Consider the following 51,418-nt stretch of genomic DNA (forward strand, 5'->3'; position numbering starts at 1 on the left):
CAAGCACGAGTACCACGAGTCCATCGACGAGATGAAACACGCGGACAAGCTGATCAAGCGCATCCTCTTCCTTGAAGGCCTGCCGAACGTCCAGGACCTGGGCAAGCTGCACATCGGCGAGCACACCAAGGAAATGCTGGAGTGCGACCTGCGCATCGAGCGCACCGGCCACGCCGACCTGAAAGCCGCCATCGCTCACTGCGAAACCGTTGGCGACTTCGGTAGCCGCGAACTGCTGGAAGATATCCTGGAGTCCGAAGAGGAACATATCGACTGGCTGGAAACCCAACTTGGTCTGATCGACAAAGTGGGTCTTGAGAACTATCTGCAATCGCAAATGGGCGACGAGTAACTTCATCGGTTAACTCAACGCCAATAAAAAGCCCCGCTCTCTTAAAGAGAAGCGGGGCTTTTTAATGCCTGGATATATCCAGGCAACGCAACGGGGGCGAGCGGCCTCGCCCCGTTAGGTCGATCAGGCTTCGGTCTTGTTTGCAGCTGCTTTTTCAGCAGCGGCCTTGACCAGAGTCTGCAGTTCACCGTTGGCGAACATTTCGGCCATGATGTCGCTGCCGCCTACCAGCTCACCACCGACCCACAGTTGCGGGAAGGTTGGCCAGTTGGCGTATTTAGGCAGGTTGGCGCGGATTTCCGGGTTCTGCAGGATGTCCACGTATGCGAACTTCTCACCACAGCCCATAACGGCCTGAGCGGCTTTCGCGGAGAAGCCACACTGCGGGGCATTCGGCGAGCCTTTCATGTAAAGCAGAATGGTGTTGTTGGCAATCTGCTCTTTAATAGTTTCGATGATATCCATGGAACACCTCGGCTGAACTTTCCGACTCTGTTGTCGGCACGGTGGCGCATTGTAACGGAAAGCCGAGTTGCATGCTCGGTCTCCCCGACAGACACCTCAAGCCGCCTCCACCCGCACCGGCACACCATTGAGTGCGGCATTGCCCGACAACTCATCCACCTGGCATTCATCGGTCAGGTCATTGGCGCTGGAACCTGGCTGCTCGCTGGCGATGCCCATCTGCACCCCGGGCCGCGCGTGCCCCCAGCCATGGGGCAGGCTGACCACCCCCGGCATCATCTCGTGGCTGGCCAAGACTTCGACTTCAATCATACCTACCCGGGAACTCACCCGGACTCGCTGCCCATCCGCCAGGCCGCGCCGGGCCAAGTCATCAGGGTGCATCAACAGCTGATGACGCGGCTTGCCCTTCACCAGACGATGATAGTTGTGCATCCAGGAATTGTTACTGCGCACATGCCGGCGCCCGATCATCAGCAACTCATCGGCCAGGGGCGCCTGCAGCGCGGTAAACCGCGCCAGGTCCGCCATGATCTCCGGCGGTGCGGCCTGCACCCGGCGATTGGCGGTTTTCAAGCGCGCCGCCAGGTTCGGCCTGAGCGCCCCAAGATCAATGCCATGGGGATAGGCCTCCAAAGCCGCCACCGACAGCCCGTGGCTTGAACGGTCGCCATACCGCCCCGCACGCAAGCCCATGTCGATCATCTGCGCCGGCGCCACGGTGGGCTTGAGGGTTTTACCGGTACGGGCGGCAAAGGCCTTGGCCAAGCCAACGAAAATCTCCCAGTCATGCAACGCGCCTTCGGGCTTGGCCAGGATCGCCCGATTGAAACGGCTGACATTGCGCACCGCGAACATGTTGAAGGTGGTGTCGTAGTGATCGTTCTCCAGTGCCGACGTCGAAGGCAGGATCAAGTCCGCGTAACGAGTGGTCTCGTTGATGTACAGGTCGAGGCTGACCATGAACTCAAGACCGTCCAGGGCCTGCTCCAACTGCCGACCATTGGGGGTGGACAGCACCGGATTGCCCGCCACGGTAATCAGGGCGCGCACTTGGCCCTCCCCTTCGGTGAGCATTTCCTCCGCCAACGCCGCCACCGGCAACTCGCCGCCATACTCGGGGCGCCCGGAAACCCGGCTTTGCCAAACGTTAAAGTGCCCGCCCGAAGTCGCTGCCACCAGGTCCACCGCCGGCTCGGTGCACAGGGCCCCGCCGACTCGATCGAGGTTGCCGGTCACCAGGTTGAGCAACTGCACCAACCAGTGACACAAGGTGCCAAAGGCCTGGGTCGACACGCCCATGCGCCCGTAGCACACGGCCTTGTCCGCCCCGGCGAAATCCCGCGCCAACTGGCGAATCTGCTCGGCGGGAATGGAGCACAGGGGGCTCATGGCTTCCGGACTGAACGTGGAAATCGCCTGACGCACCTCGGCCAGGCCATCGACTTCAAGGTGGCTGTCGCGGGTCGGTCCTTTCTCGAAGATCGTGTGCAAAAGGCCAAACAGCAACGCCACATCGCCGCCGGGCCGGACAAACAGATGCTGGTCGGCAATCGCAGCCGTTTCACTGCGGCGCGGGTCGACCACCACCACTTTACCGCCTCGGGCCTGGATGGCTTTCAGGCGCTTCTCCACGTCCGGTACGGTCATGATGCTGCCGTTGGACGCCAATGGGTTGCCGCCGAGGATCAACATGAAGTCGGTGTGGTCGATGTCGGGAATCGGCAGCAACAAGCCATGGCCGTACATCAGGTAGCTGCTCAAGTGCTGGGGCAGTTGATCCACCGACGTCGCAGAGAAACGGTTCCGGGTCTGCAACAGGCCCAGAAAGTAATTGCTGTGGGTCATCAGCCCGTAGTTGTGCACGCTGGGGTTGCCCTGGTAGGTGGCCACCGCATTGTTGCCATGGCGCTCCTGAATCTGCGCCAGGCGCTCGGCCACTTGGCTGAAGGCATCTTCCCAAGCGATCGGCTGCCACTCGCTGCCGACCCTGAGCATGGGTTGGCGCAGGCGATCCGGGTCATTCTGAATGTCTTGCAAGGCCACCGCCTTGGGGCAGATGTGGCCGCGACTGAAGCTGTCTTGCGGGTCGCCCTTGATCGAGGTGATCTGCAGTTGCCCCGCAGTTTCAGTGGTTTCGATGTTCAGGCCGCAGATGGCTTCGCACAGATGGCAGGCACGGTGGTGGAGAGTCTTGGTCATGGCCAGTCTCTATTCTAGGAAGGGCGGCCAGCGCCCGGCCGCGAGAAGAAAACTATGATCCCGGGCCCGCCACGACACCAGAGACGTTCGTCCTGTGAATCGCAGAGCATCAGGCTTGCCGATGGCGGCCCATGGCGTGTTGCGTGAGAAAATGTTTCAAGCTGCCGCCGCGAACGATCCCTGCTGGCCGGGCCTTGGCCTACCGTTCAAAAACCGACCACAACCCCATTGCGCGCGCCCTGGTCGATTGCCAAGGCCCTTGGGGGCAGTGTACAAATGCCGGGCTGCTGTCAGGAAACCGGCTGTCATAGCGCTAGCGCACTCGCGCCCTAGCCTCTCTGAGTTCCCCTAAACGCCGTAGCCCTATTGGTAAGACGCGACATTTAATGTCAATATCGCGCCTTCCCCTATTTCGTCGCCCCGTGCGGCTTTCGCCGCAGGTCTCGCCCGTTTTCCTTATAAACAAGGCTTTGAGTATCTGCGGTCTGTTGCAAAAGGTAGTTAATGATGAGCGCAAGGCACTTTCTCTCCCTGATGGATTGCACGCCCGAAGAGCTGGTCAGTGTGATTCGTCGAGGCATCGAGCTGAAGGACCTGCGTAACCGCGGCGTACTCTTCGAGCCATTGAAAAACCGCGTGCTCGGCATGATTTTCGAGAAGTCGTCGACCCGTACCCGGCTGTCCTTCGAAGCCGGCATGATCCAGCTCGGCGGCCAGGCCATCTTCCTTTCCCCGCGGGACACCCAACTGGGTCGCGGTGAGCCCATCAGCGACTGCGCCATCGTCATGTCGCGCATGCTCGACGCCGTGATGATTCGCACCTTCGCCCACAGCACCCTGACCGAGTTTGCGGCCAACTCTCGCGTACCGGTGATCAACGGCCTGTCCGATGACCTGCACCCCTGCCAGTTGCTGGCCGACATGCAAACCTTCCAGGAGCATCGCGGCTCGATCCAGGGCAAGACCGTGGCCTGGATCGGCGACGGCAACAACATGTGCAACAGTTATATAGAAGCAGCGATCCAGTTCGACTTCCAACTGCGCATCGCCTGCCCGGAAGGCTATGAACCCAACCCAGAATTCGTCGCCCAGGCCGGCGATCGCGTGACCATCGTCCGCGATCCAAAGAATGCCGTGACCGGCGCCCACCTGGTCAGCACCGATGTCTGGACCTCCATGGGCCAGGAAGAAGAAACCGCCAAGCGCCTGGCTCTGTTCGCACCGTTCCAGGTGACCCGCGCCCTGCTCGACCTGGCAGCCGAGGACGTGCTGTTCATGCACTGCCTGCCGGCCCACCGCGGCGAGGAAATCAGCCTCGACCTGCTGGACGACCCGCGTTCAGTGGCCTGGGACCAGGCCGAAAACCGCCTGCACGCACAAAAGGCCCTGCTCGAGTTTCTGGTCGAGCCGGCGTACCACCACGCATGAGCCAGCCATTACTGCTGAACCTGCGCAATCTGGCATGCGGCTATCAGGACCAACGGGTCGTACAAAACCTTAACCTGCACCTCAATGCCGGGGACATCGGTTGCTTGCTGGGCTCCTCGGGCTGCGGCAAAACCACCACCCTGCGCGCCATCGCCGGCTTTGAGCCGGTGCACGAAGGTGAAATCCAGCTAGCGGGCGAGACCATCTCCAGCGCCGGTTTCACCCTGGCGCCGGAGAAACGGCGCATCGGCATGGTGTTCCAGGACTACGCGCTGTTTCCCCACTTGAGTGTGGCGGACAACATCGCCTTCGGTATCCGCAAGCATCCGCAGAAGGACCGCGTGATCGAGGAACTGCTGGAACTGGTGAACCTGAAGAACCTCGGCAAGCGCTTCCCCCACGAGCTCTCCGGCGGCCAGCAACAACGGGTCGCCCTGGCCCGGGCCCTGGCCCCTGAGCCGCAGTTGCTGCTGCTCGACGAACCCTTCTCCAACCTCGATGGCGAGCTGCGACGCAAGCTCAGCCATGAAGTGCGGGACATCCTCAAGGCCCGTGGCACCAGCGCGATTTTGGTGACTCACGACCAGGAAGAAGCCTTTGCTGTCAGCGATCACGTCGGGGTATTCAAGGAAGGCCGCCTGGAGCAGTGGGACACGCCCTACAACCTCTATCACGAACCGCTGACGCCCTTTGTCGCCAGCTTTATCGGCCAGGGTTACTTTATTCGCGGCCAGTTGAGCAGCCCGGAGTCGGTGCAGACCGAACTGGGTGAGCTGCGTGGCAACCGTGCCTACACCTGGCCCCAGGGCGGCGCGGTGGACGTACTGCTGCGCCCGGACGACATCGTCTATGCGCCGGACAGCGCGCTCAAGGCACGGATTGTCGGCAAGACCTTCCTCGGCGCCTCGACCCTGTACCGCCTGCAACTGCCCACCGGCAGCCAGCTGGAGTCGATCTTCCCAAGCCACGCCGACCATGGCGTCGGCAGCGATGTGGGCATTCGCGTCGCCGCCGAACACCTGGTGCTGTTCCAGGCTTCCGGCAGCACGGCCGCGCAAATCCCTAAAAGCGAATCAGGGGTGCGCCGCTACAGCAGCGCCCACTGAGGCTGAAGCGGAGCTGGCCTACCGGCTCCGCGGCAACCTTATCCCAGCAATAACGTGCCGCTGGCCACCCGCGTGGCATGCCCGCCGATCCTCACCCGCTCCCCCTGTAACCGACAAAACAATGCCCCGCCTCGCGCAGAACGCTGATAGGCGGTCAGGCTCTGTTTGTCCAACCGTTGGGCCCAGTAAGGGATCAGGCAGCAGTGGGTCGAGCCGGTGACCGGGTCCTCATTGAGACCGATGGCAGGCGCGAAGTAACGGGAAACGAAATCGTGCTGCTGCCCCTGGGCCGTGACAATGACCCCGGGCCACGGCAGCGCCGCCAGTGCCGCCATGTCTGGCCGGCAATCCAGCACCGCCTGCTCGGACTCCAGCACCACCAACAGCTCATTGGCCGCCAGCAGCTCGACCACTGCCACACCCAAGGCCTTGGTCACTGCCTCAATCCCGTCAACCGCCCGCGGCGTCCTCCGCGGGAAGTCCAGCCACAGGAGCCCGTCTTCACGACTGACGCTCAAGGGGCCTGACTGGCTGTTGAACTCAATGCGCTGCGCCGACTCGCCGTACACCTCGAACAGCACATAGGCGCTGGCCAAGGTAGCGTGGCCGCACAGGGCGACTTCAGTGGTCGGGGTGAACCAGCGGATCCGCCAGCCCTCGGCTTCACGCACGACAAAAGTGGTTTCCGACAGGTTGTGCTCAGCGGCGATCTTTTGCATCAACTCATCGCTGAGCCAGGCCTCCAGGCGATAGACCATCGCCGGGTTGCCACCGAAGGGCTGATCGCTGAACGCATCGATTTGATGAAACTCAAGCTGCATAGGGTTTCTCCTTGAACATACGGCGGCCAGCATGAAGGCCGAGCGCCTAAACAGGACAGACACAGAGCAGCGGATTTTTTTCCATACAGCGAGGGCGAGACGTCAGGCGCGCCCGATGTCGGCGAAGGTCGCCTGGGTGTGCTCCGCCAGTACCGACGCCGCCAACTCCACTTCCAGGCCCCGGCGCCCGGCGCTGACAAAGATGCTGGCAAACGGCTGGGCGCTGTTGTCGATAAACGTCCGCAGGCGCTTCTTCTGGCCCAGCGGGCTGATGCCCCCCAGCAAATAGCCGGTAGCACGTTGCGCAGCGGCCGGATCGGCCATCTCGGCTTTCTTGACCCCGGCAGCATGGGCCAAGGCCTTGAGGTCCAGACTGCCAACCACGGGCACCACGGCCACCAGCAATTCGCCCTTTTCACTGCTGGCGAGCAAGGTCTTGAACACCTGGGCCGGATCGAGGTTGAGCTTTTCCGCCGCCTCAAGACCATAGGACGCCGCTTTGGGGTCATGTTCGTAACTGTGCACGCGATGTTCGGCGCGAACTTTTTTCAGCAGATCCAGTGCAGGGGTCATGACAGCTCCAAGCGAGGGATAAAGAAGAAAAATACCGGACCGCGATTTTAGGTGATCCCAAGGCAAAACGCTCTAACTCGAGCCTTGTTAGCCAGGGGGCTAGAGGCTGCCAGGGGCATGGCCTCCTGCCACCTGCGATCGACCCTTTAGCGGCGGGCGCGATCATTCACCGGGTTGATTGCTACAAAATGACTGACGGTTCACTTTCGACCTTTGACAGCAGTGTTTCTTGTCTATATTTTTTCGTTTGTGAATATCGTAGGGTGTTCACCGCAGCACGCGGCAACACGCCGACGCCAGGATGGGGATTCTGGCCGAGGTCAATATCGAGCTCAGCCTCCTGAGCCAGAGCGCCAGACAACAACAAAAACCGAGGTTTCAATGACAACTGCTCTACAACAACCGTCGCTATCGGGCCAGTGCATGGCCGAGTTTCTGGGCACCGCCTTATTGATCTTCTTCGGCACCGGTTGCGTTGCCGCGCTCAAAGTCGCGGGTGCCAGCTTCGGCCTGTGGGAAATCAGCATCATCTGGGGGATCGGCGTGAGCATGGCGATCTACCTCACTGCCGGCGTGTCCGGCGCGCACTTGAACCCTGCCGTGAGCATCGCCCTGTGTCTTTTTGCCGACTTTGAAAAGCGCAAACTGCCCTTCTACATCCTGGCGCAAATCGCCGGCGCCTTCTGCGCGGCGTTCCTGGTGTACACCCTCTACAGCAACCTGTTCTTCGATTTCGAACAAAGCCATCAAATGATCCGAGGCTCCCAAGCCAGCCTGGAATTGGCCTCGGTGTTCTCCACCTACCCGCACCCGTCCCTGTCCACGGCCCAGGCTTTCCTGGTGGAAGTGGTCATTACCGCGATTCTGATGGGCGTGATCATGTCCCTGACCGACGACAACAACGGCCTGCCTCGTGGCCCGATGGCCCCGTTACTGATCGGCCTGCTGATTGCCGTGATCGGCAGTGCCATGGGCCCGCTGACCGGCTTTGCGATGAACCCGGCTCGGGACTTCGGTCCTAAACTGATGACGTTCTTCACCGGCTGGGGTGAAATCGCCTTCACCGGCGGCCGTGACATTCCATATTTCCTGGTACCGATTTTTGCTCCGATCCTCGGTGCCTGTTTGGGTGCGGCAGCGTATCGCGGGCTGATTGCCCGTCATCTGCCCAGCGCCATCCCTGCTACAAAGGATGCAGAAGCGGCCACTGACGGCAAAGTAAGAACTTCTTGAAACCGCGGCGCGAGGTCCTGCCCACTTCGACCTTGCGCCCCACATCACTCCCTTATTTCGTCCAAGGCAATCGACATGACCGACATCCAGAACAAGAACTACATCATTGCCCTCGATCAGGGTACGACCAGCTCCCGGGCGATCATTTTCGACCGCGACGCCAACGTGGTCTGCACCGCCCAGCGCGAATTCGCCCAGCATTACCCACAAGCCGGTTGGGTCGAACATGACCCGATGGAAATCTTCGCCACCCAAAGCGCGGTGATGGTCGAGGCCCTGGCGCAAGCCGGCCTGCATCACGATCAGGTGGCCGCCATCGGCATCACCAACCAGCGCGAAACCACCGTGGTCTGGGACAAGAACACCGGCCGCCCGATCTACAACGCCATCGTCTGGCAGTGCCGCCGCAGCACCGAGATCTGCCAGCAGCTCAAGCGCGACGGCCTGGAAGACTACATCCGCGACACCACCGGCCTGGTCACCGACCCCTACTTCTCCGGCACCAAGCTGAAGTGGATCCTCGACAACGTCGAGGGCAGCCGTGAACGCGCGCGCAACGGCGAACTGCTGTTCGGCACCGTCGACAGCTGGCTGATCTGGAAATTTACCGGCGGCAAGACCCACGTCACCGACTACACCAACGCCTCGCGCACCATGCTCTTCAACATCCACACCCTGGAGTGGGACGCGAAGATGCTGGAGGTGCTGGATATCCCACGGGAAATGCTCCCGGAAGTGAAATCCTCTTCGGAAATCTACGGCCGCACCAAGAGCGGCATCGCCATCGGCGGTATCGCTGGCGACCAGCAAGCGGCGCTGTTCGGCCAGATGTGCGTGGAACCGGGCCAGGCGAAAAACACCTACGGCACCGGCTGCTTCCTGCTGATGAACACCGGCGACAAAGCGGTGAAATCCAAGCACGGCATGCTCACCACCATCGCCTGCGGCCCTCGCGGCGAAGTGGCGTATGCCCTGGAAGGCGCAGTCTTCAACGGCGGCTCGACCGTGCAGTGGCTGCGCGACGAACTGAAGATCATCAACGATGCCCATGACACCGAGTACTTTGCCGGCAAGGTCAAGGACAGCAACGGTGTGTACCTGGTACCGGCCTTTACCGGCCTCGGCGCCCCCTACTGGGACCCCTACGCCCGTGGCGCGCTGTTCGGCCTGACCCGTGGCGTGCGCGTGGACCACATCATCCGCGCCGCCCTGGAATCCATTGCCTACCAGACCCGCGACGTGCTCGACGCCATGCAACAGGACTCCGGCGAACGCCTCAAAGCCCTGCGCGTGGACGGCGGCGCAGTGGCCAACAACTTCCTCATGCAATTCCAGGCTGACATTCTCGGGACCCAGGTCGAGCGCCCGCAAATGCGCGAAACCACGGCCCTTGGCGCAGCCTACCTGGCGGGCCTGGCCTGCGGCTTCTGGGGCAGCCTGGAAGAGTTGCGCGGCAAGGCGGTGATTGAGCGCGAGTTCGAACCCCAACTGGCCGAAGCCGAGAAGGAAACCCTCTACGCCGGCTGGAAAAAAGCCGTCAGCCGCACCCGCGACTGGGAACCCCACGACGACGCCAAGTAAGCCAAGGGCTGGCGTGTAACTGGTCGGGAGCAGCTTCCTGCGGCATCATGGGCAAATTTTGCACGGCAGCCCAAAGGAAGCCCCATGAATCTGCCTCCCCGCCAGCAACAAATCCTCGATCTGGTCCGCGAACGCGGCTATGTCAGCATCGAGGAAATGGCTCAGTTATTCGTCGTGACCCCGCAGACCATCCGCCGCGATATCAACCAGCTGGCGGAAGCCAACCTGCTGCGCCGCTACCATGGCGGCGCTGCTTATGATTCCAGCGTGGAAAACACCGCCTACGCGATGCGCGCCGATCAGATGCGCGACGAGAAGCAACGCATCGGCGAAGCCATCGCCGCACAAATCCCCGATCACGCCTCGCTGTTCATCAACATCGGCACCACCACCGAATCCATCGCCCGGGCGCTGCTCAATCACAACCACCTGAAGATCATCACCAACAACCTGCACGTGGCGTCGATGCTCAGTGCCAAGGATGATTTCGATGTGCTGCTCACCGGCGGCACGGTGCGCCGTGACGGCGGTGTGGTGGGCCAGGCCAGCGTCGACTTCATCAACCAGTTCAAGGTCGACTTCGCCCTGGTGGGCATCAGCGGCATCGATGAAGACGGCAGCCTGCTGGACTTCGACTACCAGGAAGTACGCGTCTCCCAGGCGATCATCGCCAATGCCCGGCAAGTGATCCTGGCGGCGGACTCCAGCAAATTCGGGCGCAACGCCATGATCCGCCTGGGACCGATCAGCTTGGTGGACTGCCTGGTGACGGACCAGCAGCCCGTGCCGGCGTTGGTGCAATTACTCAATCAGCACAAGGTTCGCCTGGAAGTGGTTTAACGCCAGCACCGCCGCCATCGCTGGCACGCTAGCGCCTACATGGGAATGCCATTGCTGCAGGAGCCCGGCTTGCCGGCGATGGCGTCCGCAAGATCGCTATCGCCGGCAAGCCGGCCCCACCACCTTTTGTTCACAAATTTTCATTTGCCCGCCCTTCGATCAGTTTTTTCAATCGAAGTCGGGTGGCTGTGCCCGCGTTTATCAGCTACCATTTTCGGAAATGAACATTAATGTTCGAATTCCAAGACAAAGAAATTGCGAGGCCAGCCGATGAACCCTTCTACCTTGCCTGCCCCACCGCTTGCCGAAGTCTATGATGTTGCCGTTATCGGCGGCGGGATCAATGGCGTCGGCATTGCAGCAGACGCAGCCGGTCGCGGTTTGTCGGTGTTCCTTTGCGAAAAGGACGACTTGGCCAGCCACACCTCTTCGGCCAGCAGCAAGCTGATCCACGGTGGCCTGCGCTACCTCGAACATTACGAATTCCGCCTGGTGCGCGAAGCCTTGGCCGAACGGGAAGTACTGCTGGCCAAGGCCCCGCATATCGTCAAGCCCATGCGTTTCGTCCTGCCTCATCGCCCCCATCTGCGCCCGGCCTGGATGATTCGTGCAGGGCTGTTCCTGTATGACCACCTGGGCAAGCGGGAAAAACTGGCCGGTTCCAAAAGCCTGAAGTTCGGCGCCAACAGCCCGCTCAAGGCCGAGATCAGCAAAGGCTTCGAATACTCCGATTGCTGGGTCGACGACGCACGCCTGGTGGTGCTCAACGCCATGGCCGCGCGGGAAAACGGCGCCCATATCCACACCCAGACCCGTTGCGTCAGCGCCCGCCGCAGCAAAGGCCTGTGGCACCTGCACCTGGAGCGCAGCGATGGCAGCCTGCTGTCGATCCGCGCCAAGGCCCTGGTCAACGCCGCCGGCCCCTGGGTCGCCAAGTTCATCAAGGATGACCTGAAGCTGGATTCGCCCTACGGCATCCGCCTGATCCAGGGCAGCCACCTGATCGTGCCCAAACTCTATGAAGGTGAACACGCACACATTCTGCAAAACGAAGACCAGCGCATCGTGTTCACCATTCCGTACCTGAACCGCTTCACCCTGATCGGCACCACCGACCGCGAATACACCGGCGACCCGGCGAAGGTGAGCATCACCGACGGCGAGACCGACTACATCCTCAAGGTGGTCAACGCGCACTTCAAAAAGCAGCTGAGCCGCGACGACATCGTGCACACCTATTCCGGCGTTCGCCCCCTGTGCAACGACGAGTCCGACAACCCGTCCGCCGTGACCCGGGACTACACCCTGGCCCTCTCGGGCAACGCCGACGAAGCGCCACTGCTCTCGGTGTTCGGCGGTAAGCTGACCACCTACCGCAAGCTGGCGGAATCGGCCTTGGTGCAACTGGCGCCGTACTTCAAGCACGCCAAGCCAAGCTGGACCGCCCAGGCCACCCTGCCCGGCGGTGAAAACATGAGCACGCCCCAGGCCCTGGCCGAGGCGCTGCGACAGAAGTTCGAATGGATCCCCAATGAAATCGCCCAGCGCTGGGCCAGCACCTATGGCAGCCGCACCTGGCGCATGCTCGAAGGCGTGGAATCGCTGAACGATCTAGGCGAACACATCGGCGGTGGGCTTTACACCCGCGAAGTTGATTACCTGTGCAGCGAAGAATGGGCGACCACTGCGCAAGACATTCTGTGGCGCCGCAGCAAGCTGGGGTTGTTCACTACTCCGACCGAGCAAGAAAAGTTGGCGGCTTATCTGGGCAAGGTTGAGCAGAATCGCAAGATTGAAGCGGCGTGATCTGATCAGCGCTTGAATGAAAGCCCCTGAATTGTGAGATTCAGGGGCTTTTTATTGGGTCAGTCTCTAGCAGAGGTCTGGGGCGAGGGTCGACGTCAGCACGCCAAATGCAACAGCAGAAAATCAATAAACACCCGCGACTTGTGCGGCAAATGTGCAGTGTCAGGAAACACCACATGGATCGACTGCGCTGGCAGCGAGTAATCCGGCAACAAGCGCACCAGACGTCCACTGGCGATGTCCTCCTCAACCAGCCACGCCGGCAACACCGAAACACCCAATGAGGAGAGCGTCATCGAACGAATCGCCGTGGATGAATTCGAGTCGAAATGGCTGATGCCACTGACCTCGATACCGCGTCCTGACCGATCGCGCAAAAGCCACTGCGTCGGCGCCTGCAAATTGCTGTTGGCGATCCACGGCAGGCTAATCAAATCCTGCGGTTCATTCACAGGATGGCGAGCGAGAAACGGTGCACTCGCCACCAACACAATCTCGTAATCCGCTAGCTTGCGGCACTTGAAAGCAGAATCCGTCAATTTGCCCAGACGGATCACCAGATCAAGTTTTTCCGCCAGCAGATCATTCAGCGATGAGTTGAAGTTGTAACTCAAACTGACTTCCGGGTATTGCGCGGCGAACAACGGAATCAACGGCAGAATATATTTCTCGCCATACTCACTGGTCGAACTGATCCGCAACTTCCCGAAAACCCGATGACTGCCCTTCAGTACATTATCAAAAGCACTGTCGATACCCGCGACGATGGCTTTGAACTCGGTATAAAAACTCTGCCCGGTTTCTGTCAGCGAAACCGCCCGGCTATTGCGGATCAGCAGCGTGACTGACAGCGCTTCCTCCAGTGCCTTGACGTGGAGGCTGGCCATGGCCCTGCTGATGTTCAGGTAACTCGCAGCCTTGGTGAAAGACCCCAGGTCAACGATAGCGAGAAAGGTCTGCACCCGATTTAAGTGCGCGTGCATGGCGCCATGACTCACTGTTCAATCCTTTCAAACATTGTGTTCAGCCCCATTGCATCGACGTCCGGAGTCTATCGCCCCTATGCTCGACGACAAAGGGGAAACAACATGAGTTATCGCTACAAAGTCGCATCGGTCTTCCTGATAGGTTTTTTTATCGACTGCATCAATATCTTCATGTCAGCGGTCGCGCTGCCCAGTCTGTCGGCGGCCTTGCACATCAGCAGCTCATCAGTGGCCTGGGTCGCCAATGCCTATGTTCTGGGGCTGACACTGATCATTCCAATCAGCACCTGGCTCTCCGGACGCTTTGGCAGCCGGGAAATGCTCACGCTTTCGATGCTGGTCTTCAGCGGATCGGTATGGATGTGCGGGGTCGCGAACAGCTTCCTTGAACTGGTGGCCTGGCGTTTCGTGCAAGGCCTCAGTGGCGGTTTGTTGATACCGGTCGGGCAGGCACTGACCTTCAATCTGTTCCAGGGCGAGCAACGGGCGAAAATCTCCACGCTGGTAATGGCGGTCGCGCTGATTGCCCCGGCGATTTCACCGACCGTTGGCGGAATCATCGTCGACAGCACCTCATGGCGCTGGGTGTTCTTCAGCACTATCCCGTTTTCACTGATCGCCGCCGGGCTGGCGTGGTGCTGGATAAAAGAGTCCAGGCCCACTCACCTGCCGCACCCGGACTTCAAAGGCCTGCTGCTGGTCAGTGCGGCACTCATCAGTTTGCTGATGGGCATGTCGCTGTATGGCGGCGACTATCCGGCGCTGGCGGCCATCGCATGCATTGTGGCGGGCGTGATATTGATTGCCCTGTACCTGCAGCACTATCGCCAATCAAGCCACGCGATCATCGAACTGAGCCTGCTCAAGAGCAAAAGACTCAGCACCTCACTCTTCATCTATTACGCGATTCCCGGGGTGTTCACCGGGGTCAATCTGCTGAGCATTTTCTTCCTGCAAAACACCCTGCATTTCAGTGCCAGGCTGACCGGGATGTTTATGCTCGTCTACGCCAGCGGAGCCTTCATCGCCATGCTGGCTTGCGGCCGTGTCTACAACCGTGTCGGCGCCAGACGCCTGTTCACTTTCGGCATGCTGTTGCACAGCGCCGGCATTGCCACGTTGGTGGGGGTGAATCGCCCGGACGACCTCTGGCTGATCGTCGGTGCCTACAGCTTGATGGGCATCGGTGGCGGCATCGGCGCCAACACTGCGCAGACCACATCGCTGATGGACTTCAGCAGCAGCGACACGCACAAAGCCAGTGTGATCTGGAACATCAACCGGCAGATGTCGTTCAGCCTCGGTGCGGCGCTGTGCCTGATGATCTTCAACCTGCTGCTCAAGCCGTTGCAGCCCACTGCGGCCTATCACGCGAGCTTCGCCATTGCCGCGCTGATCGGCCTGCTGCCGCTGTTTCAAATGAGCCAACTGAACCCTGCCAAGGCACACCATGAACCACAACCTGATTGAACAAGCGCAACACAGCATTCACCACGTGCACCAACTGATTCACCGCGTGTTTACCGATGCAGATGGCACCGGCGAAACCAGTATTGCGCCGCTGATGAGCGCCTTTGGCGAACATTTCAGCATGGTCACCACCTCAGCCGCGACCCTCGACCGGCAGCACCTGGAGCAACTGTTCAAAGGCGCGGTCGGCGGCCGGCCGAGGCTCGAGATCATCATCAGCGACTTGCGCCCGGTCTGGCAGGAAGGCGAAACGGTGGCCATCAGCTACACCGAAGTCCAGCGCACGCCCGAGCAGGAAAATACCCGGGTTTCGGTGGCCATCCTTCGGATTCACGCCGGGAGCGTGCAATGGCAGTACCTGCATGAAACCCCGCTCAGCCAGAAAAATCGGAAATAACCTGCAACAGGTCATTCGGTTTTCCGAACGCCGTCTCATGATCAGTTCGGTTAACCGGATCGACCACAGCTAAAAACACCTTCAAAAAAATTTAATATCCTTATTAATCAATGATTTATTTATTACTGAGTAGTCTGGCACGACTCATGCTCTACACTCTTCGACGAATGTTTGATGAGCCACCCCATCAGAAGCCGTCAAGGCATTCGCTGTATAAAAGAGCCGTCGAATTGGCTTCATAAAAAAAAACAAATGTCGAGGAAATATTGATGCGCATCGTTCCCCATCTGTTGGGCGCAGCTATCGCTGCCGCTCTGATTAGCACTCCAGTTTTCGCCGCCGAACTCACCGGCACACTGAAGAAAATCAAAGAGTCCGGCACCATCACCCTCGGACATCGCGACGCTTCCATTCCGTTTTCCTACATCGCTGACGCTTCCGGCGTCCCGGTCGGCTACTCCCACGACATCCAGCTGAAAATCGTCGAGGCCATCAAGAAAGACCTCGACATGCCGGACCTCAAGGTCAAGTACAACCTGGTCACCTCGCAAACCCGTATCCCGCTGGTGCAGAACGGCACCGTGGACGTCGAGTGCGGCTCCACCACCAACAACGTCGAGCGTCAGCAGCAAGTTGACTTCTCCGTCGGCATCTTCGAAATCGGTACCCGCCTGCTGTCCAAAAAGGACTCGGCCTACAAGGATTTCGGTGACCTGAAAGGCAAGAACGTCGTGACCACCGCCGGCACCACGTCCGAGCGCATCCTCAAGGCAATGAACGCCGACAAGCAGATGGGCATGAACGTGATCTCCGCCAAGGACCACGGTGAATCCTTCAACATGCTGGAAAGCGGCCGCGCCGTAGCCTTCATGATGGACGACGCACTGCTGGCCGGTGAAATGGCCAAGGCCAAGAAGCCGGGCGACTGGGCCGTGACCGGTACTGCACAGTCCTACGAAATCTATGGCTGCATGGTCCGCAAGGGCGACGCACCGTTCAAGAAAGCCGTGGACGACGCCATCGTTGCCACCTACAAGTCGGGCGAAATCAACAAGATCTACGACAAGTGGTTCCAGGCGCCGATCCCACCAAAAGGCCTGAACCTGATGTTCCCGATGAGCGACGAGCTCAAGGCCTTGATCGCCAATCCGACCGACAAAGCGGCTGACGATAAAAAGTCCTGATTCCTGACTAACCTTGTTTCCTGAAGGGCCAACCGGTCCTTCAGGAGTCTGTCACTACCTGCTGGCATTTTTTGGAAACACTCGAACCGGTGGTTGTCGAGCCGATCGCGTGTGCCTGACCGTCGAGGTCAGGTGGGAACGGACGTCCCCAGGCGGGTGCTTGTACATCGATCGATCAGAGGGGAGACCCTAATGAATTACAACTGGGACTGGGGCGTGTTCTTCAAGTCCACCGGCGTGGGCAGCGAGACTTATCTCGACTGGTTCATTTCCGGTTTGGGCTGGACCATCGGCATTGCCGTGGTGGCCTGGATCGTCGCGCTGATTCTGGGCTCGGTGCTCGGTGTCATGCGTACCGTACCGAACCGCCTGGTATCGGGCATCGCGACGGTGTACGTGGAAATTTTCCGTAACGTGCCGCTGCTGGTTCAGCTGTTCATCTGGTACTTCCTGGTACCGGACCTGCTGCCGGAGAACCTGCAGGAGTGGTACAAGCAGGACCTCAACCCGACCACCTCGGCCTACCTGAGCGTTGTCGTGTGTCTGGGCCTGTTCACCGCCGCCCGGGTTTGCGAACAAGTGCGTACCGGCATCCAGGCACTGCCTCGGGGCCAGGAATCCGCGGCCCGCGCCATGGGCTTCAAGCTGCCGCAGATCTACTGGAATGTGCTGCTGCCCCAGGCCTACCGGATCATCATTCCGCCGCTTACCTCAGAATTCCTCAACGTGTTCAAGAACTCCTCCGTGGCGTCCTTGATCGGCTTGATGGAACTGCTGGCCCAAACCAAACAGACCGCCGAGTTCTCGGCCAACCTGTTTGAAGCCTTCACCCTGGCCACACTGATCTACTTCACCCTGAACATGAGCCTGATGCTCCTGATGCGTGTGGTAGAGAAGAAAGTTGCCGTACCCGGCCTGATCTCCGTGGGGGGCAAATAATGGAATTCGATTTCAGCGGCATCATCCCCGCCATTCCCGGCTTGTGGAACGGCATGGTCATGACCTTGAAGCTGATGGTCATGGGCGTGGTCGGCGGCATCGTGCTGGGTACCATCCTGGCCCTGATGCGCCTGTCGTCCAGCAAACTGCTGTCCCGCGTGGCCGGCGCCTATGTGAACTACTTCCGTTCGATCCCGCTGCTGCTGGTGATCACCTGGTTCTACCTGGCGGTGCCGTTCGTACTGCGCTGGATCACCGGCGAAGACACCCCGATCGGTGCGTTCACCTCCTGCGTCGTGGCCTTCATGATGTTCGAGGCGGCGTACTTCTGTGAGATCGTGCGGGCCGGCGTGCAGTCGATCCCCAAGGGCCAGATGGCGGCCGCACAAGCCATGGGCATGTCCTACGGCCAGACCATGCGCCTGATCATCCTGCCCCAGGCCTTCCGCAAGATGACCCCGCTGCTGCTGCAGCAGAGCATCATCCTGTTCCAGGACACTTCGCTGGTCTACACCGTGGGCCTGGTGGATTTCCTCAACGCCTCGCGCTCCAGCGGCGACATCATCGGCCGCTCCAATGAATTCCTGATCGTTGCCGGTCTGGTGTATTTCACAATCAGCTTTGCCGCCTCGCTGCTGGTCAAGCGTCTGCAAAAAAGGTTCGCCGTATGATCTCTATCAAAAACATCAACAAGTGGTATGGGGACTTCCAGGTGCTGACTGATTGCAGCACCGAGGTCAAAAAGGGTGAAGTGATCGTGGTGTGCGGGCCGTCCGGCTCGGGCAAGTCCACCCTGATCAAATGCGTCAACGCCCTGGAGCCGTTCCAGAAAGGCGACATCGTGGTCGATGGCACATCGATCGCCGACCCGAAGACCAACCTGCCGAAACTGCGTTCGCGCGTGGGCATGGTGTTCCAGCATTTCGAACTGTTCCCGCACCTGACCATCACCGAAAACCTGACCATCGCGCAGATCAAGGTCCTGGGTCGCAGCAAGGAAGAAGCCACCAAGAAGGGCCTGCAACTGCTGGACCGTGTCGGCCTTTCCGCCCACGCCCACAAGCACCCTGGGCAACTGTCCGGTGGCCAGCAACAGCGTGTGGCGATTGCCCGCGCCCTGGCCATGGACCCGATCGTCATGCTGTTCGACGAACCGACCTCGGCGCTCGACCCGGAGATGGTCAACGAAGTACTGGACGTCATGGTGCAACTGGCCCAGGAAGGCATGACCATGATGTGCGTGACCCACGAAATGGGCTTCGCCCGTAAAGTGGCCGACCGCGTGATCTTTATGGACGCCGGCAAGATCATCGAAGACTGCCCGAAAGAGGAATTCTTCGGCGATATCAGTGCCCGCTCCGAACGTGCCCAGCACTTCCTCGAGAAGATCCTGCAGCACTAAACCTGTGCTCTTGTAGGAGCTGGCTTGCCAGCGATGGGGCCGCCGAGCGGGCTCCCCTATCGCCAGCAACGCGCCCATCGCCGGCCAGCCGGCTTCTACAGGCATCGCGCAGTGGTTGACCCAAGGCATCTGTGATGAAATGCGACCCCAATCTCTATCGCGCCGCGCCGCCATCACTCGCCGTGAAACCCCGTCTGATCCGCCACCTGTTCCTGCCGCCCCTGGTCATTCTGTTGATGATCGGCCTGGGTTATGCCGGCTTCCTGATCAGTGAGCACTACGGCATCCGCACCCTCAGCGAAAATGGCGAACGCCAACTGGAACTCCACGCACGCGCAGTGGAAAGCGAGATCAGCAAATACACCTACCTGCCCAGCCTGCTGGAACTGGAATCCAGTGTTTCCAGGCTGCTGGACGACCCGACCCCGGAGCACCGGCAAACGGTCAACGATTACCTTGAAGGCCTGAACCGGCGCAGCCGCAGCCGGGCCATCTACGTCATGGACACCACCGGCCGCGTACTGGCCACCAGCAACTGGCGCGACGTCGACAGCTACCTCGGTGAAGACCTGTCCTTCCGGGCCTATTTCCAAAACGCCGTGCGCGGCCAGGCTGGGCGTTTCTACGGCATCGGCAGCACCAATGGCGAACCCGGCTACTACCTGGCCCATGGCTTGGAAGAGCAAGGCAAGATCATTGGCGTGGCCGTGGTCAAGGTCCGCCTCGAAGCCCTGGAAGAACGTTGGCAGCGGGCGCGCCTGGAGGCCTTCGTCAGCGACGAAAACGGCATCATCATCCTGTCCAGCGACCCGGCGCGGCGCCTCAAGTCCGTGCGCCCCCTGAGCGATGAAACCAAGGAGCGCCTGGCCCGCAGCCTGCAGTACTACTGGTTCCCCCTCAACGAACTGCAACCCCTGGCCCGCGAACGCCTGGCCGAAGGCGTGGAGAAGCTGACCTTTCCTGCCAACAGCGAGCTGGTGTCCGATGAACAGGAAGTCAGCTACCTGTCCCAGACCCGGCCCCTGAGCGACACACCGTGGAACTTCACCCTGCTCACGCCGCTGCAGGACCTGCGTCGCGAGGCAGCCAACCAGGGCATCCTGGTGGCGGTGGCCTTTGCCCTGGTGGCGTTCCTGCTGATTGCCTGGAATGAACGGCGCAAGGTCCTGGCCACTCGCCTCGCCGCCCGGGAAGCCCTGCAAGAAGCCAACAGCCTGCTGGAGCGGCGGATCACCGAGCGCACCGCCGACCTGCGGGCCAGCAACGAACGGCTCAAGGGGCAGATCCGCGAACGTCGCCAGGCCGAAGAAACCCTGCGCCGAGCCCAGGACGAACTGGTCCAGGCCGGCAAGCTGGCGGCCATCGGTCAGATGTCCACCAGCATCGCCCATGAACTGAACCAGCCTCTGGCGGCCTTGCGCACCTTGTCCGGCAACACCGTGCGCTTCCTCGAACGGGGCGCCCTGGATACCGCCAGCGCCAACCTCAAGACCATCAACGAACTGATCGACCGCATGGGCCGCATCACCGCAAGCCTGCGCTCCTTCGCCCGACGGGGTGACGATCAGGGCGAAGCCAGCCTGGGCAAGGCGGTGGACGCCGCCTTGCAACTGCTCAACGGCCGCCTGGAACCCCTGCCCCTGCAACTGCATCGCGACTTCAGCGACCAGCCGCTGCAGATCGACCAGACACGCCTGGAACAGATCCTCGTCAACCTGCTGGGCAACGCCCTGGATGCCATGCAAGCCCAGCCCCAGCCCGAGTTGTGGCTGGAGGGCGAGATGCTGGACGGTAAATACCGCCTGCGGGTCCGTGACAACGGTCATGGCATCGACCCCGAGGCGCGCAAGCACCTGTTCGAACCGTTCTTCACCACCAAACCCGGGGAACAGGGCCTGGGGCTGGGCCTGACCCTGTCCGCCAGCCTGGCCGCCGCTGCCGGCGGCAACCTGGGGGTGGAACACCCGGCAAGCGGCGGCACCGCCTTTGTCCTCAGCTTGCCCCTGGTAAGCCCCACTCGAGCCGAGCCGATATGAACAACGAGCTTACTGTGCTGATCGTCGAAGACGACCCCCATGTGCTGCTGGGTTGCCAACAGGCCCTGGCCTTGGAGGACATCCCCTGCATCGGCGTGGGCAGCGCCGAAGAAGCGCTGGCCCAGGTCGGCGACAACTTCCCCGGCATCGTGGTCAGCGACATCCGCCTGCCGGGCATCGACGGCCTGGAACTGCTGACCCGCCTCAAGGCGCGGGATCGCAGTCTGCCGGTGGTGCTGATTACCGGCCACGGCGACATTTCCATGGCCGTGGGCGCGATGCAGAAAGGCGCCTACGACTTCATGGAAAAACCCTTTTCCCCCGAGCGCCTGGTGGACGTCGCCCGCCGCGCCCTGGAACAACGGGGCCTGGCTCGGGAAGTGACCTCGTTGCGCCGCCAACTGGCCGAGCGCGATTCCCTGGAAGGTCGGATCATCGGCCGCTCGCCGGCCATGCAGAACCTCCGGGAGCTGATCGCCAACGTCGCCGACACCTCGGCCAACGTGCTGATCGAAGGCGAGACCGGTACCGGCAAGGAACTGGTCGCCCGCTGCCTGCACGACTTCAGCCGTCGCCACAGCCATCAGTTTGTGGCGCTGAACTGCGGCGGCCTGCCGGAGAACCTGTTCGAAAGCGAAATTTTCGGCCATGAAGCCAACGCCTTCACCGGCGCCGGCAAGCGACGGATCGGCAAGATCGAGCATGCCCACGAAGGCACGCTGTTCCTCGATGAAGTGGAAAGCATGCCCATCAACCTGCAGATCAAGCTGCTGCGGGTGTTGCAGGAGCGCACCCTGGAACGCCTGGGTTCGAACCAGAGCGTGGCCGTGGACTGCCGGGTGATTGCCGCCACCAAGTTCGACCTCGACGAACTGGGCCGGGCCAATCAGTTTCGCAGCGACCTGTACTACCGCCTCAATGTGGTGACTCTGGAGCTGCCGCCGTTGCGCGAGCGCCGTGAGGACATCCTGCAACTGTTCGAACACTTCCTCCAGCAGTCGTCCCTGCGCTTCGATCGCACGCCGCCCGAGCTGGACAACCAGACCGTGTCGACCCTGATGAGCCACGACTGGCCGGGCAACGTGCGTGAGTTGCGCAATGTCGCCGAACGCTTCGCCCTGGGCCTGCCGGCGTTCAAGAAATCCGGCAGCCAGGCGGCGCAAGGGCTGGGCTTTGCCGAGGCGGTGGAGGCCTTCGAACGCAACCTGTTGAACGATGCCTTGCAACGCAGCGGCGGCAACCTGACCCAGGCCAGCCAGGAACTGGGCATGGCCAAGACCACGCTGTTCGACAAGGTCAAGAAGTACGGCCTGAGCCACTAACCCAAGGCGAGTCATTCATGGATCTATTGTTAAAGGCCGCCCTGGGCGCGGCGGTGGTACTGATTCTGGCGGCCCTGGCCAAGACCCGGAATTACTACATCGCCGGCCTGGTGCCGCTGTTCCCGACCTTCGCCCTGATCGCCCACTACATCGTCGGCAAGGGCCGTTCAGTCGATGACCTGAAGACCACCATCGTCTTCGGCATGTGGTCGATCATTCCCTACTTCGTCTACCTGGCGACCCTCTACGTGATGGTAGACCGCCTGCGCCTGGAAGCCTCCCTGGCCGTGGCCGCCGTGGCCTGGCTGATGGCCGCCAGCGTCCTCGTCAGCGTCTGGGTCCGCGTCCACGCCTGAGCCGACGCCCCCACCGCACGCCCTGTAGGTGCTGGCTTGCCGGCGATGCGTTGCTTCAGGAACGCCGTGCCTTGCGCCAGCAAGCTGGCGCCTACCAGGTGCTGCCCTTGGCTCCTGGCCCGGGCCTTGCATTTACCCCAAAAAGCCCGGCCAGCCTGCGTCTTAGCTTGATTGCGCAGTTTTCTGGAGGGCGCTGCCAGGGGTAAATCACACGTTGAACATTCTCGATCTCGACCACAGCCTCACCGCCCAGGACGCCGTCAGCCGACGCTTGGCCAACGGCCAGGCCCGGCGCCTGGACCTGCTGGACCTGGGTCCCAAACTGCGGCTCTGGTCCAGCGAACGGACCTACCGCCGCTTCAGCGAACGCCTGGCCCGGCGCCCGGAACACCAAGGGCCACGGCCGGAAATCTTCTTTGTCGGCTCCGGTGACTACCACCACCTGACCCCAGCCTTTCTCGCTGACCTCAAAGAGCCGGTCAGCCTGATCCACTTCGACAACCACCCCGACTGGGTACGTTTGGCGCCGCGTCGGCATTGCGGTTCCTGGGTCAACCGAGCCCTGAAGCTGCCGCAGATCCAGCGCATCGTCACCCTCGGCCCGTGCAGCGAAGACCTGGACAACCCGCAATTGCGCGGCGGCAACCTTGCGGCCCTCAAACACGGCCGGTTGCAACTCTTCCCCTGGCAACACGCGCCGTCCAAGGTCTGGGGCCGAATCGGCGACGGCGCCGGGCATCGGCAACAGGAAAACCACCTGTATTGGCACAACCTGGCGCAGCAGGACTGGCCGGCGTTTCTCGCCCGGATGATCCACAGCCTGCCCACCGACGCGGTGTGGATCACCATCGACAAGGACGTGCTGGCCAGCCAGGACGCCGCCACCAACTGGGACCAGGGCGGCATGCGCCTGAGCCACCTGCTGCTGGCCCTGCGCAGCCTGGCAGCGAGCAAGCGCATCCTCGGCATCGATGTCTGTGGCGAGTTCGCCGCGCCGGCCTTCAGCAATGCCTTGAAGCGCTGGGAGGCCCGCTCCGACCAACCTCCCGCCGGACGCTGGAGCCCGGCCGACCTGGATCGCAACTCACAGACCAACGAAGCCCTGATGAGCCTGTTCGAGGAGCTGTTCCCGTGAGCCTGACCGTGGTCTTGCTGGTGGCCTTTTCCATCCTTCTGGATGTGCTCGGCCAACTCTGTTTCAAGCTGGGCCTGGACCGCCTGCCGGAGCTGGAGGGCGGCTTCCGCCTCAATGCTTTCTGGGGCCAAGTGTTCAATGCGCCGCTGTTGTGGGCGGGAATCGGCGCTTACAGCATCGAGTTTTTCGTCTGGCTCGAAGCCCTGTCTCGGGCGCCGCTGAGCCTGTTGTTTCCAGCGGCAGCCCTGGCCTATTGCGGCGTGGTGCTGGCGGGCAAGGTGATCCTGGGCGAGACCGTCAGCCGCCGCCGCTGGCTCGGCACCCTGGTCATTACCTTCGGCGTGATGCTGGTGTGCTTCGCTGGCCACTGAACCTCGTTCCACCCTTGAAAGGAAGGTTTCATGCATTCCCATACCCAACATGGCTGGCTCCACGGGCGCCTCGGCACCCTGGTGCTCTGGGCCCTGCTGATCGGTTTTGAAAGCGCCGGCCAGATCGCCACCAAAGTCGGCGGCGATCAACTGGGGCAGATGGATTTCAATCTGCAATGGCTGGCTGCCGTGGCACTCAACCCTGGCGTGTGGCTGGCCATCGCTTGCTACATCTGCGCGTTTTTCGTGTGGATGCTGATTCTCCGACGCAGCAGCCTGTCCCTGGCGTTCCCCTTGAGCTCCCTGGTGTTTGTGGTGGTGTTGCTCGGTTCCTGGCTGGGCCTGGGCGAGCAGATCAGCCCGCTGCACTGGGTCGGCGTGCTGGTGATTATCGGCGGGATCGCCTTGCTGGCAGAGGGCGAGGAAAGCTGAAGCCCGACAGGGCCAGGTTCAGAACTTGAAGCTGATGGCGGTCTGCACCTGGCCCTGATTGACCTCGCCCCGGTCGCGAACAATGCTGCTGTCCGCCGCAGACCCCGTGAGGTGGATCCAGCTGGCGCTGGTCATCAGCGACCAGTTGCCACCCAGGGGGATTTGCAGGTTCTGGGTCAGGGTCAGGTTCTGCAGGCCGCCACTGGCGTTGTACTGACCGATCCCCGAAGCCCGGGCCTCTTCGCGGCTGACGCCGAAAAACGTCTGGGTCTGGCGGCCGTCGGCGAAATGCGCGGTGAGGTTGTTGCTGCCGATGATGCCTGCGCCCAACGGATAACCGATCTCACCGCCAATGCGCCCCAGCACCCCGCCCTGCTGGTCGCCACCGGCCACGACATGGCCCAGGGAGGCGAACACCCGCCAGTAATCGTCCGGCGCATACTCGATGAAACCGCCGACATCGGCCATGTTCGGCACGTCCCGCAGCCCGCGCAGATCACCGTTGGCGTTACGGCCCGGCAAGTAGTTGATGTAGGGCCCGGCGCTGAACCCGTTGCCCTTGAGCCCTTCCCACGTCAGGCCGTCGTCGCTGTTGAGGCTGACGTCGCCCCAGTCCAGGTCCACATAGGGCAGCGGCACGCTGTCATAGCGGCTGCCGCTGGGGTCGTGGGGTTGATAGCCCAGGCCCAGCCCCACTTGGCCGTTGAGGCCGTCCTCGGCACAAGCCGCACCGGCAACGCTCAAGGCCAGCAGGCCGACAAGGAATACGGGGAGGGAGAACCGAGGCATGGGGGCGTTTCCTTGTCTGGACATGCGCGCATCAATCACCAGAGCGCCCCCTGCACGCAAGCACTGATGTTGTTTGTAGCGAGCTACAAAATTTGTAGCCCGGCCTCGCAAAAATCCCCTGCCAGCCCCTCCAAAGCCCAGCCCCGCTGGGCTGCGAGCACTTGGCACAGTCCCTGCTCTAGCGGTTGGGCAAGCGCCCACAGCGCTCCTCTCCAACAGGTAACGGCACCAACAGGTAACTGCAGATGATGCACTGGCATATCGTATGTGACTTCGACGGGACCATCTCCCGCACCGACGTGATCGATAACGTCCTCCAACGCTTTGCCGACCCCAGCTGGGAAAGCATCGAGCAGCAATGGCTGGACGGTCACATCGGCTCCCGGGAATGCCTCAGCCGCCAACTGGCCCTGGTCAAGGCCTCCCCGGCCGAGCTGCTGGGCTACTTCGACAGCGTCGACATCGACCCCGACTTCCCGGACTTCGTCGACCACGTGCTCGGCCTCGGCGCCTCCCTCGAAGTGGTCAGCGACGGCATCGAGCAAGGCATCGCGCGGATCCTTGCGCGGCACTACGTGACCCTATTGCCGATCCTCGCCAACCGCCTGCGCCAGGTCGACCACAACAGCTGGCGCATCGATTTTCCCTACGCCAGCGATGCCTGTCGCGCCGCGTCCGGCAACTGCAAATGCAAGTCCACGCCCAAGGGCAAACGCGTGCTGGTGATCGGCGACGGCCAATCGGACATGTGCGTGGCCGCTACCGCCGACTTCGTCTTCGCCAAGGACCGCCTGGCCGACTACTGCGAACGCAACGCGATTCCCCATGCACGGTTCGACACCTTCGCCGAACTGCCGGCGCTGCTGGCAAGACTGCCGAACAGCGCGGCCAACGCCACCCACTTCTCCCTTGAAACTCAGGAACGCTTCCACCATGTCTGATATCCGCATCGCCACCGCCGAAGACCAGGTCCTTCTGGAAAAAGAAGCCAAGTACTGCTCCTACGGCGACACCGTGCATTACATCGAACCCCCGCGCATTTTCAGCCGCTGCGAGGGCTCCTACGTCTGGGACACCAGCGACCAGGCCTACCTCGACCTGCAGATGTGGTACTCGGCGGTCAACTTCGGCTACGCCAACCCACGCCTGAACAACGCCCTGAAGCAACAGATCGACACCCTGCCGCAAATCGCCAGCCAGTACCTGCACAAAGGCAAGATCGAGCTCTCGGAAATGATCGCCGTGGACGCCAAGAAAAAGTTCGGCCTCGACGGTCGCGTGCACTTCAACGTCGGCGGCTCCCAGTCCATCGAGGACTCGTTGAAAGTGGTGCGTAACGCCACCAACGGCAAGAGCCTGATGTTCGCCTTCGAGGGCGGCTACCACGGCCGCACTCTGGGCGCGTCGTCGATCACCTCCAGCTACCGCTACCGTCGCCGCTACGGCCACTTCGGCGAGCGTGCGCAGTTCATCCCGTTCCCCTACCACTTCCGCGGGCCCAAAGGCATGACCAAGGAAGAGTACGGCAGCCACTGCGTGCAACAGTTCGCCCGGTTGTTCGAGACGGAATACAACGGCGTCTGGGACCCTAAAGTCGGCCAGAGCGAATACGCCGCCTTCTACGTCGAGCCGATCCAGGGCACCGGCGGCTACGTGATCCCGCCGATGAACTTCTACAGCGAGCTCAAGCACGTGCTGGACCAGCACGGCATCCTGATGGTGGTGGACGAAATCCAGATGGGCTTCTACCGCACGGGCAAGCTGTGGTCGATCGAGCACTTCGACGTCAAACCCGATGTGATCGTGTTCGGCAAGGCCCTGACCAACGGCCTCAACCCCCTGGGCGGCATCTGGGCCCGTGAAGAGCTGATCAACCCCAAGGTGTTCCCGCCGGGTTCGACCCACTCCACCTTCGCCTCCAACCCGCTGGGCACTGCGGTGGGCCTGGAGATGTTCAAGATGACCAGCGAGATCGACTACGGCGCGATGGTCATGGAAAAGGGCAAGTACTTCCTGGCCGGCCTGCAAGACCTGCAGAAGCGCTACCCGATCATCGGCGACGTGGACGGCCTGGGCCTGGCCCTGCGCTGCGAGATTTGCACCACCGACGGTTTCACCCCGGACAAGGCGACCCTGGACTTTATGGTTGAGGAAGGCATGAAGGGCGACATCGAAATCAACGGCCAGCGCCTGGGCCTGATCCTCGATGTGGGCGGCTACTACAAGAACGTCATCACCCTGGCCCCGTCGCTGGAAATCAGCTACGCGGAAATCGACCTGGGCATCGCACTGCTCGACCGCCTGCTGCACCGGGCCATGCAACGATGAGCAGGGCTGGGATCGATCTGGGCGAAGGCGACGCCGGCTTCGTTCTCGGCACGGGCCCGGTCGGGGTCTTGTTGATCCACGGCCTGACCGGCACCCCGACGGAACTGCGTCGGGTGGCCCAGGGCCTGGCCAAGGACGGTACGTGCACCGTGTACGTACCGACCCTGCCCGGGCATTGCGGGGACAACAGCGACCTGCAGGCCACCGGCTGGCGGGACTGGTACGAAGGCGTGCGCAAGACCTTCGTCGGCGTGCAGCAGCGTCACGAGCAAGTGTTCGTCGGCGGCCTGTCCATGGGCGCGGTGATGTCCATGTACCTGGCGTCCGAGCACCCGGGGCGGATCAGCGGCTTGCTGATGTATTCCACCACCCTCAAGTACGACGGCTGGAGCATCCACAAGCTGGCCTTCCTCACTCCGTTGCTGATGAAGATTCCCTTTGGCGTGCACATCTGCCGCTTCGAGGAAAAGCCGCCCTACGGCATCAAGAACGAGCGCCTGCGGGCCATTGTCGAGAAGCAGATGAAGGCGGGCGAAAGCAGCAACGCTGGGCTGCTGACCATGGAAGGCGTGACGGTGCGCGAGCTGCATCGGATGAACGCGGTGGTGAAAAAACGCATGCCGTCGATCACCACCCCGGCGCTGGTCCTGCACTCCCGCGAGGACGACATCACCAGCCGCTGGAACGCCGACTACGTGGAGCGCAGGCTCGGCGGCCCGGTGGTCAAGATCCTCCTCGACAACTGCTACCACATGATCACCGTGGACCTGCAATACCGCCGGGTGGTGGAGTTGAGCGCCGACTTCATCCAGCAGCGGACCCTCTCTGCCGCCCACCGCGACGACTATCGACAGTTGGCCTAGCGACCGTTGGCCCAGCTTAAGGACCCGATGTGATTACCGCCCATGCCTATTCCACTATCCAGGCCATCGAGCGCGGCGCCTGGAACGACTGTTTTCCCGGGGAGCTGGAGGATTGGGACTACTACCTGGCCGTGGAGCGATCCGCGATCGAGGGCTTCCAGTGGCGTTACCTGGCGCTGTACGAAGGCCCGACCCTGGTGGCCGTGGCACCGGCCTTCAGCACCCGCTACAGCCTCGACACCACGATCCAGGGTCCTGGTAAACGCCTCACCGAACGCCTGCAACAGTGGTGGCCGGGGGCATTGCAACTGCGCCTGTACGCCTTGGGTTCGCCGGTGGCCGAGCATTGCCACGCCGGCATCGCCAGCCACGTTGCAGCGCAGCGCCGTCCGGCCCTGCTGGAACAGTTGCTGCACCTGGCCCGCCAGGATGCCGAGCAAATGGGCATCGGCCTGTTGGCGGTCAAGGACGCCCCCGGTCACGACGAGGACTGGGCCGCCAGTTGCCGGGCCGCCGGCCTGAACGTCATGCCGAGCCTGCCCAGCGCCCTGCTGCCGGTGCCCTTTGCCTCCATCGACGCCTACCTGGGCACCCTGGGCAAATCCACCCGCAAGGACCTGCGACGCACACTTCGCGCACCGGGGCCACGCATCGAATGGCGGCGCACCATCGACGATGTGCTGCCCGAGATCATGCGCCTCTACGAAGCCACCCTGGCCCGCAGCGACCTGCAGTTCGAACGCCTGCCGGCGGACTATTTCACCGGCGTGCTCGAACAGCTCCAGGGGCGCGCAGCCTGCGTGCTGTACTGGGTCGACGAGCAATTGGTGGCGTTCAACCTGGTTCTGCTTGACCGCCACCGGCTGATCGATAAATTCTTCGCCCACGATCTCGACATCAGCCGCGACCACAACCTCTACGTGCGCAGCTGGCTGGCCAATGTCGACTACTGTATTGCACACAAGATCGGGCGCTATGAGTGCGGCCAGGCCGGTTATGCCAGTAAGCTGCGGCTGGGTTGTTCGTTCAGCGCCAACCAGCTGTTTTTTCGCCACCGCAATCCGCTGCTCAACACCCTGCTCAAGCTTGTTAAACGGTGGGTCCGACCGGATCGGTCCGACCCCGCCCTGGCTGCTGCAATAAGCGAACGTTCATGACCCGAAAAGACCGCCGTGCCACCCGCCCCTTCGCCATTTCCCGCTGGAGCCTGCAGCGCAAGCTGGTCCTGGCATTCTGGATGGTCAGCGTGATCCCCACGATGATCGCGGCCGAACTGGCGGCCGCTACCCTGTCGGAGATTTTCGACAGCAACGTGCGCATCTGGCTGCAGGAATCGACCAAGATCGTCGAGGATGAAATCAGCGAAATCATTCATGACAACAGCCGCGTCGCCCAGCTGTTCCTGCGCTATGCCCGCCCGCCCGGCGACCGCAACAGCGCCCGGCACGACAAGCTCACCGCCGACATCGCCGACGCCCTGGGCATCGACGTGGTGGCGCTGATCCGCAAAAGCGACCACAAGGTGGTGTTCAGCACCGCCCCCGACAACATCGTCGGGCAGATCAGTACCAATTCCCACGCGCTGCTGCAGACCTTGCAGGTCGCCGGCGTACCCACCGGCGCGGTGGTTTCGACCTTTGAAACCACCCTGGAGGGTGTCGACTACCAACTGCTGATTACTACCTACCTGGATGCCAGCTTCCTCACCAGCGTGGCCGACGTGCACTCTCTGGACCTGCGGCTGTACCTGGCCAAGGCCGACAACTTTTCGGAAATCTTCGCCACCCAGCGCTTCGAGGACCACCCGCAGCAGGTGCCGGAAAAAATCGAGCAGATCCTGCGCACCACTCACCAGCCCATGGAGCAATTCACCAGCCGCTACAGCGGGCTCTATCGGCCGATCCTGAATGACAACGGTGACCTGGTCGGGGTGATTTTCAGCGGCCTGCTGCGCCACAGCAGCCTGGTGGGGCTGGTCAACCAGAGCAACCTGTTCATCCTGATTTTCCTCCTCAGTTCAGCGGCGTCCCTGAGTGTCGGCTGGCTGGTTTCGCAACGCCTGACCCGGCCCTTGCGCGGCCTGTCCATGGGCGTCCAGGCAGTGACCGCCGGCGACTATCGGCAACGGGTGCCGGTGAGCGGCGGCGACGAGCTGGCGGAACTGAGCAGCACCTTCAACCACATGAGCGAGCGCCTCGGCGAACTGCAGCACCTGGAAGCCCAGTTGCGCCGCCGTGACCGCCTGCACGCCCTGGGGGAAGTGGCCATGGGCCTGGCCCATGAAATCCGCAACCCCTTGGGCATCATCAAGACCGCCACCCAACTGCTGCACCGGCGCGTCGACCTGCCCGAGAACGACAAGCGCCACCTGGAATACGTGATCAGCGAAGTCAGCCGCATCAATGACCTGATCACCGACTTTCTGGATTTCGCCAAACCCAGCGCACCGATCCGCGCGACCCAGGCGGCGCGGCCCTTGGTGGAAGAACTGCTGGGCTTCTGTGCCCCGGAACTGGCCAGCCACAACATCGACGCCCAACTCGACGACCAGGCCCCCGGCGCCACCCTGCACGCCGATGCCCGACAACTGAAGCAGGCCTGTCTGAACCTGATCCTCAATGCCATCGATGCCATGCCCGAAGGCGGACGCCTGACCCTGGGCATCGCCCAACAAGGCAACAACACCGTGATCAGCGTCAGCGACACCGGCCAGGGCATCGAGGCGGACATGCTTGAGCGTATCTTCACCCCGTTCGTCACCACCAAGGCGTCGGGCACCGGCCTGGGCCTGGCCAAGGTTTTCTCTATCATGGAAAGCCACGACGGGCACGTCGAATGCAGCAGCGAAAAAGATGCCGGCGCCACCTTCAGCCTGTACATTCCGGCCAACGGTGAAGAGCACGACGAGGACACTGATGACGCATAACCTGCTGGTGGTCGATGACGAACCCAAACTCTGCGACCTGCTGTCCTCGGCCCTGAGCCAGAACGGCGTGCAGGTGTTCACGGCCAGCAACGGCCTGCACGCGCTCAAGGTGCTGGAGCAGGAAGAGATCGACCTGGTGATCAGCGACTGGCGCATGCCGGGCATGGACGGGCCGCAGTTGCTGGCCGAGATCAAGCAGCGCTACCCGAGCCTGCCGGTGATTGTGATGACCGCCTACAGCACGGTGAAGAACGCCGTGCAGTCCATGCGCAATGGCGCCTTCGACTACATTGCCAAACCCTTCGACATCGACGAACTGGACATCACCGTCAGCAAGGCCCTGCAGTTTCGCGACATCCTCAAAGACAACCAGCGCATGCGCGCCGAGCTCGACGAACATCGGCAGATCGACAGCCTGATAGGCGACAGCCCGACCTTTCGCCGGGTGCTGCAGGCCGTGGACTCGGTGCGCGAAAGCAATGCCACCATCCTCTTGACCGGGGAAAGCGGCACCGGCAAGGAGATGGTCGCCCGGGCCATCCACCAGCACGGCAACCGCGCCGACAAACCCTTTGTCGCGGTCAATTGCGCGGCGATTCCCGAAGGCCTGCTGGAAAGCGAGATGTTCGGCCACCGCAAGGGGGCCTTCACCGGTGCCGTGGCGGACCGGGTCGGGCGGTTCCAGCAGGCGGACAAGGGCACCCTGTTCCTCGATGAAGTGGGGGATATGCCCCTGGCATTGCAGGCGAAAATTCTCCGCGCCTTGCAGGAGCGCGTGGTCGAGCCCGTGGGCGACCCAAGGGCGCGCAAGGTGGATGTGCGAGTCATCGCCGCCACCAACAAGGACCTGCTGCAAGCGGTGGCCGACAAAACCTTTCGCGAAGACCTGTATTACCGCCTGAACGTGTTTCCCATTCCCCTGCCCGCCTTGCGTGAGCGCACGGAAGACATCGCGCCCCTGGCCCGGCACTTCGCCCACACCCTGGGCGCCACCGCCGGCAAGCGCCTGAGCGGTTTCAGCGCCGAAGCCTTGCGGGTCATGAGCGAGTACCGCTGGCCGGGCAATATCCGCGAACTGCAGAACTGTGTGGAGCGCGCGACCATCGTGGCCTCGGGCACGCAGATTGAAGAGTGCGACCTGCCGGGTTACCTGTTCTCCACCCCGGTCACGAGCGCCGAAGCCAGCCCCGCGGCGCTGGGCACCTCGAACGCCGTGCCCAGCGACCTGGAAGCGGCCTTGGCCGAAGTGGAAAAGGCCTACATCCTCGCAGCCCTGCAACAGAGCCAGGGGGTGCAAGCCGCGGCGGCGCAGTTGATTGGCATCTCCGAACGCAGCTTCTGGTATCGCCTGAAAAAATTGGGGATTCAGGTGGACAAGATCGTGCGTTGACTCGATGTCGGTGCAATCGCCGGCAAGCCGGCGCCTACAGCAGATGGGGAGGCTGTGGTGGGTCGATCTGCGCCCAGTGGGAACGGTCCTCGCGATGGCTTTGCAAGTAAGGCAGCACTGCCGCCAGCAACGGCGCCTTGAAGGCTTCCTGGAAACGATGGGCCAGGCCCGGAATCAACTTCAATTGGCTGCCCTGGATATGGGCGGCCAAATGCACCCCGTGCATCACCGGCAACAACGGGTCGGCAGTGCCGTGGACCACCAGGGTCGGCACCCGCAGTTGATTGAGCAGCGCGACGCGGCTCGGTTCGGCGAGGATCGCCATGATCTGGCGCTTCACCCCTTCGGGATTGAACGCTCGGTCGTAGGACACTGCCGCCTGATGCAGCAGCGCCTGGCGATCGTCGGTGATCTGGGGGCTGCCCAGGGCCGCGAGTAAATCCGCCTGTTGCTCCAGGGCCACTTCGCGGTTGGGCGCGCCACGCCGCGACAGTAATTGCACCAGGGCCGCATTCGGCGCCGGCAGGCCTTCGGCACCGGAGCTGGTCATGATCAGCGTCAGGCTTTCCACCCGCTGCGGTGCCATGGCCGCCAGGTGCTGGGCGATCATGCCGCCCATGCTTGCCCCCAGGACATGGAACTGCTCGACCTGCAGGGCATCCATCAGGCCCAGTGCATCGTCGGCCATGTCCGTGAGGCTATAGGGTGCGGCCACCGGCAAGCCGAGCTTGTAGCGCAACACTTCGAAGGTCAGGTTGGCGTTGACCGGCGCCTGGCGCCAGGTGGACAGGCCGACATCGCGATTGTCGTAACGGATCACCCGAAAACCCTGCTGGCAGAGGGCGACCACCACTTCGTCGGGCCAGTGGATCAGTTGCCCGCCCAGGCCCATGACCAACAACAGGGCGGGGTCCGAATCACGACCGACGCTCTGGTAAGCCAGGCTGACCTGCTGCAGATCCACGTGCTGGGTCGGCACATTGACGTCACAACGCGAGGCGGCAAAAGACAACTGGCCGAGCAATAGCCCGGCCAGCAAGATGGCAATGGAAAAAAATCGTACCCGCATGAAAAACACCGAAACGCAGAACCCCAGTAGAGCGCGAGTCTGATGAACTTCGTTGCGGCGCGCTGCCACAGTTGCGTGACAGTTTGATGAAGCCCGCTGAGCGGTCATCGGGCTTCATCGCCGGCAAGCCGGTGGCTACAGGGCCGTAAACATCAGGCCAGTTGGCTGCGCAGTTGGCGGGCCGCGGCCACCATGTTCACCAGGGCCGCTTCGGTCTCGGGCCAGGCGCGGGTCTTCAGGCCACAGTCGGGGTTGACCCACAGGCGCTCGGCCGGGATGCGCTTGACCGCCTTGCTCATCAACTTGACCATTTCAGCCGTGTCCGGCACCCGTGGCGAGTGGATGTCATACACACCTGGGCCAATGTCGTTGGGGTAGTCGAAGGCCTCGAACGCCTCCAGCAACTCCATGTCCGAGCGCGAGGTTTCAATGGTGATCACGTCGGCGTCCATGGCCGCGATGGACTCGATCACGTCGTTGAATTCGCTGTAGCACATGTGGGTGTGGATCTGGGTTTCGTCGCGCACGCCGGAGGCGCTCAGGCGGAACGCTTCCACCGCCCAATCCAGGTACTCCTGCCATTGCGAGCGACGCAGCGGCAGGCCTTCACGAAACGCTGCCTCGTCGATCTGCACGATCTTGATCCCGGCCCGCTCCAGGTCCAGCACTTCATCCCGCAGGGCCAGTGCCAGTTGCCGGGCCTGGACCTTGCGCGACACATCTTCGCGCGGGAAGGACCACATCAGCATGGTCACCGGGCCCGTCAGCATGCCCTTCATCACCTTGTTGGTGAGGCCCTGGGCGTAGTCGATCCAGTCCACGGTCATGGCCTTGGGGCGGCTCAGGTCGCCGTAGATGATCGCCGGTTTCACGCAGCGCGAACCGTAGCTCTGGACCCAGCCAAAGCGGGTGAACAGGTAACCGTCCAACTGCTCGGCGAAGTACTCGACCATGTCATTGCGCTCGGCCTCGCCGTGCACCAGCACATCCAGCCCCAGGCGCTCCTGAACCTGCACCGCATGGCGGATCTCGCTGTGCATCGCATCGGTGTAGTCATTGGCCGACAACTTGCCTTGCTTGTAGGCCTGGCGCGCCAGGCGGATGCCCGCGGTCTGCGGAAAGGAGCCGATGGTGGTGGTGGGGAATGCCGGCAGCTTGAGCCGCGCCCGCTGTTGCTCGATGCGCTGGGCAAACGGTGATTGCCGCTGGCTGTCTGCCGCGCTGATGGCCTCGACCCGGGCCTGCACCGGGGCCTTGTGAATCCGTGGCGACTCGGCACGGCTGGCTTGCACGGCGCGGCTTTCGGCCAGGGCTGCTTGCACCGCCGGTGCCTGTGGGTCGTTCAAGGCATCGCGCAGCACCGAGATTTCACCGCACTTTTGCACGGCAAAGGCCAGCCAGCTTTTCAGCTCGGCATCCAATTGATCTTCCCGGGCCAGGTCCACCGGGCTGTGCAGCAGGGAGCAGGAACTGCTGACCCAAAGGTTGTCGCCAAAGCGCTCGTGGGCCACTTGCAGTTGCGCCAGGGCACTCTCCAGTTCGCAGCGCCAGACGTTGCGACCGTTGACCAGGCCCACCGACAGAATCTTGTAGGTCGGCAGCCGGTCCAGCACCTGGCCCAGTTGCTCCGGGGCACGCACGGCGTCGATGTGCAAACCGTCCACCGGCAGGCCCACGGCCAGCCCGAGGTTGTCTTCCAAGCCACTGAAGTAGGTGGCGACGAGCTTTTTCAGCGGCGAATACTGAAGGATGTGGTAGGCCCGTTCGAAGGCGCTTTTCCATTCGATGGGCAAGTCCAGGGTCAGGATCGGCTCATCGATCTGTACCCATTCCACGCCTTGCGCCTTGAGGCGGTTGAGGATCTCGCCGTACAGCGGCAGCAGGCGCTCCAGCAGGTCGAGCTTGTTGAAGTCGTTACCCTTGGCCTTGCCCAGCCACAGGTAAGTCAACGGGCCGATGATCACCGGCTTGACCTGGTGACCCAGGGCGTGGGCTTCGTCGACCTCGTCGAACAGTTGGTTCCAGCTGAGGCTGAAGACTTGGTCGGCGCTGAACTCCGGGACCAGGTAGTGGTAGTTGGTGTCGAACCACTTGGTCAGTTCCTGGGCGTGCTGGGCCTTGGCCTGCTCGCCGCAGCAGGCAGTCGAAGCGCCACGCGCCATGGCGAACAAGGTATCCAGGGTCGGCTGGCCCTGGGCATCGAGGCTGCCGGCGAAACGCTCGGGGATCACACCGAAGGCCAGGGAGTGGCTCAGGACCTGGTCGTACCAGGCGAAGTCGCCCACCGGTAGCAGATCGATGCCGGCGCTCTTCTGCAACTGCCAGTGCCTGGCCCGCAGTTCCCGGCCCACCTGTTGCAACGCCGCCTGGTCGAGGTCGCCCTTCCAGTGGGATTCGAGGGCTTTTTTCAATTCGCGGTCAGCGCCGATGCGCGGGAAACCAAGGGTGTGGGCCAAGGCCATGAGGTGTTCCTCCCTGTAAAAGATGGCGCTATTGTCGACAGCCAAGGAAACATGAGACAAACTCAACCTTTTCGTGTTGATCACAAAATTTACTCATGGAGAACCTGGTGCTCGAAATCCGTCACCTGAAGACCCTGCACGCCCTGCGCGAAGCCGACAGTCTGGTCGAAGCCGCCGAACGCCTGCACCTGACCCAGTCCGCCCTGTCCCACCAGTTCAAGGAACTGGAGGAACGCCTGGGCATGCCGCTGTTCGTGCGCAAGACCAAGCCGGTGCGTTTCACCAGCGCCGGCCTGCGCCTGCTGCAACTGGCCGACGCCACCCTGCCGCTGCTGCGCGGTGCCGAACGGGATATCGCCCGACTGGCCGGGGGTACGGCAGGGCGCCTGCACATGGCGATCGAATGCCACAGCTGCTTCCAGTGGCTGATGCCGACCATCGACCAGTTCCGCGATGCCTGGCCGGAAGTGGAGCTGGACCTGGCCTCGGGGTTTTCCTTCGCCCCGCTGCCGGCCCTGGCCCGTGGCGACCTGGACCTGGTGGTCACGTCCGACCCGCTGGAGCTGTCGGGCATCACCTATGTGCCACTGTTCACCTACGAAGCCATGCTCGCGGTGGCCAACCAGCACCGGCTGGCGAGCAAGGCCTACATTGTTCCGGAAGACCTGCTCAGCGAAACCCTGATCACCTACCCGGTGGAACGGGATCGGCTGGACATCTTCACCCGCTTTCTGGAACCGGCGGACATCGAGCCGGCCCAGGTACGCACCTCGGAACTGACGGTGATGATGATGCAGTTGGTGGCCAGCGGCCGTGGGGTGTGCGGCATGCCGCACTGGGCGCTGCATGAATACAGTTCACGGGGTTATGTGAAGGCCAAGCGCCTCGGGGAAAAGGGCCTGTTCGCCACCTTGTATGCGGCGATTCGCGCCGACATGCTGGATGCACCCTACATGCGCGACTTCCTGCTGACGGCCAAGGACACCTCTTTCTCCACCCTGGATGGGGTCAGCGCCGTGCGTTGATGCCGCCCCACAAGGCGGCCTCAAGCTGCGGGGTCGGTATCGCGGTCCAGGGTCTTTTTCCCGGTGATGAACGACGCACTTTTGATCTTGCCCGCCTCCACCTCATAGATGGCCACGGTTTCCAGGGTGCCGCTGCCATCGGCAAAGGTCCGGCTGATCAACTGGTGGTCGATGACCACGTTGCCCATCACCGAACGCGTGATCAACACCGCCTGCAGGTTCGGTTCAAGGAAGCGCGCCTGCGCCCGGGCTCGCAGTTCGTCATGCCCGCGGGCCAGCAAGGTGGCGGGGTGCTCGTACTGCCGTGCATCGCTGGCATAAGTCGCCAGCCAGGCCTGCATGTCCTTGCGGTTGTAGGCGTGCAACTGCGCCTCGACCAGCGCTTCGGGAGAGAGAGAATCAGCCATCGATCAAGTCCTCGATCAGTTGCTGCGACGTTGTTCGAACATCAGGCGCACGGCCCACCCTGCCAGGACAAAACCCATGGAACAACGCTGCGGCGAAAGTCTGGTCGTCGTGGAGTGGGATCATGGCATTCCTTGGCGATGAGCTGGATCAGCCAGCGGGGCTGAGGGACGCCCGATAAAACGGCAGGATCAGATCCCGTGTCAATGGCGCCAGGCACAAATCCCCGTCACCGGCCGGATCGATCCAGCGCACTTCTTCAATCTCCGCCGCCGGTGTCACGCCCTGGTCAATGCGCAGTTCAAACAGCTCGGCTTCCACCACATGCCCCGGCTCATTGGCTGCCGGGGCGCAAAACTGCCCCAGGTAACGGGCCTGGGCCGGATCGATGCGCAGGCCCAACTCCTCTTCCAACTCCCGGGCCAGGGCACTGACCGGTTGCTCGCCGTGTTCAATCTTGCCCCCCGGCTGCATGAACGCCTGGGTGCCACGCTTGCGGACCAACAGGGTGCGGCCGTCCGGGCCCAACAGCAGCGCGGCAGCGATACGGATCAGATGAGTGGAGGGCACGGCGTTGGAAAGGGTCATGGGAAGCAGGGCCTTGAACAAAAAGGCCGCAAGCATCCCATGAGCGAGGCGCCAGCGTCACCCTGGAGAACGCCAACAGGCAACCCCTGGCAAGCAGCGGTTCAGGCCAGCCAGCCAACGTTTAAAGGAAAACAGCAGGAAGGGTGATGCAGCCGACGATCGCTCCACAAGGGGAGCGATTGCCAGGCCGGGCCATCAGGCCGAGGGGCTTTTGCCGCTGGAGCCGAAACCGGCGAAACGCTTGTTGAAGCCGGCGATCCGACCTTCGGACTGGGTCTTGCGTTGCTGGCCGGTGTACACCGGGTGGGAGGCGCTGGACACGTCCAGGGCGACGTAGGGATAGGTGTTGCCATCGACGTGCTGATGGGTGCGATCAGTGTCCACGGTGGAGCCGATCAGGAAGAACACATCGGCGGCGGTGTCATGGAACAGCACGGTGCGATAGGCGGGGTGGATATCAGGTTTCATGGGGGCCTCCAAAGGCAGGTTGGGGTCGACACAAGCGTTATACAATAACATATCGAAATCATCCAAACGAGAATCTATTGCGATAAGGACTTCGACAAAACCTCTAAAGCCCTCCCTGAAAAGCCCGATCTGCCTCGCAGCGGTTGCCCAAGCCAGGAGATCGCTCGTAAGCTCCGGTCTCTGCGACAACCGTGAAATCCATAAGAAACGCCTTCACAGCCAGCCGGGCGATTGCGCCGGGCACGGCTGTTATCGATGCCCTCCAGGGCACCCGCGTCTGCCCGAACTGATGAGTCCGACCCCAAGGAAACCGTATGAGCCTGTCACTCCTGAGCCGCTACGCCTTCTTTGCCGCCTGTGTGATCTTTACCCTCGCCAGCCTGCCTTTTCTTGACCACGATTGGCTCTGGCCGCTCACCCTTGTCACCGGCCTGCTCAGCCTGCTGGGGATTTTCGACCTGCTGCAAAGCCCTCACGCGGTGCGCCGCAACTACCCGATCCTGGGCAATATCCGCTACTTGGTGGAAGGCATCCGCCCGGAAATCCGTCAGTACCTGCTGGAGTCCGATAGCGACGCCCTGCCCTTCTCCCGGGCCCAGCGCTCCCTGGTCTATTCGCGGGCCAAGAATGAAAGCGCCGACAAACCCTTCGGCACCCTGATCGACGTCTATCAGTCGGGCTTCGAATTTATCGGCCACTCCATGCGCCCTGCGCCCCTGAGTGACCCCAGCGCCTTTCGCGTGATGGTCGGCGGCCCGCAGTGCACGCAGCCCTACTCGGCGTCGGTGTTCAACATCTCGGCCATGAGTTTCGGCTCGTTGAGTGCCAACGCGATCCGCGCCCTCAACCAGGGCGCCAAACTGGGCAACTTCGCCCACGACACCGGCGAGGGCAGCATCAGCCCGTACCACCGCGAACATGGCGGCGACCTGACCTGGGAACTGGGCAGCGGCTACTTCGGCTGCCGCACCGGCGACGGTCGCTTCGACCCCGAGCGCTTCGCCGTCCAGGCACAGAACCCGCAAGTGCGGATGATCGAAATCAAGATGAGCCAGGGCGCCAAGCCGGGCCACGGCGGCATCCTGCCCAAGCACAAGGTGACCCAGGAAATCGCCGACACCCGAGGCATCCTGATGGGCGAGGACTGCATCTCGCCGTCCCGCCACAGCGCCTTTTCCACCCCCCTGGAACTGATGCAGTTCATCGCCCAGTTGCGTGAACTGTCGGGCGGCAAACCGGTGGGCTTCAAGTTCTGCCTGGGCCACCCCTGGGAATTCATGGGCATCGCCAAGGCCATGCTGGAAACCGGCATCCTCCCGGACTTTATCGTGGTGGACGGCAAGGAAGGCGGCACCGGCGCCGCCCCCGTGGAGTTCACCGACCACATCGGCGTGCCCATGCGCGAAGGCCTGCTGTTCGTGCACAACACCCTGGTGGGCCTGAACCTGCGGGACAAGATCAAACTCGGCGCCAGCGGCAAGATCGTCAGCGCCTTCGATATCGCCAGCGTGCTGGCCATCGGCGCCGACTGGGCCAACTCGGCCCGGGGGTTCATGTTTGCCATTGGCTGCATCCAGTCCCAGTCCTGCCACACCAACAAATGCCCCACCGGCGTGGCCACCCAGGACGCCCTGCGCCAACGTGCGCTGGTGGTGCCGGACAAGGCCCAGCGGGTGTTCAACTTCCACCGCAACACCCTCAAGGCCCTGGCCGAGATGCTGGCGGCCGCCGGCCTCGATCACCCCTCGCAGTTGGAAGCCAAGCACCTGGTACGGCGCATGTCGGCCACCGAAATCAAGTTGTTCTCCCAGCTGCACGTATTCCTCAAGCCCGGCGAATTGCTCACCGGCGAGGTCAATGGCCTGTTCTACTCGCGCATGTGGCAATTGGCGCGGGCCGACAGTTTCGAACCCAACAGCGAAGCCGCTGCCTGATCAGCACCACCCCCAGCGCCCCGCATGGTGCGGGGCCTTGGCTCAAGGAAGAAGCATGCTCAAAGTCATCGCCGAAGATTTCATCCAACCCGAACACCTCGACACCGTGCGCCCGTGGTACGCCGAGCTGGTGGAGAAGACCCGCCAGGAACCGCTGTGCCTTGCCTACGATCTGTTCATTGACCAGAAAGACCCCGGGCACTTTGTCTTCATCGAGTTGTGGCCCAACCAGGCCGCCCTGGATGCCCACTGTCGCAGCGAACACTTCACCCGCCTGGTGCCGCAGATCAACGCTTACCAGTCCAAGGACTGCCGGGTGTTGCTGATGAATGAATTCTGACCCTGCCCCCACGTGCTGACCGGACCACCGAAAGCAGCCCCGTCCTGACCTTTCGGAGAACCCCCCATGCCATTGCTGTCATTCGATTCACTGTCTGGCCAGTTGCCGACCACCTGGTGCTCGTCGCTGCTGGGCCAGGTGGGCCCGGCGCGTATCAAGGTGCTGCGCATGGACGCCCAGGCGTACCTCGAGGAAACCCACGACTACAACGAGGCGCTGCTGGTCACCAGCGGTTGCCTGCACCTGACCGTTGCCGGCGAGGAGGTGTCGGTGGGCCCCGGCCAGATGTACCTGGTCGAAGCCGGTGTGGCCCATGCCGTACGGGCCGGCAGCCACGGCACGCTGGTGATCATCGATATCTGAGGCCTGATCGGCCCTCTGTAGCAGCCGGCTTGCCGGCGATCCAATAAAAAGCCCCCGATCATTTGACCGGGGCTTTTTGGGGGGAGTGATGTTCCAGCGCGGCGCTTACCGAGCGGAACGCACCGCACCCTGTTGGGCCTGGCTCGGCTGCAGATTGAACACGTAGAACAGCAGCGTGAGCAGCGCCAGGAACGCCGGGCCGACGTACAGCGCTACGCGAGTGTCCGGGAAGTAGGCCATCAGCCCCACCACCAGCACCAGGAACGCCAGCGCCAGGTAGGAACTGACCGGATACAGCCACATGCGGTACTGCAAGCCGGCCCGTTCAGCCGGGCTCAGGCCGCGACGGAACTTGAGCTGGGCCAGAAGGATCATGGCCCAGGTCCAGATCGCGCCGAAGGTGGCGATCGCCGTCACCCAGACAAACACTTTCTCGGGCACCAGGTAGTTCAGCAACACGCCCAGCAGCAAGGCGAAGATCGACAGCAACAGGGCCCGACGAGGCACGCCGTTGCTTGAGGTCTTGGCAAAGCCGGCCGGGGCCTGGCCGTTCTGCGCCAGGCTGTAGAGCATGCGCCCGGTGCTGAAGATGCCGCCGTTGCAGGACGACAGCGCGGCGGTGATCACCACGAAGTTGATGATGCCGGCGGCGGTCTTGATCCCCAGGCGCTCGAAAGTCATGACGAAAGGGCTGCCCTGGGTGCCGATTTCATTCCACGGGTAGATCGACAGGATCACGAACAAGGCGCCGACGTAGAACAGCAGGATGCGCCAGAACACCGAGCCGATGGCATTGGGAATGGTCTTGCGCGGGTTCTTCGCTTCGCCGGCGGTGAGGCCGATCATCTCGACGCCCAGGTAGGCGAACATCACCATCTGCAGGGACATCAGCACGCCGGTCACGCCGTTGGGCATGAAACCGCCGTGGGCCCACAAATGGGAGATGCCCAGGGCTACCCCGTCGTTGCCGAAGCCGAAGGCAATGATGCCGACGCCGCCGATCACCATGGCGATGATGGTGACGATCTTGATCAGGGCGAACCAGAACTCGAACTCACCGAACGCCTTGACCGCGATCAAGTTGATCGAGCCCATGCTCACCAGGGCCGCCAGGGCCCAGATCCAGCGCGGCACCTCGGGGAACCAGACGCCCATGTACACCGCCACGGCGGTGATTTCCGCCACACAGGTCACCAGCCACAGGAACCAGTAGTTCCAGCCTGTGAGAAAGCCCGCCAATGGGCCCAGATAGTCTTGTGCATAACGACTGAACGAACCCGCCACCGGGTTATGCACGGCCATTTCACCGAGGGCGCGCATGATCACCAGGATCGCCAGGCCGCCAATGATGTAGGACAGCATGATGGCCGGACCGGCCATTTCGATGGCCTTGGCCGAACCGAGGAACAGGCCGACGCCGATGCAGGCGCCCAGCGCCATCAGGCGGATATGCCGCTCCCCGAGTTCACGATGCAGCGGGCCGCCCTGAGCGGTCTCGCCATGGGGCAAGTGGTTGCCAACTGGCATAGGGATACAACCTCATTTTGTTATTGGATATGAACCACCGAGTCTTCGAGGCAGCGACGGATAATCGAAGCCTGCTCAACCGGGTCGGCCTTATGGGCCGGCTCGTCCGTAGGGCAACACCTACGAGATCAGCGGGGCGTGCAGTATAAAAAGCTCCCCACAGGGCTTTTCACTCTATAAACAGCTCAATGCAGCGAGAACTCTCGGCAAAGCCCCCTTCCACGGAGGCCCTTTGCCTGGCTGTTGCGGCAAGTGCCCCACCGAGAGGGCGCGGAGTATTGCACGACAATGGTGCAGCGTCATGCCCCTACCTAGGCCGCATTTACCGCTCAAAACCGGTGGTTTCGGCCGCGTCCAACGGATCGCGCAGAGGCTTTGCACAATTTTTTCACCGCCTCCAACCAGCGACTAAGCTTCAGACAAGTCCGATCAATCTGCGTAAATGGATCAATCGACTATGGGCGCTTTATGGCAGTCAAACTCGCGTAGAACCGCAGTGCCAACCGAGAGTGTGGAAGAAGCGCCTTTACCCAAAAAATCCGCCCCCCGTCGTTACCGCTGGCGCTTGTTCTGGCTGCTGTTGTTGCTGGTCATGATTGCCCTGGGGTTTGCCGCGATGCGGGAAATGCGCAAGTCGACCCTGCAGGCCCGAACCTTCAGCCACCTCGCCGATGACTTGCGCTACAGCGTGCAACCCGGCCCCAGCGACGCGGTGCGCTATCCCGGTGCCGGCCCCTTCGACAAGCGCCTGGGCTACAGCGCCCTCGGCGAATTTCTGCCGCGCCTGCTCAAGCCGGCTACCTGGTCGATGCCCAGGCGCATTTTTCCCCGGCCTTGATGGACTACAGCGAACAGGGTTTCTTCGTGCCCTACACCGAAAAGATCCAGGCCGGCCTGTCGATCACCGACTGCCGCGCTGCACCGCTGTATCAGTTCAACTACCCGCAGCAGCTGTATTCAAGTTTTGCCGCAATTCCACCCGTGGTGGTGAACAGCCTGCTGTTCATCGAAAACCGTGACCTGCTGGACCCCAAGCAACCCCTGGCCAACCCGGCAGTAGACTGGCCACGCTTCGCCAAGGCGCCTGGTCGCAAGTGGCCAAGCTGCTGCACCTGCCCGGGCAAACCGCGGGCGGCAGTACCCTGGCCACGCAACTGGAAAAATACCGGCATTCCCCCGATGGCCTGACGGTGTCGGGCGGCGAAAAAATCCGCCAGATGATTTCCGCCAGCGTCCGCGCCTACCAGGATGGCCCGAACACCCTGGAGGCCCGGCAACGGATCGTCCGCGACTACCTCAACAGCGTGCCGCTCTCGGCGGTGCCCGGGCACGGCGAAGTACACGGCATGGCCGAAGGCTTGCGGGTCTGGTACGGCGCCGATTTCAATCAGGTCAATCAGCAGTTGGCCAGCACCGCCAGCGATCCCCAGAGCCTGGCGCAACGGGGCCTGGCCCTGCGCGAAGTGCTGTCGCTGATGATCGCCCAGCGTCGGCCCTCCCATTACCTGTCCAAGGGCCGCGCAGAACTGGCGGAGCTGACCGACAGCCACATCCGCCTGCTGGCGCAGAACGGGGTGCTGGACGGCCCGCTGACCGCCGCCGCCCTGGCCAGCCAGGTCAGCTACCGCGACTGGCAGCAACAGCCCACCCTGCAACCGATCGAGACCAACAAGGGCATCAGCGTGGCGCGCAGCCGCCTGGCTGCCCTGCTCAATCGGCCCCTGTACGACCTGGACCGCCTCGACCTGTCGGCCACCAGCACCCTGCAGAGCGACCTGCAACGCCAGGCCACCGACTACCTCAAGCAACTGGCCGACCCGGCTTTTGCGGCGCAGATCGGGCTGCTGGGCGAACGCCTGTTGACCCCCACCAGCACCACCCAGGTGCGCTACAGCTTCACCCTGTTCGAACTGACGCCGGACGGCTCACGGGTGCGGGTGCAGACCGACAGCACTGACCAGCCCTTCGATATCAACGAGGGCAGCAAGCTGGAACTGGGCTCCACCGCCAAGCTGCGGGTGCTCACCACTTACCTGCAGATCATTGCCGAATTGCACGGCCGTTATGCCGCACAAACGCCGGCACAACTGAAGAAAGTCGAGGTGGCCGAACAGGACCGGCTCAGCCGTTGGGCCGTGGATTACCTGAGCCAGAACAGCGACCGCGACCTGTCGAAAATGCTCGATGCGGCGTTGGATCGGACCTACTCCGCGAGCCCCGGCGAAGCTTTTTTCACCGGCGGCGGGCTGCATCGCTTCCACAACTTCCGCAATGAAGACAACGGCCGTAACCCAACCCTGCGCGACGCTCTGCGTGAGTCCATCAACCTGCCGTTCATTCGCCTGATGCGTGACCTGGTGCGCTACAGCACCTACTCGGGAGACAACAACAGCGCCGAACTGCTCAAGGACGATGGCGACCCGCGCCGCCAGGAATACCTGGCCAAGTTTGCCGACCATGAAGGCACGTCGTTCCTTCTGCGGTTCTGGAAGAAGTACCGCAACAAAGACACCCAGGCGCGCCTGGACACCTTCCTCGACAGCATGCACCCGACGCCGATTCGCCTGGCGGCGGTGCATCGCTACCTGCTGCCCGATGCCAGCCAGGAAAGCTTCGCGCGGTTTGTGCGCTCGCACCTCAAAGGCGCCAAGCTCACTGAAAAACTCACCGACGAGCGCCTCGACAAGCTCTACGCCAGTTATGGCCCCGGCGCCTACGACCTGCCGGACCAGGGCTACATCGCCAAGGTCCATCCCTTGGATCTGTGGCTGCTGGGCTACCTGCTGAACCACCCCGAGGCGTCCTTCAGCGAGGTGGTCAAAGCCAGTGAGTTCGAGCGCCAGGAGGTCTACAGCTGGCTATTCAAAAGCCGGCACAAGAGCGCCCGGGACAGCCGCATCCGCACCATGCTGGAGATCGAGGCGTTCCTCGACATTCACCAGCGCTGGCAGAAAGTCGGCTACCCGTTCGACCATCTGGTGCCGTCCCTGGCCACCGCCATCGGCAGCTCCGGGGATCGCCCGGCGGCCCTGGCGGAACTGGTGGGCACCATCCTCAACGACGGTGTGCGCCTGCCCACCTTGCGCATCGACAGCCTGCACTTCGCCGCCGACACGCCCTATGAAACCCGGCTGCTCAACGACCCGGACAAAGGCAAACGGGTGATGCCCGTGGAAGTGGCCAGCGCCCTGCGTTCGGCCCTGTCCCAGGTAGTGGATGCAGGCACGGCGAAACGCGTTTCCGGCAGCTTCAAGCTACCCGACGGCACGGCCCTGGCCATGGGCGGCAAGACCGGCACCGGCGACAACCGCATCGAAGCCATCGGCGCGGGCGGACGCATCCTCAGTTCGAAATCCATCAACCGCACCGCCACCTTTGTGTTCTACATCGGCGAGCATCACTTCGGCACCCTCACCGCCTACGTACCGGGCGCCTCGGCCCAGGCCTTCAAGTTCACCTCGGCCTTGCCGGTGCAGGTGCTCAAGGGCATGGCCCCCATCCTCACCCCTTACCTGCAACCGGGCAGCAGCACCCAATGCCTGGGCAGCCTGGCACAACGCTGACCCGCTGCCGACGTTAATCCCCAATGAATCAATAACCTGGCGCAATCGAGCGCCAGGCTGCCCCGCCGTCTCTCGTCGACCCTCAAGACCGTTGATCGCCAGCGCTTGATTTTTTAATAAGATATATCTTAAGTTGTATCTAAACCCGACGAGAGAAAGAGAAAATGAGAGAGCACCACCCCCACCACCCCGGTCATCGAGAACATGGCGACGGCCGTGACGGCTTCGAAAAACGCCCCGGTCGCGAACGCGGTGGACGCGGGCCCCGGGTTTTCGCACCCGGCGACCTGAAGCTGCTGTTGCTGGCCCTGATTGCCGAACAGCCGTGCCACGGCTACGACCTGATCCGCCAGATCGAAGGCATGTTCGATGGGGCCTACAGCCCGAGCCCCGGGGTCATCTACCCGACCCTGACCTTCCTTGAAGAAAGCGAAATGATCAGTGGCGATGCCGAAGGCGGCAAAAAGCGCTACAGCGTCACCGAAACCGGCCGTCTATCCCTGCAAGACCAAGCGATTGCCCTGGACGGCGTGCGTACGCGCATCGACGTCAGCAAACGCTCCCTGCGCGGGCACGATCGCCCGGCCGAAATCCACGAGGCGGTGCACAACCTGCGCCACGCCCTGCAACTGCACCATGGCCGCTGGAGCCCGGAGGAAATCCTCCGTGTACGCGACCTGCTGAACAACACCGCCAAGGCCATCGTCGATGGGCCGGCCAGCCAACCTGCGAAGGAGCAAGCTGAATGACCGTAGATAACTCGCTCACCATTCACCGCGTCAGCCACGAGATCAAACGCCGTCGCCTGGAAGTATTGCGCGTGGTCGACCTGACCCCGCGCATGCGCCGCATTACCCTGGGCGGCGCGGAACTGGCCGGGTTTATCAGCCTGGGCAGCGACGACCACATCAAGCTGCTGTTCCCGCAGAACGCCGAGCAACAAGCCGCCCTGGAAACCCTGGCCCTGGGCTCCGGCAAGGACGGCGGTCCGATGCCGGCCATGCGTGACTACACGCCACGGCGCTATGACCTGGAGATCGGCGAACTGGACATCGACTTCGTGCTCCACGGCGACGGCCCTGCCTCGACCTGGGCCGAGCAGGCCAAGCCCGGCCAATACCTGCATATCGGCGGCCCCCGCGGCTCGATGATCGTGCCGGACATCTTCGACAGCTACCTGTTGATCGGCGATGAAACCGCCCTGCCGGCCATTGCCCGCCGCCTTGAAGAACTGCCGGCCGGACGCAAGGTCTTGGCGGTGATCGAAGTGCAGGACGCGGCGGAACGCCGGGAACTGCGCAGCGCCGCCGAGGTTGAGGTGATCTGGGTCGAGCGTAATGGCGGCCAGAAGGACCTGATGAGTTGCGTGCGCGAGTTGCACGTGCCGCAAGGCCGGCTTTACGCCTGGATCGCCACCGAGAGCAAGGTGTCGCGGCAACTGCGCCGGGTCCTGCTGGATGAGCACAAGCTCAATGAAGAGTTCGTCAAGGCCGCCGGCTACTGGCGCCTGGACAACAACGAGGAAGACTGATCCGGCGTTGCTCGGTGGGGGCTTTGAGGGCCCTCGCCGGCAAGCCGGTGCCTAGGGGATTGGGCGTCGATGGCCGAGCCAGCGGTCTATGCCTAGCAGCACCAGCGACACCAGGACAAACCCCGCCAATATTCCCAGGGCATTGAGCAGCACCTGGGGATAACCCAGCTTGTCCACGGCAATAAAGGGATAGGGATACAACCCCAGCAAACGCCCCCGCAACAGCAGATAGGCGAAGTACAGCATCGGGTAAAGCATCCACACACCGATGTGCCGAAGCCGCAGTTTTCCCTTGGGTACGCAGCACCACCAATAGACCAGAAACAGCAGCGGCATCACGTCGTGCAGCAACTCATCCGCCAGCCACTGCCAGCCCTGGGGATGCCACAAGTGCCGCAGCAACAGGCTGTAGGCCAAGCCCACCAGCAGAATGCTCGCGGCAATCCCGCTGCTGACCCACGGCTGCAGAAAGAACTGCTGGCCACGGGATATCCGCAGATTCAGCGCACAGGTCAGCACCGTCGCCACCAAGGTGTTGCTGAGCACGGTAAAAAAGCTGAAGAAGTTCACCAACCCACCCAGCAGGCTGGCATCCGCGCTCCAACGCAGCAGCAGGATCAGGTACAGCTGCACCGTCAGTCCCAGCCAACCCAGAACCGCCGCCCCGGCGATCAGGCCGTGCTTGCCAGGAATCGCTCGCAGCGCTGCGACACGCATTCGGCTGTCCTTAGACGGGGCGTTTGCCGCGCGCCAGTTTGATGTAGAGCTTCTCGACCTTTTCCCGGGCCCACGGGGTCTTGCGCAGGAACGTCAGGCTCGACTTGATGCTCGGGTCGCTCTTGAAACAGCGGATATCGATGCGCTCCGCCAGGCCCGACCACTCGTAGTGCTCCACCAGCGCGTTGAGGATCTGTTCCAGGGTCACGCCGTGCAGCGGGTCGGTTTTGGGTTCGGTCATGCCAGGCCTTTTTGCGAAGAGAGAAACGGAAGCCGCGCACCTTAGCCGAGGGCATCGCCGGGTGGAAGGCTTGAGCCACAGTGAATCGGCACGTGCTCAATCAACTGTAGTCGCTGGCCATCCCTCAACGATCAGCGGTGGCGAAAAAGACCGGGTAAAAGTTCCTTCCTTTGAGACACAAAAGAGATGTTATATTGTAACAACAAACGAAAACCCATCCCCGTCCATGACACCCCCGTGTCCAGCCTGTTTTTCGACTCACCGCGCCCTGCGCGTCGCTTGCCAAGGAATGACCGATGTCCCTCAGCACTTCCCGCCCTTCTCGTTTTCTACGCTGGCGCTTGACCCCGTTGTCCGCCGCTTTGCTCCTGGTTTCCCAGGCCCAGGCCCTGGAGCTGCAACCCCAAGTCATCACCGCCAACCCTCTGGGCAGCGAGCAATTGGCAGCGCCCAGCACCGTGCTCGAAGGCGATGAACTGACTCTGCAGCAACAAGGCAGCCTCGGTGAAACCCTCAATAGGCAACCCGGCGTGTCCTCGTCCTACTTCGGCCCCGGCGCCAGCCGGCCCATCATCCGCGGCCTGGACGGCGACCGTATTCGCTTGCTGCGCAACGGCGTCGGCGCCCTGGACGCTTCGTCGCTGTCCTACGACCACGCCGTGCCCCTGGACCCGGTCAACGTCGAGCGCATCGAAATCGTGCGCGGCCCGGCGGCGCTGTTGTATGGCGGCAATGCCATCGGTGGCGTGGTCAACAGCTTCGACAATCGCATTCCCACCGCCGCCATCGAGGGCATCCACGGGGCGGGCGAATTGCGCTACGGCGGTGCCGATACGACCCGCAGCAGTGCCGGCAAACTGGAAGCCGGTGACGGCACCTTCGCCTTGCACTTGGACGCCAACTCCCGGCAGTTCAACGACCTGAAAATCCCCGGCTACGCCCGTAGCCGCCACGCTGCCGAGAGCGAAGACGGCGATGGCAAAAAAGGTCGCCTGGGCAACAGCGACGGGCGCCAGGACGGTGGCGCGTCGGCGGTTCCTACACCTGGGATGACGGCTATGCCGGCCTTTCCTACAGCCACTACGACTCCAACTACGGCTCACCGGCCGAAGAGGCGGTGCGTATTCGCATGCAGCAGGACCACTACGCCTTCGCCTCCGAACTGCGCAACCTGCAGGGGCCCTTCAGCTCGATCAAGCTCAACGCCGGCTACACCGATTACCAACACCGGGAAATCGAAGGCGGCGAAACCGGCACCACCTTCAAGAACAAGGGCTACGAAGCACGGGTCGAAGCCCGCCACCAGCCCCTCGGCCCCCTCGACGGCGTAGTGGGCGCCCAGGTCAATCGCAACGAGTTCTCCGCCCTGGGTGAAGAAGCCTTCGTGCCGCAAACCGATACCAACAGCGGCGCGCTGTTTATCCTCGAAGAGCTGCAGGCCACCGAGCGCCTCAAACTCAGCCTCGGCGGCCGCCTGGAGCACACCACCGTAGACCCGGACAGCAAAGGCAACGAACGCTTCGCCCGGGCCGACCAGTCCAGTAGCTTCACCGCCGGCAGCCTGTCCTCCGGCGCGGTCTATACCCTGACGCCGATCTGGTCCCTGGCCGCCACTTTGGGCTACACCGAGCGTGCGCCGACCTTCTACGAGCTGTATGCCAATGGCGCCCACGTGGCCACCGGCACCTATGAAGTGGGCGACGCCAAGCTGTCCAAGGAAAAAGCCGTGTCCAGCGACCTGGCCCTGCGTTTTGACAACGGCACCCACAAGGGCAGCGTCGGGGTCTTCTACAGCCACTTCTCCAACTACATCGGCCTGTTGGGCAGCGGCCGGACGTTGGACGAAGACGGTGAAGAAGATGCCAACGGTATTCCGGAATACACCTACTCCGGTGTGCGCGCACGTTTCGCCGGGATCGAAGCCCAGGATCACTGGACCCTCGGGGAAAGCGCCTACGGCAAGTTCGCCCTGGAGCTGTCTGGCGACTACACCCGAGCCAAGAACCTGGACAACGGTGAAGCCTTGCCACGCATTGCGCCGCTGCGCCTGAACACTGGGTTGCTGTGGGAACGGGATCGCTGGCAAGCCCGCCTGGACGTGCAGCACGCCGCCAGCCAGGGCCAGGTGCCCGACAACGAAAGCGGCACCGACGGCTACACCACTCTGGGGGCCAGCGCCGGGTATCGCTTCGACATCGGCGGCAGCCAGTGGCTGGCCTTCGTCAAGGGCGAGAACCTGACCAACCAAACCGTGCGCTACGCCAGTTCGATCCTGCGGGACATCGCCCCAGCCGCCGGGCGCGGTGTGGAAGTCGGGTTGCGTACCACCTTCTAATCACCGCCCAACGCTCCGCCCTTTTGCAGGAGCTGGCTTGCCAGCGATGGCGTTCGTAAGAACGATGTCCGTCCCAAGGCCTATCGCCGGCAAGCCGGCTCCTACACCCATCACGCC

At 62.4% G+C, this 51,418-nt stretch carries 45 protein-coding genes and 2 pseudogenes (1 of these 47 only partly in view); 33 read left to right on the forward strand and 14 right to left on the reverse strand.

Features of this window, described 5'->3' with window-relative positions; translation table 11 throughout:
• Positions 1-352, forward strand: partial view of a bacterioferritin gene (bfr, locus tag M1B35_RS17255; RefSeq protein ID WP_123328679.1) — the 3' portion only. Its footprint begins 122 nt before the window's first position; 352 of the gene's 474 nt are visible here — the last part of the coding sequence; its start codon lies off the left edge, out of view; the stop codon is at positions 350-352.
• Between the two features lie 123 nt (positions 353-475).
• Here the strand turns inward: bfr and grxD are convergent, their stop codons facing one another.
• A complete protein-coding gene (gene grxD, locus M1B35_RS17260; protein ID WP_123328680.1) occupies positions 476-817 on the reverse strand; it encodes a Grx4 family monothiol glutaredoxin in 342 nt (113 codons plus the stop codon).
• A 96-nt stretch (positions 818-913) separates the two neighbouring features.
• Entirely contained in the window at positions 914-3,019 is a 2,106-nt protein-coding gene (locus M1B35_RS17265) for a molybdopterin oxidoreductase family protein (RefSeq protein ID WP_268262602.1), read from the reverse strand.
• Between the two features lie 507 nt (positions 3,020-3,526).
• Here M1B35_RS17265 and argF point away from each other — a divergent pair.
• Positions 3,527-4,447 (forward strand): ornithine carbamoyltransferase, encoded by a 921-nt coding sequence (argF, locus tag M1B35_RS17270; RefSeq protein WP_268262603.1) that lies wholly within the window; start codon positions 3,527-3,529, stop codon positions 4,445-4,447.
• Complete coding sequence (locus M1B35_RS17275) at positions 4,444-5,553, forward strand: ABC transporter ATP-binding protein (protein ID WP_123328682.1); 1,110 nt, start codon at positions 4,444-4,446, stop codon at positions 5,551-5,553. The genes argF and M1B35_RS17275 overlap by 4 nt, the downstream gene beginning before the upstream one ends.
• 38 nt (positions 5,554-5,591) lie before the next feature.
• On the opposite strand, the gene M1B35_RS17280 is transcribed toward M1B35_RS17275, so the two are convergent.
• A complete protein-coding gene (locus M1B35_RS17280) occupies positions 5,592-6,374 on the reverse strand; it encodes a PhzF family phenazine biosynthesis protein (RefSeq protein WP_268262604.1) in 783 nt (260 codons plus the stop codon).
• Positions 6,375-6,476: 102 nt separating this feature from the next.
• Positions 6,477-6,947 (reverse strand): Cys-tRNA(Pro) deacylase, encoded by a 471-nt coding sequence (gene ybaK / locus M1B35_RS17285; RefSeq protein ID WP_268262605.1) that lies wholly within the window; start codon positions 6,945-6,947, stop codon positions 6,477-6,479.
• Positions 6,948-7,328: 381 nt separating this feature from the next.
• Here ybaK and M1B35_RS17290 point away from each other — a divergent pair, with 381 nt between their 5' ends.
• From M1B35_RS17290 to glpD, 4 genes are all read left to right on the forward strand, one after another.
• A complete protein-coding gene (locus tag M1B35_RS17290; protein WP_123328685.1) occupies positions 7,329-8,180 on the forward strand; it encodes an MIP/aquaporin family protein in 852 nt (283 codons plus the stop codon).
• 75 nt (positions 8,181-8,255) lie between these two features.
• Complete coding sequence (glpK, locus tag M1B35_RS17295) at positions 8,256-9,761, forward strand: glycerol kinase GlpK (RefSeq protein WP_268262606.1); 1,506 nt, start codon at positions 8,256-8,258, stop codon at positions 9,759-9,761.
• A gap of 84 nt (positions 9,762-9,845) precedes the next feature.
• Positions 9,846-10,601, forward strand: a complete 756-nt coding sequence (locus M1B35_RS17300) for a DeoR/GlpR family transcriptional regulator (RefSeq protein WP_123328687.1) — start codon at positions 9,846-9,848, stop codon at positions 10,599-10,601.
• A 270-nt stretch (positions 10,602-10,871) separates the two neighbouring features.
• On the forward strand, positions 10,872-12,407 hold the full coding sequence (gene glpD, locus M1B35_RS17305) for a glycerol-3-phosphate dehydrogenase (protein ID WP_268262607.1): 1,536 nt from the start codon (positions 10,872-10,874) through the stop codon (positions 12,405-12,407).
• Between the two features lie 95 nt (positions 12,408-12,502).
• Here glpD and M1B35_RS17310 read toward each other — a convergent pair whose 3' ends face one another.
• Entirely contained in the window at positions 12,503-13,390 is an 888-nt protein-coding gene (locus tag M1B35_RS17310) for a LysR family transcriptional regulator (protein WP_268262624.1), read from the reverse strand.
• A gap of 105 nt (positions 13,391-13,495) precedes the next feature.
• On the opposite strand from M1B35_RS17310, the gene M1B35_RS17315 reads away from it, so the two are divergent.
• The 12 genes from M1B35_RS17315 (at position 13,496) to M1B35_RS17370 (ending at position 24,437) form a co-directional block, all read left to right on the forward strand.
• Entirely contained in the window at positions 13,496-14,863 is a 1,368-nt protein-coding gene (locus M1B35_RS17315; RefSeq protein ID WP_268262608.1) for an MFS transporter, read from the forward strand.
• Positions 14,844-15,260 carry a DUF4440 domain-containing protein gene (locus M1B35_RS17320; protein ID WP_123328691.1) on the forward strand — a complete coding sequence of 139 codons (417 nt, stop codon included), beginning with the start codon at positions 14,844-14,846 and terminating at the stop codon, positions 15,258-15,260. The genes M1B35_RS17315 and M1B35_RS17320 overlap by 20 nt, the downstream gene beginning before the upstream one ends.
• Before the next feature lie 269 nt (positions 15,261-15,529).
• Complete coding sequence (locus tag M1B35_RS17325) at positions 15,530-16,444, forward strand: glutamate/aspartate ABC transporter substrate-binding protein (RefSeq protein WP_268262609.1); 915 nt, start codon at positions 15,530-15,532, stop codon at positions 16,442-16,444.
• A 192-nt stretch (positions 16,445-16,636) separates the two neighbouring features.
• Positions 16,637-17,383: an amino acid ABC transporter permease gene (locus tag M1B35_RS17330; protein ID WP_123328693.1), complete on the forward strand. Its 747-nt coding sequence runs from the start codon at positions 16,637-16,639 to the stop codon at positions 17,381-17,383.
• Positions 17,383-18,054, forward strand: coding sequence for an amino acid ABC transporter permease (locus tag M1B35_RS17335; RefSeq protein WP_123328694.1), 672 nt, complete (start codon positions 17,383-17,385; stop codon positions 18,052-18,054). The genes M1B35_RS17330 and M1B35_RS17335 overlap by 1 nt, the downstream gene beginning before the upstream one ends.
• Positions 18,051-18,785, forward strand: a complete 735-nt coding sequence (locus tag M1B35_RS17340; protein WP_060753935.1) for an amino acid ABC transporter ATP-binding protein — start codon at positions 18,051-18,053, stop codon at positions 18,783-18,785. The genes M1B35_RS17335 and M1B35_RS17340 overlap by 4 nt, the downstream gene beginning before the upstream one ends.
• A 134-nt stretch (positions 18,786-18,919) precedes the next feature.
• Entirely contained in the window at positions 18,920-20,821 is a 1,902-nt protein-coding gene (aauS, locus tag M1B35_RS17345; RefSeq protein ID WP_123328695.1) for a two-component sensor histidine kinase AauS, read from the forward strand.
• Positions 20,818-22,143, forward strand: coding sequence for a two-component response regulator AauR (gene aauR, locus M1B35_RS17350; RefSeq protein WP_123328696.1), 1,326 nt, complete (start codon positions 20,818-20,820; stop codon positions 22,141-22,143). The genes aauS and aauR overlap by 4 nt, the downstream gene beginning before the upstream one ends.
• A 26-nt stretch (positions 22,144-22,169) precedes the next feature.
• Entirely contained in the window at positions 22,170-22,499 is a 330-nt protein-coding gene (locus M1B35_RS17355) for a GlpM family protein (protein WP_185039104.1), read from the forward strand.
• A 214-nt stretch (positions 22,500-22,713) separates the two neighbouring features.
• Positions 22,714-23,634, forward strand: coding sequence for an arginase family protein (locus M1B35_RS17360; protein WP_123328698.1), 921 nt, complete (start codon positions 22,714-22,716; stop codon positions 23,632-23,634).
• On the forward strand, positions 23,631-24,005 hold the full coding sequence (locus tag M1B35_RS17365; protein ID WP_268262610.1) for a DMT family transporter: 375 nt from the start codon (positions 23,631-23,633) through the stop codon (positions 24,003-24,005). Before M1B35_RS17360 ends, M1B35_RS17365 begins: the two co-directional genes overlap by 4 nt.
• Before the next feature lie 30 nt (positions 24,006-24,035).
• A complete protein-coding gene (locus M1B35_RS17370) occupies positions 24,036-24,437 on the forward strand; it encodes an EamA family transporter (protein ID WP_123328700.1) in 402 nt (133 codons plus the stop codon).
• Between the two features lie 18 nt (positions 24,438-24,455).
• Here the strand turns inward: M1B35_RS17370 and M1B35_RS17375 are convergent, their stop codons facing one another.
• Positions 24,456-25,226 carry a MipA/OmpV family protein gene (locus tag M1B35_RS17375; protein WP_268262611.1) on the reverse strand — a complete coding sequence of 257 codons (771 nt, stop codon included), beginning with the start codon at positions 25,224-25,226 and terminating at the stop codon, positions 24,456-24,458.
• A 245-nt stretch (positions 25,227-25,471) separates the two neighbouring features.
• On the opposite strand from M1B35_RS17375, the gene M1B35_RS17380 reads away from it, so the two are divergent.
• The 6 genes from M1B35_RS17380 to M1B35_RS17405 are packed head-to-tail and all read left to right on the forward strand — an operon-like array spanning position 25,472 to position 32,733.
• The gene (locus M1B35_RS17380; RefSeq protein ID WP_123328702.1) at positions 25,472-26,167 is read left to right on the forward strand and encodes an MtnX-like HAD-IB family phosphatase; all 696 of its coding nucleotides are present in this window, start codon (positions 25,472-25,474) and stop codon (positions 26,165-26,167) included.
• Positions 26,160-27,554 (forward strand): aspartate aminotransferase family protein, encoded by a 1,395-nt coding sequence (locus M1B35_RS17385; RefSeq protein WP_123328703.1) that lies wholly within the window; start codon positions 26,160-26,162, stop codon positions 27,552-27,554. Before M1B35_RS17380 ends, M1B35_RS17385 begins: the two co-directional genes overlap by 8 nt.
• Complete coding sequence (locus tag M1B35_RS17390; protein WP_268262612.1) at positions 27,551-28,417, forward strand: alpha/beta hydrolase; 867 nt, start codon at positions 27,551-27,553, stop codon at positions 28,415-28,417. Before M1B35_RS17385 ends, M1B35_RS17390 begins: the two co-directional genes overlap by 4 nt.
• 29 nt (positions 28,418-28,446) lie before the next feature.
• Positions 28,447-29,574, forward strand: coding sequence for a GNAT family N-acetyltransferase (locus M1B35_RS17395; RefSeq protein ID WP_268262613.1), 1,128 nt, complete (start codon positions 28,447-28,449; stop codon positions 29,572-29,574).
• The gene (locus M1B35_RS17400) at positions 29,571-31,343 is read left to right on the forward strand and encodes a sensor histidine kinase (protein ID WP_268262614.1); all 1,773 of its coding nucleotides are present in this window, start codon (positions 29,571-29,573) and stop codon (positions 31,341-31,343) included. Before M1B35_RS17395 ends, M1B35_RS17400 begins: the two co-directional genes overlap by 4 nt.
• Positions 31,333-32,733 carry a sigma-54-dependent transcriptional regulator gene (locus tag M1B35_RS17405; protein WP_268262615.1) on the forward strand — a complete coding sequence of 467 codons (1,401 nt, stop codon included), beginning with the start codon at positions 31,333-31,335 and terminating at the stop codon, positions 32,731-32,733. The genes M1B35_RS17400 and M1B35_RS17405 overlap by 11 nt, the downstream gene beginning before the upstream one ends.
• Positions 32,734-32,767: 34 nt before the next feature.
• Here M1B35_RS17405 and M1B35_RS17410 read toward each other — a convergent pair whose 3' ends face one another.
• Both M1B35_RS17410 and metE read right to left on the reverse strand, forming a co-directional pair.
• Complete coding sequence (locus tag M1B35_RS17410; RefSeq protein ID WP_268262616.1) at positions 32,768-33,802, reverse strand: alpha/beta fold hydrolase; 1,035 nt, start codon at positions 33,800-33,802, stop codon at positions 32,768-32,770.
• A gap of 152 nt (positions 33,803-33,954) precedes the next feature.
• Complete coding sequence (gene metE / locus M1B35_RS17415) at positions 33,955-36,264, reverse strand: 5-methyltetrahydropteroyltriglutamate--homocysteine S-methyltransferase (protein WP_123328709.1); 2,310 nt, start codon at positions 36,262-36,264, stop codon at positions 33,955-33,957.
• Between the two features lie 107 nt (positions 36,265-36,371).
• Between metE and metR the strand changes: the two genes are divergently transcribed.
• Positions 36,372-37,289, forward strand: coding sequence for a transcriptional regulator MetR (metR, locus tag M1B35_RS17420; protein ID WP_123328819.1), 918 nt, complete (start codon positions 36,372-36,374; stop codon positions 37,287-37,289).
• Between the two features lie 20 nt (positions 37,290-37,309).
• Here the strand turns inward: metR and M1B35_RS17425 are convergent, their stop codons facing one another.
• The 3 genes from M1B35_RS17425 to M1B35_RS17435 all read right to left on the reverse strand — a co-directional run bounded on the left by M1B35_RS17425 (position 37,310) and on the right by M1B35_RS17435 (position 38,750).
• A complete protein-coding gene (locus tag M1B35_RS17425) occupies positions 37,310-37,696 on the reverse strand; it encodes a nuclear transport factor 2 family protein (RefSeq protein WP_123328710.1) in 387 nt (128 codons plus the stop codon).
• Positions 37,697-37,844: 148 nt separating this feature from the next.
• Positions 37,845-38,282, reverse strand: a complete 438-nt coding sequence (locus M1B35_RS17430; RefSeq protein WP_268262617.1) for an NUDIX hydrolase — start codon at positions 38,280-38,282, stop codon at positions 37,845-37,847.
• 195 nt (positions 38,283-38,477) lie between these two features.
• Positions 38,478-38,750, reverse strand: a complete 273-nt coding sequence (locus M1B35_RS17435; RefSeq protein ID WP_123328711.1) for a type B 50S ribosomal protein L31 — start codon at positions 38,748-38,750, stop codon at positions 38,478-38,480.
• Between the two features lie 314 nt (positions 38,751-39,064).
• On the opposite strand from M1B35_RS17435, the gene M1B35_RS17440 reads away from it, so the two are divergent.
• The 3 genes from M1B35_RS17440 to M1B35_RS17450 all read left to right on the forward strand — a co-directional run bounded on the left by M1B35_RS17440 (position 39,065) and on the right by M1B35_RS17450 (position 41,387).
• Positions 39,065-40,684, forward strand: a complete 1,620-nt coding sequence (locus M1B35_RS17440) for an FMN-binding glutamate synthase family protein (RefSeq protein WP_268262618.1) — start codon at positions 39,065-39,067, stop codon at positions 40,682-40,684.
• Positions 40,685-40,739: 55 nt separating this feature from the next.
• Entirely contained in the window at positions 40,740-41,024 is a 285-nt protein-coding gene (locus M1B35_RS17445; protein ID WP_123328713.1) for a putative quinol monooxygenase, read from the forward strand.
• A 66-nt stretch (positions 41,025-41,090) separates the two neighbouring features.
• On the forward strand, positions 41,091-41,387 hold the full coding sequence (locus M1B35_RS17450) for a cupin domain-containing protein (protein ID WP_268262619.1): 297 nt from the start codon (positions 41,091-41,093) through the stop codon (positions 41,385-41,387).
• Positions 41,388-41,492: 105 nt separating this feature from the next.
• On the opposite strand, the gene M1B35_RS17455 is transcribed toward M1B35_RS17450, so the two are convergent.
• Positions 41,493-42,914, reverse strand: coding sequence for an amino acid permease (locus M1B35_RS17455; RefSeq protein ID WP_268262620.1), 1,422 nt, complete (start codon positions 42,912-42,914; stop codon positions 41,493-41,495).
• A 457-nt stretch (positions 42,915-43,371) separates the two neighbouring features.
• On the opposite strand from M1B35_RS17455, the pseudogene M1B35_RS17460 reads away from it, so the two are divergent.
• The 3 genes and pseudogenes from M1B35_RS17460 to M1B35_RS17470 all read left to right on the forward strand — a co-directional run bounded on the left by M1B35_RS17460 (position 43,372) and on the right by M1B35_RS17470 (position 48,008).
• Positions 43,372-46,477, forward strand: a pseudogene (locus M1B35_RS17460) (transglycosylase domain-containing protein).
• Between the two features lie 164 nt (positions 46,478-46,641).
• A complete protein-coding gene (locus M1B35_RS17465; RefSeq protein WP_123328717.1) occupies positions 46,642-47,226 on the forward strand; it encodes a PadR family transcriptional regulator in 585 nt (194 codons plus the stop codon).
• Positions 47,223-48,008: a siderophore-interacting protein gene (locus M1B35_RS17470; protein ID WP_268262621.1), complete on the forward strand. Its 786-nt coding sequence runs from the start codon at positions 47,223-47,225 to the stop codon at positions 48,006-48,008. Before M1B35_RS17465 ends, M1B35_RS17470 begins: the two co-directional genes overlap by 4 nt.
• A gap of 51 nt (positions 48,009-48,059) precedes the next feature.
• Here the strand turns inward: M1B35_RS17470 and M1B35_RS17475 are convergent, their stop codons facing one another.
• Together M1B35_RS17475 and M1B35_RS17480 are read right to left on the reverse strand one after the other, a co-directional pair.
• Positions 48,060-48,725, reverse strand: coding sequence for a Pr6Pr family membrane protein (locus M1B35_RS17475; RefSeq protein WP_268262622.1), 666 nt, complete (start codon positions 48,723-48,725; stop codon positions 48,060-48,062).
• Between the two features lie 10 nt (positions 48,726-48,735).
• The gene (locus M1B35_RS17480) at positions 48,736-48,966 is read right to left on the reverse strand and encodes a VF530 family protein (RefSeq protein ID WP_123328720.1); all 231 of its coding nucleotides are present in this window, start codon (positions 48,964-48,966) and stop codon (positions 48,736-48,738) included.
• Between the two features lie 296 nt (positions 48,967-49,262).
• On the opposite strand from M1B35_RS17480, the pseudogene M1B35_RS17485 reads away from it, so the two are divergent.
• Positions 49,263-51,301: pseudogene (locus M1B35_RS17485) on the forward strand (TonB-dependent receptor).
• The last annotated feature ends 117 nt before the right edge of the window (positions 51,302-51,418 follow it).

Source organism: Pseudomonas morbosilactucae, assembly GCF_023241665.1.
GTDB lineage: Bacteria > Pseudomonadota > Gammaproteobacteria > Pseudomonadales > Pseudomonadaceae > Aquipseudomonas > Aquipseudomonas morbosilactucae.

What these genes read in the sequence shown, in the direction of transcription:
- grxD (WP_123328680.1), bottom strand. Translation starts at nt 817, where the DNA reads ATGGATATCATCGAAACTATTAAAGAGCAGATTGCCAACAACACCATT.
- M1B35_RS17265 (WP_268262602.1), bottom strand. Translation starts at nt 3,019, where the DNA reads ATGACCAAGACTCTCCACCACCGTGCCTGCCATCTGTGCGAAGCCATC.
- argF (WP_268262603.1), top strand. Translation starts at nt 3,527, where the DNA reads ATGAGCGCAAGGCACTTTCTCTCCCTGATGGATTGCACGCCCGAAGAG.
- M1B35_RS17275 (WP_123328682.1), top strand. Translation starts at nt 4,444, where the DNA reads ATGAGCCAGCCATTACTGCTGAACCTGCGCAATCTGGCATGCGGCTAT.
- M1B35_RS17280 (WP_268262604.1), bottom strand. Translation starts at nt 6,374, where the DNA reads ATGCAGCTTGAGTTTCATCAAATCGATGCGTTCAGCGATCAGCCCTTC.
- ybaK (WP_268262605.1), bottom strand. Translation starts at nt 6,947, where the DNA reads ATGACCCCTGCACTGGATCTGCTGAAAAAAGTTCGCGCCGAACATCGC.
- M1B35_RS17290 (WP_123328685.1), top strand. Translation starts at nt 7,329, where the DNA reads ATGACAACTGCTCTACAACAACCGTCGCTATCGGGCCAGTGCATGGCC.
- glpK (WP_268262606.1), top strand. Translation starts at nt 8,256, where the DNA reads ATGACCGACATCCAGAACAAGAACTACATCATTGCCCTCGATCAGGGT.
- M1B35_RS17300 (WP_123328687.1), top strand. Translation starts at nt 9,846, where the DNA reads ATGAATCTGCCTCCCCGCCAGCAACAAATCCTCGATCTGGTCCGCGAA.
- glpD (WP_268262607.1), top strand. Translation starts at nt 10,872, where the DNA reads ATGAACCCTTCTACCTTGCCTGCCCCACCGCTTGCCGAAGTCTATGAT.
- M1B35_RS17310 (WP_268262624.1), bottom strand. Translation starts at nt 13,390, where the DNA reads ATGCACGCGCACTTAAATCGGGTGCAGACCTTTCTCGCTATCGTTGAC.
- M1B35_RS17315 (WP_268262608.1), top strand. Translation starts at nt 13,496, where the DNA reads ATGAGTTATCGCTACAAAGTCGCATCGGTCTTCCTGATAGGTTTTTTT.
- M1B35_RS17320 (WP_123328691.1), top strand. Translation starts at nt 14,844, where the DNA reads ATGAACCACAACCTGATTGAACAAGCGCAACACAGCATTCACCACGTG.
- M1B35_RS17325 (WP_268262609.1), top strand. Translation starts at nt 15,530, where the DNA reads ATGCGCATCGTTCCCCATCTGTTGGGCGCAGCTATCGCTGCCGCTCTG.
- M1B35_RS17330 (WP_123328693.1), top strand. Translation starts at nt 16,637, where the DNA reads ATGAATTACAACTGGGACTGGGGCGTGTTCTTCAAGTCCACCGGCGTG.
- M1B35_RS17335 (WP_123328694.1), top strand. Translation starts at nt 17,383, where the DNA reads ATGGAATTCGATTTCAGCGGCATCATCCCCGCCATTCCCGGCTTGTGG.
- M1B35_RS17340 (WP_060753935.1), top strand. Translation starts at nt 18,051, where the DNA reads ATGATCTCTATCAAAAACATCAACAAGTGGTATGGGGACTTCCAGGTG.
- aauS (WP_123328695.1), top strand. Translation starts at nt 18,920, where the DNA reads ATGAAATGCGACCCCAATCTCTATCGCGCCGCGCCGCCATCACTCGCC.
- aauR (WP_123328696.1), top strand. Translation starts at nt 20,818, where the DNA reads ATGAACAACGAGCTTACTGTGCTGATCGTCGAAGACGACCCCCATGTG.
- M1B35_RS17370 (WP_123328700.1), top strand. Translation starts at nt 24,036, where the DNA reads ATGCATTCCCATACCCAACATGGCTGGCTCCACGGGCGCCTCGGCACC.
- M1B35_RS17375 (WP_268262611.1), bottom strand. Translation starts at nt 25,226, where the DNA reads ATGCCTCGGTTCTCCCTCCCCGTATTCCTTGTCGGCCTGCTGGCCTTG.
- M1B35_RS17380 (WP_123328702.1), top strand. Translation starts at nt 25,472, where the DNA reads ATGATGCACTGGCATATCGTATGTGACTTCGACGGGACCATCTCCCGC.
- M1B35_RS17385 (WP_123328703.1), top strand. Translation starts at nt 26,160, where the DNA reads ATGTCTGATATCCGCATCGCCACCGCCGAAGACCAGGTCCTTCTGGAA.
- M1B35_RS17390 (WP_268262612.1), top strand. Translation starts at nt 27,551, where the DNA reads ATGAGCAGGGCTGGGATCGATCTGGGCGAAGGCGACGCCGGCTTCGTT.
- M1B35_RS17400 (WP_268262614.1), top strand. Translation starts at nt 29,571, where the DNA reads ATGACCCGAAAAGACCGCCGTGCCACCCGCCCCTTCGCCATTTCCCGC.
- M1B35_RS17405 (WP_268262615.1), top strand. Translation starts at nt 31,333, where the DNA reads ATGACGCATAACCTGCTGGTGGTCGATGACGAACCCAAACTCTGCGAC.
- M1B35_RS17410 (WP_268262616.1), bottom strand. Translation starts at nt 33,802, where the DNA reads ATGCGGGTACGATTTTTTTCCATTGCCATCTTGCTGGCCGGGCTATTG.
- metE (WP_123328709.1), bottom strand. Translation starts at nt 36,264, where the DNA reads ATGGCCTTGGCCCACACCCTTGGTTTCCCGCGCATCGGCGCTGACCGC.
- M1B35_RS17425 (WP_123328710.1), bottom strand. Translation starts at nt 37,696, where the DNA reads ATGGCTGATTCTCTCTCTCCCGAAGCGCTGGTCGAGGCGCAGTTGCAC.
- M1B35_RS17430 (WP_268262617.1), bottom strand. Translation starts at nt 38,282, where the DNA reads ATGACCCTTTCCAACGCCGTGCCCTCCACTCATCTGATCCGTATCGCT.
- M1B35_RS17435 (WP_123328711.1), bottom strand. Translation starts at nt 38,750, where the DNA reads ATGAAACCTGATATCCACCCCGCCTATCGCACCGTGCTGTTCCATGAC.
- M1B35_RS17440 (WP_268262618.1), top strand. Translation starts at nt 39,065, where the DNA reads ATGAGCCTGTCACTCCTGAGCCGCTACGCCTTCTTTGCCGCCTGTGTG.
- M1B35_RS17445 (WP_123328713.1), top strand. Translation starts at nt 40,740, where the DNA reads ATGCTCAAAGTCATCGCCGAAGATTTCATCCAACCCGAACACCTCGAC.
- M1B35_RS17450 (WP_268262619.1), top strand. Translation starts at nt 41,091, where the DNA reads ATGCCATTGCTGTCATTCGATTCACTGTCTGGCCAGTTGCCGACCACC.
- M1B35_RS17455 (WP_268262620.1), bottom strand. Translation starts at nt 42,914, where the DNA reads ATGCCAGTTGGCAACCACTTGCCCCATGGCGAGACCGCTCAGGGCGGC.
- M1B35_RS17465 (WP_123328717.1), top strand. Translation starts at nt 46,642, where the DNA reads ATGAGAGAGCACCACCCCCACCACCCCGGTCATCGAGAACATGGCGAC.
- M1B35_RS17470 (WP_268262621.1), top strand. Translation starts at nt 47,223, where the DNA reads ATGACCGTAGATAACTCGCTCACCATTCACCGCGTCAGCCACGAGATC.
- M1B35_RS17475 (WP_268262622.1), bottom strand. Translation starts at nt 48,725, where the DNA reads ATGCGTGTCGCAGCGCTGCGAGCGATTCCTGGCAAGCACGGCCTGATC.
- M1B35_RS17480 (WP_123328720.1), bottom strand. Translation starts at nt 48,966, where the DNA reads ATGACCGAACCCAAAACCGACCCGCTGCACGGCGTGACCCTGGAACAG.